The organism is Streptomyces sp. PA03-1a, assembly GCF_033792805.1.
GTDB lineage: Bacteria > Actinomycetota > Actinomycetes > Streptomycetales > Streptomycetaceae > Actinacidiphila.
In genome coordinates, this window is the sequence record NZ_JARAVO010000036.1 from 1 (window position 1) to 49,699 (window position 49,699).

The following is a 49,699-nucleotide window of genomic DNA, read 5'->3' on the forward strand; positions in this document are numbered from 1 at the left end:
GGTGGGAACGGCGGACGGAGGGCGCCTGAACCCGGCCCCTGAAGACTCGGCGCCCTCCGTCCGCCGTTCCCACCGTCCCGTTCCACGTACCCGCCACCCACCCAGCCAGGGAGCACTCCCCCATGCCCACCGATTTCCCGGTCTTCCCGCCCGGTTTCCGTTTCGGCGCCGCCACCGCCGCGTACCAGATCGAGGGTGCCCACGACGAGGACGGCCGCGGGCCGTCCATCTGGGACACCTTCAGCCACACCCCGGGCCGCACCGCCGAGGGCGCCACCGGTGACGTGGCCTGCGACCACTACCACCGGCACGCCGAGGACGTACGCCTCCTCTCCGACCTGGGCGTCGACTCCTACCGCTTCTCCGTCGCCTGGCCGCGCGTCGTCCCGCAGGGCCGCGGCGCGGTCAACGGCAAGGGCCTGGACTTCTACGACCGCCTCACCGACGACCTGCTCGCCGCCGGCATCTCCCCCGCCGTGACCCTCTACCACTGGGACCTCCCCCAGGCCCTGGAGGACGAGGGCGGCTGGCGCAACCGCGCGACGGCCGAGGCCTTCGCCGCGTACACGGCCGCCGTCGCCGAGCGGCTCGGGGACCGCGTCGAGCGCTGGATCACCCTCAACGAGCCCTACTGCTCGGCCTTCGTCGGCTACGCCGAGGGCCGGCACGCCCCCGGCGCGCAGGAGGGCACCGGCGCGCTGGCCGCCGCCCACCACCTGCTGCTCGCCCACGGCCTGGCCGTGCGCGCCCTGCGCGAGGCGGGCGCCCGCGAGGTCGGCATCACCCTCAACCTCGACCGCATCGAGTCGGCGAGCGACTCCGCCGCGGACCAGGCCGCGCTGCGCCGGGCCGTGACGCTGCACAACGACACGTGGACCGAGCCGCTGTTCTCGGGCCGCTACCCCACCGGCGAGGCCGAGACCTGGGGCGCGCTCGCCGACGGCTCGTACCGCCGCGAGGGCGACCTCGAGGTCATCGGGGCCCCGCTGGACTTCGTGGGCCTCAACTTCTACCGCCCCCTCACCGTCACCGACGCCCCGCACCGCGAGGCCGACCCGGCCCGCCGTACCGCCGTCGACATCGGTGTGCGGGAGACCGACCCGTACGGGACGCGGCACACCACCATGGGCTGGCCCGTCGTGCCCGAGTCCTTCACGGCGCTGCTGCTGGAGCTCAAGGAGCGTTACCCGTCGCTGCCGCCCGCCTTCATCACGGAGAACGGCTCGGCCGAGGCCGACGTCCTCTCCCCCGACGGCCGCGTCGACGACGCCGACCGCGTGGCCTACCTCCGCGACCACCTCCACGCGCTCCTCGCCGCGATGGACGCGGGTGTGGACGTGCGCGGCTACTACGTCTGGTCGCTGCTGGACAACTTCGAGTGGGCCCGTGGCTACGGCCAGCGCTTCGGCATCGTGCACGTCGACTACGACAACGGCGCCAAGCGCACGCCCAAGGCCAGTTACGGCTGGTACCGGGACCTGATCGGCGCCCACCGGGCGGGACGGCAGGAGCGGTCGTGAAGTTCACCGACGGCTTCTGGATGATGCGCCCGGGCGTCACGGCGAAGTACGCGGCCTCCGTCGCCGACGCCTCGGTCGCGGACGACCGGATCGTCCTCCACGCGCCGGTGAAGCCGGTGCGGCAGCGCGGCGACACGCTCAACAGCCCGCTGCTGACGGTCGAGTGCTGGTCCCCCGCCGAGGGCGTGATCGGCGTGCGCACCACCCACCACGCCGGGAAGGCCCGCCGCGGCCCGGAGTTCGGCCTGGCCGGCGCCGGGGACGGCGGCACGGGGAAGACCGCCCGCGACGGCTCGGTGCTCGAGCTGACCTCGGGCGAACTGACGCTGCGCGTCGACACCTCCGCCCCGTGGCGCCTGGACTTCACCGCGGGCGGCCGTGTCCTCACCTCGGCCGGCGCCCGCGGCACGGGCTTCGTCACCGACGCCGACGACCGGCACTTCATGGTGGCCCAGCTGTCGCTCGGGGTCGGTGAGCTGGTGTACGGCCTGGGCGAGCGTTTCACCCCGTTCGTGAAGAACGGCCAGACCGTGGACATCTGGCAGGCGGACGGCGGCACGATCAGCGAGCAGGCCTACAAGAACGTCCCGTTCCACCTCACCAACCGCGGCTACGGCGTCTTCGTCAACCATCCCGGCAAGGTCTCGTACGAGGTCGGCTCCGAGGTGGTCGACCAGGTGCAGTTCAGCGTCGAGGACCAGTCGCTGGAGTACTTCGTCGTCCAGGGGTCCACCCCGAAGGAGATCCTGGCCCGCTACACGGCCCTCACCGGCCGCCCCGCGCTGCCGCCGGCCTGGTCGTTCGGCCTGTGGCTGTCGACCTCCTTCACCACCTCCTACGACGAGGCGACCGTCAGCCACTTCGTGCAGGGGATGGCGGACCGCGGAATCCCGCTGAGCGTCTTCCACTTCGACTGCTTCTGGATGCGCGAGTACCAGTGGAGCGACTTCACCTGGGACGCGGAGGTCTTCCCCGACCCCGAGGGCATGCTCGCCCGTCTCAAGGAGCGCGGGCTGCGCGTCTCCGCCTGGATCAACCCCTACATCGCGCAGAAGTCCGCGCTCTTCGCGGAGGGCATGCGCGAGGGCTACCTCGTCATGCGGCCGAACGGCGACGTGTGGCAGTGGGACCTGTGGCAGCCGGGGATGGCGCTGGTCGACTTCACCAACCCCGCGGCCCGCGCCTGGTACGCGGAGAAGCTGCGCGCGCTGCTGCGGCAGGGCGTCGACGTCTTCAAGACCGACTTCGGCGAGCGCATCCCGGTCGACGTGGTGTGGCACGACGGCTCCGACCCGGAGCGCATGCACAACTACTACGCGCAGCTGTACAACCAGGTCGTCTTCGACCTGCTGCGCGAGGAGCGCGGCGAGGGCGAGGCGGTGCTCTTCGCCCGCTCGGCCACCGCGGGCGGGCAGCAGTTCCCGGTGCACTGGGGCGGTGACTGCGAGTCGACGTTCACGGCGATGGCGGACAGCCTGCGCGGTGGTCTGTCGCTCGGCCTGTCGGGCTTCGGTTTCTGGAGCCACGACATCGGCGGCTTCGAGGGGACGCCGGACCCGGCGCTGTTCAAGCGATGGGTGCAGTTCGGCCTGCTGTCCTCGCACAGCCGGCTGCACGGCAGCAGGTCCTACCGCGTGCCCTGGGAGTTCGGCGACGAGGCCGTCGCCGTCACCCGCGACTTCACCCGCCTGAAGAACCGCCTCATGCCGTACCTGTACCGGGCCGCACTGCAGGCCCGTGACCAGGGCACTCCGATGATGCGGGCGATGGTGCTTGAGTTCCCCGACGACCCGGCCTGCCACCACCTCGACCGGCAGTACATGCTCGGCGACGACGTGCTGGTCGCTCCGGTCCTCAGCGCGGACGGCGGGGTCGAGTACTACGTCCCGGCCGGCACCTGGACGCACCTGCTGACCGGCGAGCGCGTCGAGGGACCGGGCTGGCGGCGCGAGACGCACGGTTTCGACACGCTCCCGCTGCTGGCGAGGCCCAGCTCGGTTGTGCCGTTCGGCGCCTTTGAGGAGGGCCCGGAGTACGACTGGGCCGACGGCGTCACCCTGCGGGTGCACGCCCCGGCCGACGGCGGCGAGACGATCGCCACCGTGCCCGCACCGGACGGCACGGCGGCCGCCGTCTTCCGGGTAAGCCGTACGGGTGACACGGTCACGGTCGAGGCCCGGGGCGAGCGCCCGCCGGCCACGCCGTGGAACGTCCTGCTCGTCGGTGCGGACGACACGGACGGGGCCGAGGGCGCCACGTCGGCCGAGCGCACCGGGCTGGGCGTGCTCCTGACGTGCGCCGCGGGAACCGGACGGGTGACGGCGCGCTGGTCGTAGCCACGCGCCGGCCGTGAGGGGCCGCGCCCGAAGCCCTCGGTGGCTACGGGCGCGGCCTCCGCCCGGCGGCTACGGGCGCAGGCTCAGCCGGCTGCGGATGGCCCGGACGGCGCCCTCGGCGTCGTCCACGGTGACGGTGAAGTGCCGGCCGTTGCCGAGGTCGATGACGACACCGGGCCCGCGGCGGACCACGACCGCGGTGCCCTGTTCCGGCCGCCAGCGGTAGCCCCAGCCGCCCCAGTGGCGGGGGCTGACGACGGGGGCGAGGTGCGCGTCGTTGATCTCCTCCCACCGGAACCGCCGGCGGGGCACGCCGATGTGGCCGCAGAGCACCTGGAGCCCCTCGCGGTCCACGTTCACGCGGACGTGCGTGAACGCGACCGTTCCGAACAGCACCAGCAGCCCCGCTGCGATGCAGCCCACGACCGACATGACCAGCGGCACCGTGCCCGAGGTGTAGGGCGAGGCCACGGCGAGCTCGATGCCGAGCGCCATGCAGGCCGCTCCCGCGGCCGCCAGCAGCCACTGGAAGCGGTTGCTCGCGTGGCCGGTCCACACCTGGGATGTACGCGCGTCGTCACGCTGCGCGTCCGTCATAGTCCGCAGCCTACTCATCCCACGACGAGTTGGCACCGTTCCACGGAGGGGAAATGGGGGGACGCCGCCCGGGGGCGCGTCCGGGCGGTGTCAGCGCGCCTCGGCCGTGGCGGGGGTCACTCCGGCGTCGAGGGAGCGGCCCTCGGCGTAGGCCTGCGCCTCGGGCGTGACGGCGCCCGCCCGTCCGCTGAGGATCACCGCGAGGCTCCCGGTGGACGCCGCGTCCGGGCGCGGCTCGGCGCCGATCCGCCGCAGGGTCTGGGCGGCGACGGCGTCCGCCGAGCCGTACAGCCGGGCGGGACCGGCCAGGGCGGACAGGATGCGGTCGGCGACCAGCTCGTAGTGGGTGCAGCCGAGGACGACCGCCTCCACGTCGGAGGGGGTGAGCGCGGCCGCGGCGGCGATGGCGGTGGCGGTCGCGGCCTCGTCGGCCCGGTCGACGGCGTCGGCGAGGCCGGGACACGGCACCTCGGTGATCTCGGCGCCGTTGCCGAATTCCTCGATCAGCCCGCGCTGGTAGGGGCTCCCGGTGGTCGCCGGGGTCGCCCAGATCGCGACCTTGCGGGCCCCGGCCGCGGCGGGCTTGATCGCCGGGACGGTGCCGACGACCGGGATGCCGGGTTCGAGCGCCGCGCGCAGCGCGGGCAGGGCGTGCACCGAGGCGGTGTTGCAGGCCACGATCAGCGCTTCCGGGCGGTGCTCGGCGGCGGCGAGGGCGCAGGCCAGGGCGTGCGCGGTGACGTCCTCGGGGGTGCGCGGACCCCAGGGCATGCCGTCGGGGTCGCTGGAGAGCACCAGGTCCGCGTCCGGCCGCAGCCGGCGGATGGCCGCGGCCGCGGCGAGCAGGCCGATACCGGAGTCCATCAGCGCGATCTTCACGGGGGACAACCCTACGCGATGCGATTGTCGGCCCGCTCTGCGGCCGTACCGGGGGAAATGACGCACGCGGGAGGGCGACGGCGGCAGACTGCGGGGGTGACGTGGCTGACGTGGGTGACCATGGTGTCGTTGCTGTCGTGGGTGTGGCTGCTGCTGGCGCAGGGGGCGTTCTGGCGGACGGACGTGCGGCTGCCTGCCGTCGCGGCGGAGCCCCGGGAGTGGCCGGACGTGGCGGTGGTCGTCCCGGCGCGGGACGAGGCGGAGGTGCTGCCGCGGAGCCTGCCGAGCGTCCTGGCGCAGCGCTACCCGGGACGCGCCGAGGTGGTCCTGGTGGACGACGGCAGCAGCGACGGCACCGGGGAACTGGCCCGTGCGCTGGCGGTCCGGGTGGACGGGCTGCCGCTGCGCGTGGTGACCCCGGGGCCCGTGCCGGAGGGCTGGACGGGGAAGCTGTGGGCGGTGCGCCACGGCATCGAGGTGGCCACCGCGTCCGGCGGCCCGGAGTTCCTGCTGCTGACGGACGCCGACATCGCGCACGGCCCCGAATCGCTGCGCCACCTGGTGGCCGCGGCGCAGGCAGGCGACCTGGACATGGTGTCGCAGATGGCCCGGCTGCGGGTCGCCACGGCCTGGGAGCGGCTGATCGTCCCCGCCTTCGTCTACTTCTTCGCGCAGCTGTACCCGTTCCGCCGGGTGAACCGGCCGCGTGCCAGGACCGCCGCGGCCGCCGGCGGATGCGTGCTGATCCGCCGCACGGCGGTGGAGCGGGCGGGCGTGCCCGACACGATCCGGCACGCGGTGATCGACGACGTGGCGCTGGCCCGCGCCGTCAAACGGTCCGGCGGGCGGATCTGGCTGGGCCTGGCCGATGAGGTCGACAGCGTCCGCCCCTACCCCGGCCTCGCCGAGCTGTGGCGGATGGTCTCGCGCAGCGCGTACGCGCAGCTGCGGCACAGCGCGGTCCTCCTCGCCGGCACGGTGCTCGGCCTGCTGCTGGTGTACGTGCTCCCGCCGCTCGCCACGATCGGCGGGGCGGTCACCGGTGACCGCTCGCTGTGCGCGGCGGGCGCGGCGGCGTGGGCCCTGATGTGCGGCACCTACCTACCGATGCTCCGCTACTACCGGCTGCCGCCGTGGCCGGCGCTGCTGCTGCCGTTCACGGCCGTCCTCTACCTGCTGATGACGGTCGACTCGGCGGTGCAGCACGGCCGGGGCCGTGGGGCCGCGTGGAAGGGCCGCACCTATACGCGGCCGCGGCCCGACGACGCCTCGGCGTAGACGACGGCGAGCCGGGCGCCGACGGCTGCCGTGCCGTAGCGGCGCCGGGTGCGGTCGGCGAGGGCCGCGGGACGGCGCGCGGACAACCGGGCGGCGGCCTCCACGAGCGCCCGGCCGAGTGCGGGGGCGTCACCGGGTGGGGCGAGCACCCCGCCGTCGTGCCCGACGAGTTCGGGGAGCGCGCCGGTGCGGGTGCCGACGACGGGGGTGCCGCAGCAGAGCGCGTCCAGGGCGCGCACGCAGAAGCTCTCCACATGACTCGCCACGAGGAAGAGGTCGGCGTGCGCGACGGTGTGCAGCGCCTCGGCGCGGCCGCGGGCCCGGCGCACCGTGACGAAGTGGGCCACTCCGCACTTGCGTATCAGCTCGCGCACGTCGCCGGGGAGTTCGGCGGACCCCTCGGCGATGACGTCCAGCCGCAGCCGCGGGTCCTTGACCCGGGCGCCGGCGAAGGCGCGCACCAGCACCTCCCAGCCCTCGTGCGCCTCGAAGCGCCCGGCGGCCGCCACCCGCACCGGGTCCTGGCTGATCCGGGTGCGGGCGGGCACCGGCGGCAGTGCCTCGGGGCCGACCGGGTGCGGCACGAGGCGGTGCCGGCCCGGGAGGCGGAGTTCCCCGAGCCGCAGCAGCAGTGCGTCGCTGACCGCGAGGACGGCGGCGGCCTCGCGGTAGATCCGCACGCGGGACCGCCGCGCGGGAAGACCGGGGAGCGGGCGCGTGGGGTGGCCGAACAGTGACGGGTCGTCCTCGCTCAGCACGTAGGGCAGCCCCGCGGTCCGTGCGAGCCGGGGCAGCAGTCCCCCGGCGCCGGGCACATGGCCGTGGATGAGGTCGAACCGGCCGCACTCGGCCGCTTCGTGGCGCAGCACGCCCTCGACGCGGCCCGCGGTGATCCGGCGCGCCACGGCGCCGCCGTGGGGGACGGCGACCTGGTAGTGGTGCGGCCGCTCGGGGTCGCGGCCGGCGTAGGGGACCCCGCGGACGGCGGGCAGGGTCAACTCGCGGACGGCCACCACGTCGACCACGTCGGCGACGGTCGCAGCGGCCTTGTGCCATTCCTCCGGCCGCGCCGGCCGGTTCTGCCCGAAAAGCATGGCGACGCGCATGGCCCACTGTGGCATATCGGGGGCCTCCCGGGACGAAGTTCGCCGGAGTCACGGAAACGCCGCGTTCCTCCTTCGTGCGGGTGACCTGTTGGTGCGTGAGAGTGCCGGTCCCGTCACCCTCCGGCACCACCCGGCCGGGTGCTTCCCCGCGCCCGTGTTCCTGCGTGACGAGCGGTAACGCCCCAGGCCCAGCGCCTTTACGCGATCCGAACGGCGGCCACGGACCGATTTCCTCCGATTCGCTCGCAATAGGGGTCAGCCGTCACTCACTGCACATGAAATGACCTGCTAATCGGTCTCCCCAACCAGCACATCGTGGGCTTAACTTATGGGCTATGACCTCCCCCCGCGGTTCTTACGGCGGTGGCTACTACACGTCGCCGTTCTTCCCCGACACCCCCATCTACGACAGCCTGGTCGCAGAGCGGGGCACCCCTCAGATCGCGCCGATCCGCGTACCGTCCGCGTACGACACCGGCAGCAATCTCCCGGCCCTGCCGGCCGCGCTCCCCGCGCTGCCGCCCGGCCCCTCGCAGTACTCCTCCGCGCCGAGCACGCCGTCGTACTCCGGCTACTCGGCGCCCGGCTACCAGCAGCCCCAGCTGCAGCAGGCGCCGGCGCCCTACATCCCGCAGCAGGCCACCGCGCCCCGGCCCGCCGCCTTCAACGGCGGGTACCAGGCGCAGCAGGCCCCGCAGCAGTACCAGGGCCCGGCCGGCTACGAGCAGGTGCGCCCCGCCGCCGCGCCGCGTCCGGCGCCGCCGCGCCCCGTGGCGCCCAGCGGCTACGACGAGCAGCCGTACCAGCGGCGCAACCTCGGCCAGGGCTACTACTCCGGCTGACGCCGGCGGGCGGCCCGGTCCCCGCCGACGGGTGACCGCGCCGCCTGGCACGATGGCGGAATGACGACTCCGACGCCGACACCGCGCCTCAGCTCCCTGCACGTCCACCCCGTCAAGTCGCTCGGTGGACAGCGGTTGTCCGAGGCGCTGGTGGAGCCGTGGGGGCTCGCCGGAGACCGCCGGTGGATGCTCGCCGACGCTGCGGGACGATGCGTCACGCAGCGGGAGCAGCCCCGGCTGGCCCTGGCACGCGCGGAGTCGTCCCCCGGTGGTGGGCTGCTGCTGACCGCCCCGGGGATGCCGTTGCTGGACATCGACGCACCGGGACCGTCCACGACGGTCCCGGTGCACATATGGGGCGACAAGGTGGAGGCCGTGCCCGCGGGAGACGCGGCCGCCGCCTGGTTCAGCACGTACCTGGGCACGGAGGTCACCCTCGTCCACCTCGACAACCCGGCCCGCCGCCGCCCGATAGACCCGGACTACGCGCGCCCCGGTGAGACCGTCAGCTTCGCCGACGGCTTCCCCCTGCTCGTGACGACCGAGGCCTCGCTGGCCGCCCTCAACGCCCTGATCGCCGCGGGCGACCACCCCGGCGAAGGCCCCCTTCCGATGGACCGCTTCCGTCCCAACGCCGTCATCGCGGGGACCGGCCCCTGGGCCGAGGACACCTGGACCCGGATCCGCATCGGGGAAGTCGAATTCCGCGTCGTGAAGCCCTGTGGGCGTTGCGTGGTGACGACGACGGACCAGCGCACCGCGGCCCGTGGCCGGGAACCCCTGCGCACCCTCGCGCGCCACCGCAGATTCGGGGGCAGACTGGTTTTCGGACAGAATCTCGTGCCCGTACGACCCGGAACACTCCGGGTGGGAGACGCGTTGTTGATGGTGGAGTGAACGCGTCCCGAGACCGCGGCACGGTCCGGGCACCGGACGGGTGCCGGCGTGAGATGGCCCCCTCCCGCTCGGTCCATGCCGCGCATGTGCCGTGCCATGTGCGGTACTTGGACGGTGAAGGGGGTGCGGCCCGATGGCGGCCACGCACGTGCGGTGGTGGCGTTGGCGGAAGAACAGCCTGCGCCGCCGTTCCGACGTGTTCGAGGCCTGCGCGGGGGTCGCGGCGGGCTGCGCCATCGTCCTGGGGGCGCCGGCCGCGGGGCTGGTCGCCGGGCTGGCCGTGGACCACTCCCTCCAGCACACCGTCGGCGTCGAGCACGCCACCCGCATCGAGGTCGGCGCCCTGGTGCTCAAGGCCGGGCCGCGCGAGGCCGCCGACCCCGACCCCGAGTCCGGCCACGTCCGCGAGGAACGCCGTGACGCCGTGGTCCGCTGGACCGCTCCGGACGGGCAGGTCCACACCGCCCAGGTGCGCGTGGCCGCCACCCACGACAAGGGCGACCACCTCACGATGTGGACCGACAAGTCCGGTGCCGTGCCCGTGCCCCCGCCCCTGGACACCCGGTCCGCCACCACGCATGCGATGCTCGCCGGGATCGGCACCTTCCTCGCCGCGAGCGTGCTGGGGTTGATGGGGCGCCAGGTGCTCATGTGGCAGTTGATGCGCCGCAGGCTCGCGGAGTGGGAGCGCGAGTGGGCCGCGGCCGGGCAGAGCTGGGGCCGCGCCGGGGCGGGCGGCTGACCACGCCGGATACGTACGCCGGTGCCACGGATCATCCGCAATCGGCCTCATCCGCCCGGTTCCATCAGGTGATCCATCGGCATCGGGTGCTGGCGCGCGCCCCGCGCGCGCTACCGTTGAGGCCCCCAGGTCGGCGCAGTGCAAGAGGACGGGGCAGAGCATCTCCATGGCACAGGGCGTGGTTCAGGTGACGCACACCAGCAGCTCGCGGTGGCGCCGCCGCACGGGAGAGTACGAGAGCCTCGCCGCGGCCCTGGATGCGGCCGCCGAGGGCGACGTGCTCTCGGTCAACCCCGGGACCTACCGGGAGAACCTCGTCGTGGAGAAGGCCATAACGCTCCGCGCGGCCGAGGGGCCGGGCTCCGTCCGCATCGCCCCGCCGGCCGGTGTCGCGCTGACCGTACGGGCCGCGGCGACGGTCCAGGACCTCTCCGTCGAGGGGCAGGACACCTCCGCCGCCGCCCTCCTGGTCGAGGGCGCCGCACCCGAACTCACCGGACTGCGGGTCAGCACGCGGTCCGCGGTGGGCATAGAGGTCCGCGACGGGGCACGGCCGACCGTGCGCCGCTGCACCGTCGACAACCCGGCCGGGCTCGGGATCAGCATCCTGGAGGCCGCGGGCGGGCTGTTCGAGGACTGCGAGGTCGTGGCCGCGGGCCAGACCGGCATCTCCGTACGCGGCGGAGCCTCCCCGCGGCTGGAACGCTGCCGGGTCCGCAACGCGTCCGGGGCGGGACTCGCCCTCACCGGTGAGGGCACCGTGGCCGAGGCGGTCGGCTGCGAGGTGTACGAGGTCAAGGGCGCCGGCGTACAGGTCGCCTCACGCGCGGCCGGCCATCTCACCGAGTGCCAGGTGCACCGCACCACCGGCGACGGCATCACCTTGGACACCGACGCCGCCCTGACCCTCTCCGACTGCGACATCCACGACATCCCCGAGAACGCCGTGGACCTGCGCTCCCGTTCGGTGCTCACCCTCACCCGCACCACGGTGCGGCGCTTCGGCCGCAACGGCCTGTCGGTGTGGGACCCGGGCACCCGGGTGGACGCCAACCAGTGCGAGATCCACGACAGCCAGGGCGACTACCCGGCGGTCTGGGTCAGCGACGGGGCCGCCGCCGTCCTCGACTCCTGCCGCCTGCACGACGTGCCCGACGCCTTGTTCGTGCTCGACCGGGGCTCGCGCGCCGACGTGGTCGACAGCGACATCTCCCAGGTCCGCAACACCGCGGTCTCGGTCAGCGACGGCGCCACCGTGCAGCTCGACGACTGCCGCATCCGCGAGGCCTCCACCGGTGCCTGGTTCCGCGACCACGGCAGCGGCGGCACGCTGTCCGCCTGCACCATCGACGACACGGCGACCGGGGTCATCGTCACCAAGGGGGCCGATCCCACGCTGGAACGGTGTGTCGTGACCAACCCGGCCGAGGCCGGGTTCTACGTCTCCGCGGGCGGCCGCGGGACCTTCACGGGCTGCCGGGTCACGGGCAGCCGGGGCTACGGCTTCCACATCATCGACGGCTGCCGCTCCACGCTCACCCGCTGCCGCACGGAGCGGTGCGCGCGCGGCGGTTACGAGTTCGCGGAGCCGGGCCCGGTGACGGAGGACTGCACCGGGGACCAGAGCGGTGAGCGCCGCACCGTGCCGGAGTCGTCGTCGGGTGTGCCGGCTCCGGCGGGTGAGCGGCAGCCCGCGCCCACGTCGTTCGGGCTGCTCGGCGGACTGCCCGTGACGCCGACCAGCACCGCCGGGCCCGCGGCCGTGCCCGCGCCGGCCCCGGCCGGGGACACCCGTCCCTCGGACGAGGTGCTGGCCGAACTCGACGCGCTGGTGGGCCTGGAGAACGTCAAGCGTGAGGTGCGCTCCCTGATCGACCTGATCGCGGTGGGCCGCAGACGCCGCGAGGCCGGCCTCAAGGCCCCCTCCCCGCGCCGCCATCTGGTCTTCACCGGCTCCCCCGGCACGGGCAAGACGACCGTCGCCCGGCTCTACGGCGAGATCCTGGCCACCCTGGGCGTGCTGGAGCGCGGCCACCTGGTGGAGGTGGCCCGAGTCGACCTGGTGGGCGAGCACATCGGCTCGACCGCCATCCGCACCCAGGAGGCCTTCGAACGCGCCCGCGGCGGGGTGCTCTTCATCGACGAAGCCTACGCCCTGGCCCCCGAGGACTCCGGCCGGGACTTCGGCCGGGAGGCGATCGACACCCTGGTGAAGCTGATGGAGGACCACCGCGAGGCCGTCGTGGTGATCGTCGCGGGCTACACCGCGGAGATGGAGCACTTCCTGTCCGCCAACCCCGGTGTCGCCTCCCGCTTCTCGCGGACCATCACCTTCGACGACTACACCCCCGTCGAGCTGCTGCGGATCGTGCGGGCCCAGGCCGAGGAGCACGAGTACCAGCTCTCCGAGGACACCGGCGAGGCGCTCTACAAGTACTTCACCGCGATCCCCAAGGGCCCGGCCTTCGGTAACGGCCGCACCGCGCGGCAGACCTTCGAGGCCATGGTCGAGCGCCACGCGGGCCGGCTCGCCCGGATCAGCGAGCCCAGCCACGAGGAGCTGCAGTTGCTCTACCCGGAGGACCTCCCCCCGCTGCCCTGACCCTGCCCGGGCAGCACTCCCTCCACGTTGCGGTACAGCCAGCGGAGCAGCGCCCCGCGCTCGGCCGCGAAGGCCGGGTCGGCCTGGTAGTCGAAGTGGGTCAGCAGGGGCGCGGGCAGCGGGTGTTCCTCCGTCCGGCCGTACGCCGCAGGATCGGGCAGCGGCGCCCGGTCGACCGGTGGCCCGGGCTCGTCGAGGTGCACCGGGCCGCCGATCGGATCCGTACGCCGCCACAGATTGCGCCAGGCGTGCAGCTCGCCGTGGAGCGAGGTCAGCGCGGGGGGCCCGAAGTAGGCGGGGAACCAGCGCCCGTACAACCGGCCCAGCGGCGAGCCGTAGGTGAGCAGGGCGATCCGCGCCCGGGTCGCCGGATCCAGCTGCCAGACCGCCGCCGCGGCCAGGACGCTCCCCTGGGAGTGCCCGGAGAGGATGATCCGGCCGTGGTTGGCCCGCGTCCAGGTCGTCATGCGCCAGGTCAGGTCCGGCACCGCGCGCTCGGCGTAGCAGGGCGGGGCGAAGGGATGCGCGGCGCGCGGCCAGAAGGTGCCGACGTCCCAGAGGATGCCGACGGTGCGGCGTGCCCCGGCGTCGCGGTAGGCCCTGCGGCCGAGGGCGATCAGGGCCACCACCCCGGCGCCGACCAGCCAGGAGCCCAGGGCCTGGGCGGTCTCCGCGGCCGTGCGCACCCATCCGGGCGGGTCGGCCCCTGCCCGCCCGGGAACGGCACCGCTCAGCCAGGCCCCGGCGAGCGCCCCCGCGCCCAGCAGGAAGGCCACCGTCCCGATGACCCCTATGAACAGGGCAGCCTGATCGGTGAGTTCGGCCCTGGCCCGGGCCAGGGCGATCTGGCGGCTGCGCGCCGGCTCGTGCTCCTCCCCCGGATAGTCGGACTCCACCTTCGGCACCAGCGCCCGCGTCCGGCGCAGCAGCCTCCTGCCGCGCGCGACGACCACCACGGCCAGCACCAGCAGCAACAGCGGGATCGCCGATGCCTGCCAGGACAGCAGCACGGGCGGCCCGGCGACGGCTCCGTCCCCGCCGCCCGGCGTGGCCCCGCGGTCCAGCCAGTCCGCGACCCGCTGGGTGATCCCTCCGGTGAGCACCCCGCCGAGCGAGCACGCGAGCAGGGCCACCGCCGGCCCGCCGAGACCTCGCAGCTCCGCCCGCCCGCCGCCGGAGCGGTGCATCAGATGCGCGACGCATGCCAGCGCCACGAGCAACAGCCCCTGTGCCAGGGCGAGCCAGCCGAAGGCCTCCCCTGCGGGCAGCCGCCCGCCGGCGTTCCATCCCGGCCGGTGCCAGCAGGCGTATCCGGCCGTAGCCAGCAGCGCCGCGGCCGCCCCGCCCAGCATCGCCCGGGCGAGCCGTGGATCCAGGGCCTCGTCCGGCGCGTGCTCGCTGCGTCCCATGCCGCAGGTCACGGCGATCGCCGCGACGGTCAAGCCGGCCAGGGCGCCCGTCAGCAGCCAGCCGACCGCGGCGAGTATCCGGATCCCGCCGACGTCCATGTCCCTTTCGAGCGGCGGGACGACCAGGGCGACCGCGACCGTGAGCAGCCCCGCCGCCGTATGGGCCGCACGGAGCCTGGCGACCAGCCGCCGCCCGTACCAGAAGCCCCGCCGGGCCAGCGGCGTGACGTCCGGCCCCTCCCGCTCTTCCGGATGCGGGCCCGGCAGGGGCCGCTGGGACTCGTAGGCGTACCAGGTGCGCCGGGAGAGCCACCACAGCAGCAGGGTCAGCCCGACGGGCAGCGCGGCCCCGGCGGCGATCCGGCGCCCCGGCTCGCCGGCGGCGAGGAACGACAGCCAGCTCTTCCCGCCCGCACAGGCCGCGTTGCCCGCGCACTGCCAGGCCACCAGGTCCATCGCGACCTCGCAGGCCGCCGCCACCAGCAGCACCGTCAGCGACAGCGCCAGCACCCGCACCAGCACGTCGTACGCCCGGTCCAGGCGCGGCCGGGAGACCGGCGGCCGCATCCAGTGCGCCAGGTTGGCCACCATGAAGGGCAGCAGGACCAGCCACAGCGCACGACTGCCGTCCCCGGACGTCAGATTGCACCAGGAGTAGGCGTCGGGCACCGGGCCCTCGCCGTACTCCTGCGGACGCCGCTCCGCGTCGGCGTCGTCGGCACGCCGGTAGATCCCGGCGGTGTCGTCACCGCAGACGCGCGTGATGCGCGGGTCGTTGAGCATCGTCTGCGGCGTCGTCCCGCCGACGCCATGGACCAGCAACTCCAGCGCCAGTTCCGTCCTTACCGTATCCGACCGCATCGCGATCGCCTCCCCGTACTTTCCCCGTGACGCGCGTACGGCATCGCGCGTATTCAGAATCGGGCACACGTACCAGTACGGGACAGAGGTGTTCACGAATGCCACCCGAACGTGTCACACGCGGTACGTGTGGGACCGGTCACCCCGCGCCCTTCGTCCCCCGTCCGGCGGGGGCGGTCGTGGAAGGATGGCGAGACTGCCGGTCCGGGCAGCATCGGGATCACATCAGAGGATGGGACGGGACCTCGGGTGAGCGACAACCAGAACCTGCTCGCGGAACAGCGGCGTGCGCTGATCCTGGACGAGGTCCGGCGCCGCGGCGGGGTCCGGGTCAACGAGCTGACCCGGAAGCTGAACGTGTCGGACATGACCGTCCGCCGCGACCTCGACGCGCTCGCCCGTCAGGGCGTGGTCGAGAAGGTCCACGGCGGCGCCGTGCCGGTCGCCCCCGCCAGCAGCCACGAGCCGGGCTTCGAGGCGAAGGCGGGTCTCGAGCTCGGGGCCAAGGAGGCCATCGCGCGCGCCGCCGCCCGCCTGGTCACCCCCGGCAGCGCCATCGCGCTCACCGGCGGCACGACGACGTACGCCCTGGCGCAGCACCTCCTCGACGTGCCCGACCTCACCGTGGTCACCAACTCCGTCCGCGTCGCCGACGTCTTCCACTCCGCGGCCCGCGGCGCGGGCGGCGGCCGCGAGGGCGCCGCGACCGTCGTCCTCACCGGCGGTGTGCGCACCCCCTCGGACTCCCTCGTCGGCCCCGTCGCGGACCGGGCGATCGGCTCGCTCCACTTCGACCTGCTCTTCCTCGGCGTCCACGGCATCTCGGTCGAGGCCGGCCTGTCCACCCCCAACCTCGCCGAGGCGGAGACCAACCGGCGCTTCGTCCGCTCCGCACGCCGGGTGGTCGTCATCGCCGACCACACCAAGTGGGGCACCGTGGGCCTGAGCTCCTTCGCCACCCTGGAGGACGTGGACACCCTCGTCACCGACGCGGGCATCCCCGAGGTGCTCCGGGCGGAGATCGCCGAGCACCTGTCGGACCTGATCGTCGCCGGCGAGCCCGGGGAGGCCGAGCCGGGCGGCGCCTTGCGCGAGAGCCCCGCAGACAACTGACGGGGCATCAACTACCGTACGGTCCATGACCCGCCGACTGCGCCCCACACGTCAGGTGGACCTGGGCTTCCTCGCCTCGGCGCCGCTGCGTCTCGTCTTCGCCGCCGACGTCACGGCACCGCCCGACGCCGTGCACGCCGCCCTGGCCAAGGACACCGAGGGCTGGACGGCGTGGTTCGGCGCCGTCACGGCCGCCGTGCCGACCGCCACGGGCCGTGCGATCGGGCTCCGGGCAGGAGTGCGCTTCGAGGAGACCGTCCTCGCCGACGAGCCCCCGCGGCGCTTCGCCTACCGCGTCGACGCCACGAACGCCCCGGGCCTGCGCGCCCTGCTGGAGGAATGGGCGCTCTCCCCCACCCCGGGCGGCGGCACCCACGTGCGCTGGACCTTCGCCGCCGACGGCCCCCCGCCCCTGCGCACCTTCCTGCTCCTGTCCCGCCCGGGCCTCGGCCTGTCGTTCCGTTCCGCGGTCCGCTCGCTGGACCGCCGGCTGGCCTCCTGAACGGGCCTCCCGGCGGGGCCGGGGCCTCAGGTACGGGAGACGGTGCCGCAGCCCTCTGACCCCGGCCGCTCGGCCTCGAGGTCCCTGCTGCGGTCGTAGGGGTCCACGGTGGGCCCCGACCGACCGGGGTCGTCACCCGGCGAGGCGCCGGAGGCGAACTGCGGGTGGAGCCAGCCGTCGTGGACGGAGCAGGCCGTGTTGGCGACGTCGTCGACGTACAGGGTGATCGCGAGCTTGCCGGGGGTCACCCGGTAGCGGGACGGGTCGGGGAACTCCACGTCCAGGATGCGGCGGATGATCGTCCGGGCGACCTCGGTGGAACCGGACCCTGCCTGCACCAGGGGGTACACGAAGGTGTAGTCGGCGTGGACGACGACGGCGCGGTCCTTGCCCTTCGCGAAGGTCATCCGGCCGCGGGTCTTGACCACGTCTCCCGCCAGGGCGACTTCGGAGGGCTTGAAGCGCACCGCGAGCCGGAGCGGGTCGTTCTTCTCGGTCGGCTTGCGGAAGGCCGTCTCGAACCGGGTGCGCAGGTCGCGCTGGCTCGGATCGATCATCCCCAGGGCGGCGTCGGGCCGTTCGCCCCGAAGCGTCGCGGGGTCCAGGTTGGTGTCGACCAGGTACGCCTTGACGTTCTTGAGGGCCGCCTTCACCTGCGCCGACGTCATCCAGCCGGCCGACCGCGCCTTCGGCGGGACGATCCCCGCGGCGCCGTCGGCGTACTGCTTCGCCGGGGAGCCGGCGAACGGGTCCCCGAGCGTGGGCGTGCCGGGGAACGCCTCCTTCGACGGGGCGCTCGTCGGCCGCGCGGTCTCCGCGGGGAGCGGCGAGGGGGCCGGGGCCGCGCTGCCGCGCATCGCGTCCAGCGCCCAGCCCGGGTTCAAAGCGAACAGCAGCACCCCGACGGCGACGAGGACGCCGACCAGCCCGAGCCACCGGCGGCGCCGGTGGCCGCGCGCCTCGACCGCGTAGACCGCCGGGCCGGTGCGCCAGCCCTCGGGCTGCGCGGGCGGCGGGTTGCCGCGCCCTTTGCGCTTGGTGCGGCGCGCCGCCTCCGCGTCCTGCTGCCGCAGTCGCTCGGTGACCATACGGGCCCGCGCCGAGGGTTCCTTGGGCGCCGACGCGCGGATCTCCGCCTCGCTGTCCTGGACGAACCGCTCCCAGACGTCGTCGGGCACGGAGGGGACGTCGTCGGGGGGCGGTGGAGTGGTGGTCACCGGAGGCTCTTTCACAAGATCGGACTGACAGGCCTTTCTATAACCGAACGCAGTTTCCCCACAAGCCCCGTCGGCCCCGGGACCACCGTCACCGGTACTCCGCGAGCCGCGGCCGCACACCGACCACGACGAGGGCCGCGGCGATGCCGAGGACGCCCGCGGGAACGGCGGGCCAGCCGTCGAGCGCGGAGCGCGCGGCGTCCGTGCGCACGGTGAAGTCGGCCTGCTGTTCCTGCGCGAGGACGTCCAGGGTGGTCGAGAAGTCCCAGAAGTCGAACCCCACCTCACCGCGTCCGACGTCCGTGAGCACCACGGCCGCCTCGTCGATCCGCTGGCCGGCCATCAGCTCGACGAGCTTGCGGTCGTCGGCGCGGAAGTGCCCGTAGCGCTCGTTGACGTCGGCGTACGCGGGACGCTCGTCCGCCGCGGCCCAGCCGTCGGGGGCCAGCAGGCCGTCCAGCCGCCGGTTGAGCGCGTCGAGTTCGGCGCGCTGCTGCGGCTCGGCGCCGTTGACGAGCCAGCGGCTCTGCGTGGCGGCGGCCTCCGCGGCGACCGCGCGGGCCTGTGCGAGCCGGGACCAGGGGCGCAGTCCGTCCCGGGTCCCGGCGTCGAGGTCGGCGGCGGCGCCGGTGAAGGAGAACACGCCGGCGAGGGTGACCCCGAGCGCCGCGGTCGTGGCGGCGGCCAGCGCCGGGTTGAGGACACGGCGGTAACGGCGGGTCAGGTCCCGCTGCCACCACAGGAGCACGGCGACGGCGACCAGGCCCAGCAGCCCCACGGTCACGGCCGAGCCCACGGCGGCGTCCTGCGCGGTGCGCGACGCCGCCGTGGCCTGCGCGTCGTAGGCCTTCGCCAGGGTCGCGACCTTGGGCAGCAGGTGGCTGTGCATGATGTCGCCCGCCTCGGCGGAGAAGGCGACGGCGACCACCGGCGGGTGGCCCGCGGCCCGCTCGTGGTGCTGCTCGTCGACGTAGGCGGCACGACCGCTGGCGTCGTCGTAGCGCCCGAGCAGGTCGAGGATGCCGCGCACCTGCGCGGCATGGGCCTCGTCGCCGCCGAGCTGCCGGAGGAGGTCGCTGGCCTGGGCCCGGCGTTGCTGGGCGGTGATGAGTGCGAGGAGGCGGTTGCCGACCGACACCTCGGGGTCGTCGACCGCGTGGCCGGGCACCAGCTGGTTGGCGCGCTGGGCGTCCAGATCGGCCAGGGCGAAGCGGAGTTCCGCCGTGACGGCGGCGCGGTGCGCGGAGGTGTCGCGCAACTGCTCGGCGTCCGACCGTACGGTGACGGCCCCGACGACCACGGCGAGGCACAGGGCGAGGACGGCCACCAACGCGGCGGTCGCCTGGACGACCAGGCGCGCCGGGGGCGGCATGCGCCGGCGCCGCGCCTGGACGGGCGGTACCGGCGCCCGGCGCACCGGCGGTGCGGCCGCACCGGGCGCGGGGGTCGGCGGCGCGACCGCCGGAGGCGCGACGTGAGAGATCGTCATATCCGGACGCTAAGAGCGCCCGTGGAAGGGAAGGCGGTACTCCGGCGGACTCCTGGTGACCACGACGTAACAGAACGGAACGGGCGGACCGCGTCAGTCCGGCCAGGTCCCCGCCGTCAGGAAGGTGTCGATGGTGACGGCGTACGGCGTGACGTCCAGGCCCTGTCCGGTGACCCAGGCATCGGAATAGTACTTGTCCAGGTACCGGTCGCCGGGGTCGCACAGCAAGGTGACGACACTGCCCGTGCGGCCCGCCGCGAGCATCTCCGAGACGATCTTGAAGGCGCTCCACAGGCCGGTGCCCGTCGATCCCCCGGCCTTGCGCCCGATGGCCGCCTCCAGGGCGCGGACCGCCGCCACCGACGCCGCGTCCGGCACCTTCATCATCCGGTCGATGGCACCGGGCACGAAACTCGGCTCCACCCTCGGGCGGCCGATGCCCTCGATCCGTGAACCGCGGTCGCAGCACACGGAGTCGTCGCCGCTCACCCAGCCGTCGAAGAACACCGAGTTCTCCGGGTCCGCGACGCACACCAGGGTTTCGTACTGCATGTAGTGGATGTAGCGGGCGAGGGTGGCCGAGGTCCCGCCGGTGCCGGCGGTGGCCACGATCCACGCCGGGCAGGGGTTCCGTTCCAGGCGCAGCTGCTGGTAGATCGACTCGGCGATGTTGTTGTTGCCGCGCCAGTCGGTGGCGCGCTCGGCGTAGGTGAACTGGTCCATGTAGTGGCCGCCGGTCTCCTCCGCGAGGCGGGCGGAGACCTCGTAGACCGTCCGCGGATCGTCCACCAGGTGGCACCGGCCGCCGTGGAACTCGATCAGCCGCTGCTTCTCCCAGCTGGTGGTGCGCGGGATCACGGCGATGAACGGCACGCCGATCAGGGCGGCGAAGTACGCCTCGGACACCGCGGTCGAACCGCTGGAGGCCTCGATGACGGGCTTGCCCGGCCGGACCCAGCCGTTGCACAGGCCGTAGAGGAACAGCGAACGGGCGAGGCGGTGCTTGAGGCTGCCGGTCGGGTGGGTCGACTCGTCCTTCAGGTAGAGGTCGATGCCCCAGGCGTCGGGGAGCGGGAAGCGCAACAGGTGTGTGTCGGCGGAGCGGTTGGCGTCCGCCTGGACCCTGCGCACGGCCTCTTTCAGCCACCCCCGGTAGTCCGGGTCGGTCCGGTCCACGTCGACGGTGGGCATCGCCTCCGCCGGCCTCGCACGGTCTTCGCGGTCGCCCTTCTCGCTGCTGTCCACCTGCGCCGCCTTCCGTTCGCGCCTGTCTCCCGATCATAGGCAGGCGCTGGTGCCACGCCCCCCGGAGCGGGCAGACTTCGAGCGGACGAAGGAGGGGATGCGCCGTGGCCGAAGCGGAGTTCACCGCCACAGGGGTGCGGATCGGACGGCGGCTGCGGTCGCTCACCCGGGGCGGGCAGGTCCTGATCCGTGACGGCCGCCTGGTGCTGCTCACCAGCCGCGGGCGGGAGATCGACAGCGCCCCGGTGGAGGACGTCCACGCCCTGACCCCGCGGTTCGCGGTGCGGCGCCGCACCCTGACACGGCTCAACGGCACCGGCTACCTGCTGACCCTGCGCACGCAGGGCGCGGCGTCCGCGGGCCGCTTCCTGGACGCCCTGCGCACGGCCCGGGAGCGGGTCGCTCGCCGCTGAGCCGAACGGAACGGCACTCTCCGCGTTCACGGAGTTGCGGTAAGCATCCATCGGGGTGATCCTTGAGTGGCGTCACGGAGTCACTGCAGCAGTCACTCACAGCAATCCCGCAAAGGTGTTCCCATACCATGCGGGCGGGGCATGCCCCGATCACAGGGGCGCGCCCTCACCGCGGAGGGAGTCGCAGCCGTGATCAGCTCAGAAGGCAGTAAACGGCAGTGTGCCCTGGAACTTGAGGCACTGCCGTCCCGGATCCAGCAGGTACGCCGCATCGTCGCCGCTCAACTGCGGTACTGGCGGCTGGACCCCCTGATCGACCCCACTCTGCTGGGCATCACCGAACTGCTCGGCAACGTCCACCGGCACGCCCGGCCGGACAAGCGCTGTTCCGTCGAGCTGAGTTTCGCCTCCGGCTGGCTCACCGTCGCCGTCTCGGACAATGATCCGCGCCTGCCGCGGGTCCGCGAGTTCGAGCCCCTGGCCACCTGCGGCCGCGGCCTCGCCATGGTCGTGTCGATGAGCGACAGCTGGGGCACCGAGACCGTCAACGACGGTGGCAAGGTCGTGTGGTTCACGCTCCGGGCCGAGGCGACGGTCTCGTCCAGGGCGATGACCGAGCAGGTGTCGGCGACAGTCGTCCGCAAGGTCGCCCCGCGGACGCTGCCGGTGCTCCCCGAGACGCCGGAGGCCTGGGCCCCGGTACTCGATCGGCTGGTCCCGGCCGCGGCCGAACCGGTGCTGGTCTGACGCGCGGCCGCCGCACCCCCGGAGGGGCACGGCGGCCGTGGCCCCCGGGCCGTCGTCGGCGGAGTCACTCCGCTGCGATGGCCCTCAGTACGTCCAGACGCGCCGCGCGCCGGGCCGGACGCCATCCGGCCAGGACTCCGGCCGCCAGCCCGACCAGCACGACGACCGCGAGCTGGACGGGCGGCACCGCGAAGGCGCTCGTGCCCGCGCCGTCCGACGCCTTGACCAGTGCCCAGCCGAGGAACCCCCCGAGCGCCAGGCCGCCGGCCGTGCCGAAGGCGGCGACCAGGACGGACTCCCAGCGGACCATGGCCCGTAGCTGGCTCCTGGTCTGCCCGACCGCGCGCAGCAGCCCGAGCTCGCGGGTGCGCTCGTGCACCGCGAGGGTGAGCGTGTTGGCGATGCCGAGCAGCGCGATGAGGACGGCCAGCGCGAGCAGTGCGTAGACGAGCGTCAGCATGATTTCCACGCCCGAAGCGGCGGATTCCGCGTACTCCTCGCGGGTCTGCACCTCGGGGTTGCCGTACTGCCGGGCGATTCCTTGGACGGCCGTGCGGCCCTCGTCGAGGGCGACGCCCTTCTTGAAGGCGACGGCGACGAGGTCGTCGGCGTCCTGCACCTTGTGCGGTGCCCAGGCAGTGCGGGTGACGATGTAGTCGCCGCCGAGGCCGGCCTCCGGGTAGACGGCGCGCACGGTGAAGGTCTGGCGGGTGCCGTCGGCGAACGCCAGCATCATGGTGCTGCCCGGCTTCCAGTGGTGCTTGTCCGCTTCCTTGCGGGAGACGGCGACGCCGTCCCGGCCGAGGCCGCTCAGGGAGCCGTCGACGGCACCGAGGTCGAGCACGCGCGTCAGGGCGACGGGGTCGGTGACCGTCAGCCGCCGCCCTCCGCCGTCGACTTCGGCGACGCCCTTGCCGAGCCCGACCGCCGTCGCCACCTCCGGCAGCTTCGCCACGGCGGGGGCGAGCCCCGGGCTGAGACCGTTCGCACCCGCACCGAACCCCGAGGCGGTCAGGGCGACGTCGCCGGCGAAGGAGCGGTCGACGGTCCGGTCCATGGTGGCCTTCAGGGAGGCACCGAAGACCGTGAAGAGCGACACGACCGCGACGCCGATCATCAGCGCGGTGGCGGTGGCCGCCGTCCGCTTCGGGCTCCGCAGCGCGTTCCGCCGGGCCAGCGCCCCGGTGGCACCGCGCAGCCGGGCCAGCGGGGCTCCCAGGACGCGTACCGCGTACGAGACGGCGACCGGCCCCAGGACGACGAACGCGACGACGACCACGGCGGCTCCGGTGGAGGCGAGCCACACCTCGGGCGTGCCCGCCGCGCCCGCCACGGTCGTCGCGCCACCGGCCACCGCCAGCGCAGCCCCCAGCGCCGCCCGTCCGCGCAAGGAACCGGAGTGGTCCACCGCCGTCTCGCGCAGCGCGGCGAGCGGCGCCGTACGCCCGGCCCGGACGGCGGGCAGCACGGCCGAGCCGGTGCAGACGAGCAGGCCGACGCCGAGCGGTACGGCCATGGCGGTGGCGCCGACGACCAGTCCCCCGTCCGGGAAGGGGAATCCGACGGCCGGGAACAGCGCCTGGAGCCCGGCCGCGATGCCGATCCCACCCAGGAGCCCGGCGGCCGAAGCGGCCAGCGCCACGGCCACGGCTTCCGTGAGGGTCGAGCCGAGCACCTGGCGCCGGGATGCGCCGAGCGCCCGCAGCAGGGCGTTCTCCCGGGTGCGCTGGGCGACGACGATCGCGAAGGTGTTGTGGATGCTGAAGGTCGCCACGAGCAGGGCGATCCCGGCGAAGACCGTCAGCAGGGTCGTGAACAGCGACAGAAACCGGCCCGAGACCTGGTCGAGGTTCTCGTCCGTGGCCTGCTGACCGGTGATCGCCTCGACACCGTGGGGCAGCACGCCCGCGACGCGCCTCGCCAGCTCTTCCTGGCCGACGCCGGAGGCCGCGCGCACCTTGATCGTGGACGCCCGGCCGGGCCCGGGCATCAGTTGGCGCTCGGCGTCGGCGCGGGTGAGGCCGGTGAAGGTGGACTGGCCCATGCCGTCCTCGCCGCCGAAGGTCACCAGTCCGACGATCGTCACCCGCAGCGGGTCGGGGGTGCGCAGCACGGTCGTGTCGCCGATGCCCAGCCCGCCCTGCTCGGCCGCGGCACGGTTCACCACGGCCTCGCCGGCGGCCCTGGGGGCGCGGCCCTCGGCGAGGGCGTACGGGTTCAGCCCGGCGTCGTCGATCCAGTTCCCGGCGAGGGTCGGCGGGCCCTGACCGCCGACGGGCTCGCCGTCACGGCCGACGAGTTGGCCCGCGCCCTCGATGTCGGGCGCGACGGCCGCCACCCCGGGCACGGCCCGCAGCGGCGCGACGAGCGCGCTGTCGACAGGTTCGCGGGTGCCTTGTCCCTCCCCGGGGACGGTGACGACGTCGGCGCTGCGGACGACCACGTCGGTGCCGCTGTTGGCGTGTCCGAAGAGCGTGTCGAAGCCGGCGCGCAGGGTGTCGCCCATCACCATGGTGCCGGCCAGGAAGGCGACACCCAGGAAGACCGCCAGGAAGGTGCCGGCGAACCGGCGCTTGTGGGCCCTCAGGGAGGACAGGCTCAGCCGCAGGGACGCGCGGACCGGCCCGGCCGGCGCGCTCATGACGTCACCCGCTGCCGCGGTGCGGTGCCGCGTCCCGCGTCGCGGGCGGTGTCGAAGGCCTTCATGCGGTCGAGGACCTTCTCCGCGCTCGGCTCGGGCATCGTGTCCACCAGGCGTCCGTCGGCGAGGAAGACGACCTCGTCGGCGTGGGCGGCGGCGACCGGGTCGTGGGTGACCATCACGACCGTGCGGCCCATCTCGTGGACGGCCCGTCCCAGCAGGCGCAGCACCTCCTCGCCGGACCGCGAGTCCAGGTTGCCGGTGGGCTCGTCGGCGAAGACGACCTCGGGCCGCCCGGCCAGCGCCCTGGCCACCGCCACGCGCTGCTGCTGGCCCCCGGATAGCTCGCTCGGGCGGTGCCGCAGGCGGTCGCCCAGGCCCACGACGTCGATCAGGGCGTCCACCCACTCGCGGTCCGTCCCGGCACCGGCCAGGTCCTGGGGCAGGGTGATGTTCTCCGCCACGGTCAGGGTCGGCAGCAGGTTGAAGGACTGGAAGACGAAGCCGACCCGCTCCCGGCGCAGCAGCGTCAACTGCCGGTCGCCGAGCGCCCCCAGCTCAGTGTCGCCGATCCAGGCGGTCCCGGAGGTGAGGGTGTCCAGGCCGGCGGCACAGTGCATGAGGGTGGACTTCCCGGATCCGGAAGGACCCATGATCGCGGTGAACCGCCCGCTGGGGAACCCGACCGTGACCCCGTCCAGGGCGCGCACCTGGGCGTCGCCCGCCCCGTAGGTCTTGACTGCGTCGACGACGCGGGCGGCGGTCATCGCTCCCCGCCCTTGGGGAAGCGGCCGAACTGCTCGTCCAGGACGGACAGCCGGCGCCAGTACTCGTCCTCGTCGATCTCGCCCGCGGCGAAGCGGCGGCCCAGTACGGCGATCGGCGAGTGCTCGCCGATCGCGGCCCGGGCGTGCCAGGGGCCGCGGCCGGGGCCCCTGCGCCACGCGGCGCGGCGCAGCACGAATGCGACGCCTCCGATGACGGCGGCCCAGATCAGCGGGAAGAACAGGATCCAGGGGCCGGGGCCCCCGTCCCAGTGGTCGGCGAGCGAGGTCAGTGCGTTGGCGTCCATCGCGAATCGTCTCCTTGGTGATGCCGTGGTTTCCCGGCACCACGAGACTGGTCCGCGCGCGGCCGCTGGTCGTCGTACGGCCAGCGGCACCGCGGGTACCACCCGGGGAGTACGGCCGCTGTCGGTGCCTGCGCCTAACATGCGGATCATGTGGCGATGCACAGGTCTGCGATGGGTGTCCGGGGGCCCGGCGTGGACCTGGTGGCACCCCCGCCACGGCGACCGGCGCAGTCCCGTGCGCCTCGGCGACCCGCTGGCGCTCGCCGTGGAACCGGGCGCGGTGCGGCAGTGCATGGGCGTGTGGCGTTCGGGGCGCTGGACTCCGTGCCCCCAGGCCGCGGAACTTCCCGCGCGGGCCCGCCGCGACCAGTGCGAGCAGTGCGCGGCGCTGGACCGCTCCCGGTCCGTGGCGGCGGACACGCGGCTGGACGACCCCCGGACCTTCGCGGTGTACCTGGCCTGGTTCGGCCCGGGTCTGGGCAAGGTCGGCATCACGGCGGCCGAGCGGGGCAGCGCACGGCTGCTCGAACAAGCCGCGATCTGCTTCACGTTCCTGGGCCGGGGGCCGCTGATGGCCGCGCGCCGCGCCGAGTCGGTCCTCGGGACGGCGCTGGGCATCCCGGACCGGGTGGCGACGTCCGCGAAGCGTGCCGCCCGTGCCGCGCTGCCACCTGCACCCGCACGGGTGGCCGGGCTGCGGGCCCTCCACGAGGCGGCGGCCGCGGTCCCCGACTGGCGGGACACGCTGACCGCCACCGGGTTCCAACCCGTCGACCACGCGGTGGTGTTCGGCCTGGAGCCCGACGCGCCCCAGGCCACCGCCGCGGTGACCGGGCTCGCCCCGGGTACCGCCCTGGGCGGCACCGTCGTGGCGGTGGCCGGCGGCGACGTCTACCTCCGCACGGCCGGGCCGGCCGGCGGTGTCCTGCTGCTCGACACGCACCTGGTGCCGGGATGGCCGCTCACGGCGTCGGCGGAGGACCTGCCGGCCCCGCCCACGAAGGCACTGCCGCAGGCCACCGAGCCTCCGGAGCCGCTGTTCTGACGGTGTGCCGGCGGCTCCGGGGGACGGACCTCAGGCGCCGAGCGCCGTGAGCGGGTCGTCCAGCACGGGCTGCCAGGCCAGTTCCGCGGCCCCGACGAGGCTGTTGTGGTCCAGGGCGCAGGCGAGCAGCGGGATGCCGCCGCTGCGCCCCCACAGGCTGCGTTCGGCGACGACGGCACGCAGCCGTCCCGGGTCGGCGTCGAGCAGCCAGCGGTGCAGGCCGCCGAGCAGGATCCGGTCGGGGTTGAGGACGTTCACCAGTCCCGCGAGTCCCTGGCCGAGGTGGTCGATGAGGCTGTCGGCGGCGCGCCGCACCGCCGGGTCGTCGTACTCCTCGCGGAGCAGGGCACGGCACTGGTCGGGCAGCGAGCCCTCGGGGCCGGGGATGCGGCCGGCGGACTCCAGGAAGGCGAGGGGGTCCACTTCGACGTCGAGGCAGCCACGGCTGCCGCAATGGCAGGGGCGGCCCTCGGGGTTGACCGTGAGGTGGCCGACCTCCAGGGCGAGTCCGGCACTGCCGGTGTGGAGCTTGCCGTGCAGGACGAGCGCACCACCCACGCCGCGGTGGCCGGTGGCGACCACCAGCAGGTGCTCGGCTCCCTGTCCGGCGCCGTGCCGGTGCTCGGCGAGAGCGGCGACGTTGACGTCGTTGCCGACGAAGCACGGCGGCGGCGCCCCGTTGGGGGAGATGATGCCCGACCGCTCGATCTGCTCGCGGAAGATGTCCAGGACGGGTGCGCCCGCGGGCCAGGCGAGGTGCAGGGGGTTGAGCGCGGCGCCTTCCGGCTCGGCGACGGCGGAGGGCACGGCGAGACCGGCACCCGCGCACGCCCGGCCGGAGGCGCGCAGCAGCTCCGCACCGGCCTCGACGACGGCGCCGAGGACCCGGGCGGGGTCCGCGGGCACGGTCATGGTGACCGGAGCGGACGCGAGGATGTGGCCGCCGAGTCCGACCAGGGCGGCGCGGAATCCGTCGGCGTGGATCTGCGCGGCGAGGACGACGGGCCCCTCGGGGTTGACGGCGAGCCGGTGCGAGGGCCGGCCCTGCGCTCCGGCGGGTCCGCCCGGCCGGGTGTCGACCCGGATCAGGCGCAGTGCCTCCAGCTCGGCTGCGACGGCCCCCGCGGTCGCCCGCGTCACGCCGAGTTCGGCGGTGAGCACGGCGCGGGTGGGGGCACGCCCGGTGTGCACGAGCGCGAGCGCGGGACCGAGCGCACCACGGCCCCGCTCCAACCTTGTCCGAGTCTGGGTCACAGTCCTATTCTCACTTTGTGCCGAGCCTAAACAAAATACGGAGCGTACTCGCCCGGCAAGATCGCGCAAGTCCGCCGCCCCCGTTGCGGCGCCTGCGTGTCGCCCTGACCGCGTTCTTCGCCCTGGACGGATTCGTCTTCGCCGGCTGGGTCGTTCGCATCCCCGCCGTCAAGGAGCAGGTCGGCGCCTCGGCCGGAGCGCTCGGCCTCGCGCTGCTCGGCGTGTCTGCGGGGGCGGTCGCCACCATGATCCCCAGCGGGCGGCTGTGCCGGCGCTTCGGGGCCCGGCAGGTGACCGTCGGCACCGGTGCCGTCCTGTCACTGGGCGTCGCGTTGCCCCCGTTCACCCACTCCCCCCTCGCCATCGGTCTCGTACTGCTCCTGCTCGGCGTGGGCTTCGGCGGCATGAACGTCGCGATGAACAGCGTCGCCGTCGACCTGGTGGCCGCGCTGCGGCGCCCCATCATGCCCGGTTTCCACGCGGCGTACAGCCTTGGCGGACTGGTCGGGGCGGGCGTCGGCGGGCCACTGGCCGCGCGGCTGACGCCGGCCCAGCACCTCGTCGGCGTCGCGCTGTTCGGACTCCTGGCCACGGTGCTGCTCGGGCGGCTCCTGCTCGGACACGCCGTCCCCCGTACCGCGGAGCCCGCGGATCCGCCGGCCGTCACCATGGACGGTGCGCACGACACGGCGCGCCAGGCGGGCGCCCGGCGGATGGTCGCTGTCTTCGGCCTGATCGCGCTGTGCACCGCATACGGCGAGGGAGCGCTCGCCGAATGGGGTCCGCTCCACCTTCAGGAGGACCTGCACACCGGTCCGGCCCTCGCGGCCACCGGATACGCCGCCGTCGCCCTCGCGATGACCGTCGGACGCCTGTCCGGCACCGCCCTCCTGCTGCGGCTCGGCCCGACCCGGGCGGTGGTGCTGGGCGGACTCACGGCCTGCACCGGGATGCTGCTGGGGGCGTTCGGCCCCGAGGTCTGGCTCGTCCTGGCCGGTTTCGCGCTCACCGGGCTCGGGCTCGCCAACGTCTTCCCCGTGGCCATCGGCCGGGCCGGTGCCCTCGGCGGCCCCGGCGGTGTGGCCACCGCCTCCACCCTGGGGTACGCGGGCTTCCTGCTCGGGCCGCCCACGATCGGCTTCCTTGCCGACGCCTTCGGGCTGCCGGTCGCGCTGACCACGGTCGCCGCGCTGGCGGCGGTGGCCGCCGTGGTCGCGCACACGACCCGGCACGCGTCCGCGGCGGCCGGAGTCTGACGCGTCGCATCCGGGTTCCCCCGGCGTGCGGGGACTGGACGGCCGACGCCGCCCGAGGCTGGGGTGGCTGGTCGGCGGCCGTGGCAACGGCCGTGGCGTCGGCGGTCCTCGACGCGGTGCTGTCCGGCCTGGTGGGCGCGGGCCCGGCGCCGGCGTCGACCCGCGCACTGAGCTTTCACGGGCCCGGCTGTCGGTGCCGGCTGCCACAATCGCGTCATGGAGACAGCCGAGTTCATCGAGGTGCTGCGACGCGACGGCGGACTGCTCGCCGACGCGGCGGAAGCGGCCGGGCTCGACGCCGAGGTGCCGTCCTGCCCCGGCTGGCGCGTGCGTGAACTGGTCCGCCATCAAGGGGTCGTGCACCGCTGGGCGACGCGTTACGTCGCGGAGGGACGGCGGCAGCCGGAGCCCATCGAGGCCGAGGCACCCAGGGACGACGCCTCGCTCCTCCCCTGGTTCCGCGAGGGCCACGGGCTGCTGGTCGCGGCCCTCGATGCCGCACCCGCCGACCTGGAGTGCTGGCACTTCCTCAAGGCCCCCTCCCCGCGGGCCTTCTGGGCGCGGCGCCAGGCGCACGAGACGGCGGTCCACCGGGTCGACGCGGAACTGGCCCTGGGCCGGGCCCCGTCCCCGGTGGATCCTGGGTTCGCGGCCGACGGCATCGACGAGTTGCTCGCCGGTTTCCACGCCCGGCCCAGGAGCCGGGTCCGCAGCGGGACGCCCAGGACGCTCCGGGTGCGCACGACCGACACCGACGCCGCGCGGGACGATTGGCTCGCGCGTATGTCGGCCGATCCCCTGGCCGTCGAAAGGCCCGCGCCGGGCGAGGCGGACTGCACGGTGAGCGGCACCGCCGAGGAGCTCTACCTCACCCTCTGGAACCGGGGTGCGTACGAGAAGCTGCAGGTGACGGGGGATGGCTCCGTGATCGAACTGTGGCGGCGCACGGCGGCGATCGACTGACGCACCGGGCGCGACGCAGGGGCGGCACCGTGATTACCAACCGGTAACTTCACGTGCTAGCGTCTCCGCATGGCACGACGTTCCCTCACGCCCGCCGCCCTGCGCCGCGCGATCACCTGGTGGCCGCCCTACCTGTTCTCCGGCATCCGCGTCCTGCACATCGCCGACGACTTGAGTTCGGCCCGGGTCCGCCTGCGGCTCCACCGCTTCAACCGCAACTACGTGGGCACCCACTTCGGCGGATCGCTCTTCTCGATGAGCGACCCCTTCTGGATGCTGCTGGTCATGAACCGCCTAGGGCGCGACTACCTGGTGTGGGACCGCGCGGCGGAGATCGAGTTCGTCTCACCCGGCAAGGGGGACGTGTTCGCCGACTTCAAGCTGACCGAGCACCGGCTCGAGGAGATCAGGGGGCTCACCGCGGGCGGCGACAAGGCCCTGGTGTGGTTCGAGAACGACGTCGTCGCGGACGACGGGACGGTCGTGGCCAGGGTCCGCAAGCAGCTGTACGTCCGCCGGAAGCGCGACTCCCGCTGAACGGAAGGACGGCTGCGACGCCGGGCGTCCTCAGGCCTGGCCGAGCATCCGCTCCAGGACGGCGCGCTGCACGGGCTTGACCTCCTCGTGGCGCACCCGGCCCGCCTCGGTCAGCGCGACCCGCACCCCGCGCCGGTCCTCGCTGCAGATCCCCCGGCTGACGAGGCCGTCCTTCTCCAGCCGGCCGACCAGCCGGGAGAGCGCGCTCTGGCTCAGGTGCACGCGGTCCGCGAGCTCCTGGACGCGGTAGGTGCATCCGCCGTCGTCGGGGTTGCCCTCGGCGAGCAGGTCGAGCACCTCGAAGTCGCTCGCCCCGAGTCCGTGCGGGTTCAGCTCACGGTCGAGTTCGCACGCGGTGCGCGCGTGCAGGGAGAGGACCTCCCGCCACCGCTCCACGAGCACATGCTCACTCTTCACGCCGGTCATGGCCGCAGGATACCAGAAAATCAACACTAGATGTACGCACATTAAATGCGCTTGCATCTGATGCACATGCATGTAATGTTCCTCGGCATGACCTCTCCGCACACCGCCGTCCCCGGTTCCGACGGGCGCTGGAGCGCCCGGCAGTGGGGCACCCTGCTGGTGCTCTGCGCCGCGCTCTTCCTCGACGCCCTGGACGTCTCGATGGTCGGCGTGGCCCTCCCGTCCATCGCGGACGACCTCGACCTGTCCACCTCGTCGCTCCAGTGGGTCGTCAGCGGCTACATCCTCGGCTACGGCGGCCTGCTGCTCCTCGGCGGCCGTGCCGCCGACCTGCTCGGCCGGCGCCGGGTCTTCCTCGTCGCGCTGGCCGTGTTCGCCCTCGCGTCCCTGCTCGGCGGACTCGTCGACTCCGGTGAACTGCTCATCGCCAGCCGCTTCATCAAGGGTCTGAGCGCGGCGTTCACCGCCCCGGCGGGACTGTCCATCATCACCACGACCTTCGCCGAGGGACCGGTCCGCAACCGCGCCCTCAGCATCTACACCACCTGCGGCGCGACCGGCTTCTCCATGGGTCTGGTCCTGTCCGGCCTGCTGACCGAGGTGGGCTGGCGCTGGACGATGCTGCTGCCCGCGCCCGTGGCCGTCCTGGCCCTCGTGGCCGGCATGCGGCTGATCCCGTCGAGCCCCCGCGAGCGGCACACCGGCCGCGGTTACGACCTGCCCGGCGCCCTGACCGGCACCGGGGCGATGCTGCTGCTGGTCTTCACCGTCGTCCAGGCCCCCGAAGCGGGCTGGAGTTCCGCCCGCACCCTGCTCTCCTTCGCCGCCGTCGCCGTCCTGCTGGCGTCCTTCGCGGTGATCGAGCACCGCAGCAGCCACCCGCTTATCCGGCTGGGCGTCCTGCGCTCGCCCCACCAGATCCGCGCCAACCTGGGCGGCGCCGCCTTCTTCGGCTCCTACGTGGGCTTCCAGTTCCTCGTCACCCAGTACATGCAGTCGCTGCTGGGCTGGTCGGCGCTGCAGACCGCGCTCGCCTTCCTGCCCGCGGGGGCGCTGGTGGCGCTCGCCTCCACGCGCATCGGTCCGCTGGTGGACCGCTTCGGCACACCGCGGGTGATCGCCACCGGGTTCACCCTGCTGTTCGTGGGCTACGTGCTCTTCCTGCGCGTCGACCTCACCCCCAGTTTCGCCGCGGTGATCCTGCCGTCCATGCTGCTGCTGGGCGCCGCGTGCGCGCTGGTCTTCCCGTCGCTCAACATCCAGGCCACCAACGGCGTGCGCGACGAGGAGCAGGGCATGGTCTCCGGCCTGCTGAACACCTCCTTCCAGGTGGGCGGCGCCATCTTCCTCGCGGTGGTGACCGCCGCGATCACCGCCGGGTCCGATGACGGCCACCCCGCCTCCCCGCAGGCGGTGCTCGACAGCTACCGCCCGGGGCTGGTCGTGGTCAGTGCGATCGCCCTGGCCGGACTGCTGATCACCCTCACGGGGCTGCGCCGCAGGGTGTCGTACGGCTTCGTGGTCGCCTCCTCCGACACCGCCACGCCGGTGGGCGAGGAGCGCAAGGTCCCGGTGCGGGACTGACCTGCTCGCCGCCTGGGGGCCCGTGCGGACCACGGTCCGCGCGGGCCCCTGCGGCTCAGCCGAGCCAGCCCGGCCGCACCAGACCGGATTCGTAGGCGAGGACGACGAGTTGGGCCCGGTCCCGGGCGCCGAGCTTCACCATCGTGCGGCTGACGTGCGTCTTGGCGGTGAGCGGGCTCACCACCAGGCGGCGCGCGATCTCCTCGTTGGACAGACCGATCCCGACCAGGGCCATCACCTCGCGCTCCCGCTCGGTGAGCCGGTCGAGTTCCGCCGCGGCCGAGGGCTCCTTCGACCGGGCGGCGAACTCGGCGATGAGCCGTCGGGTCACGCCGGGCGACAGCAGCGCGTCGCCGTCCACCACCGCCCGTACGGCACGCACCAGTTCCTCCGGCTCGGTGTCCTTGACCAGGAAGCCCGAGGCGCCCGCCCGGATGGCCTCGAAGACGTACTCGTCGAGCTCGAACGTGGTGAGGATGACGACCCTGACCCCGGTCAGCGCCGCGTCCTCGGTGATCAGGCGGGTGGCCTCCAGTCCGTCCATGACGGGCATGCGGATGTCCATCAGCACCGCGTCCGGGGTGAGTTCGCGGACCAGGCGCAGCGCCTGGGCGCCGTCGGAGGCCTCCCCCACGACCTCGATGTCTGGCTGGGCGTCCAGCAGGGCGGCGAAGCCGGCGCGCACCAGGAGCTGGTCGTCGGCGAGCAGGACCCGGGTCATGGGTTCTCCTTGTCGGGGGCGGGCGCCGCCGCGGCGCCGGCGGCGAGCGGCAGACGGGCCAGGACGCGGAACCCGCCGTCGGCACGGGGTCCGGCCTCGACCGTGCCACCGAGCGCCGCCGCCCGCTCGCGCATGCCGAGCAGGCCGTTGCCGCCACCGGAGTCGGGGGCGTGGTCGGCGGTCGTGGTGGCGGGGCCGTCGTCGTCGACCCGCAGCTCGACGGCGTCCCGGCGGCGGGTGACGTGGACGCGGGCGGTACGGGAGCCGGAGTGGCGGATGACGTTCGTCAGCGCCTCCTGGACGATGCGGAACGCCGCCAGGTCGACGCCGGGTGGCAGGGCGCCGGTGCGGCCGTCGCGGGTGATGTCGACGGCCAGGCCCGCGCCCGCGGCCTGTTCGAGCAGTTCGGGCAACCGGTCCAGGCCCGGTGCGGGCGAGCGGGGTGCCTCCCCGGGGCTGCGCAGGGTGCCGAGCACCTGGCGGACCTCGCCGAGCGCCTCCTTGCTGGCCGCCTTGATGGTGGTCAGTGCCTGCCGGGCCTGCTCGGGGCGTTCGTCCATGAGGGCGAGCGCGACCCCCGCCTGCACGTTGATGACCGAGATGCTGTGCGCGAGCACGTCGTGCAGCTCGCGGGCGATGCGCAGCCGCTCCTCGTCGGCGCGGCGCCGCTCGGCCTCGGCCCGCTCCCGCCGGTCGCGGACGAACTGTTCCCTGCGCAGCCGCCACAGCTCGGCGACGGCGAGGATCGCCAGCAGCCAGGCGGCGGCCCCCGACACCTGGGCCCACGAGGCGGCCTCGTCCCCGGCGGGCGGCAGCCAGCGGTACAGCCACACGGTGATGAGCAGGTAGGCCGTGTACAGGGCGGCCGCGATGATCAGGACGGCTCTGCGGCGACCGGCGGCGACGGCCGTGAAGTACGCGGCGACGATGCTCAGGAAGACCGGACCGTACGGGTAACCGGCGGCGACGTACGCGAGCGTGACGGCCGAGACGGCGGCGGCGACCGCGACGGGCGCGCGGTTGCGCCACAGGAGCAGCACCGGCCCCGCGAGCAGGAGCGTGTACCCGAAGTGGCCGAGGGTGACCCGGTCGGGCGCGTTGTGCGCGGCGGCCGTGGTGCCGACCACCTGGACGACGGCGATGACCAGCGACGAGACCCACGGGCGGCGCAGGCGCTCGCCGCCGTGGGAGTGGCCGGGCCCGGTGTGGCGCCACCAGGGCCCCCAGGGCGGGCCGCCGCCCCGTGTCACGTCGTCGGTCATGCGGCCACGCTAGACCGGGGGGCGGCGGGTCGGCGTCCGGTCGGCGGGGTGATCGCGTCTACTCCCCGTGGAGTACGCGCTCACGGCGGAGCCCCGCCTGGTGCGCGAGGCCCGCGACGGCGTGGTCGAAGAAGTCGTCCCGCGCCTCGACCACGTTGTTGAACTGACCGAACACCTCGAAGCTGACGAGGCCGAACAACTGCGCCCAGGCGGCCACGAGGGAGGGGATCGCCCGTGCCGGCAGGTCGCGGTCGAGGTCCTTGCTGAGCCGCCAGGCGTCGGCGTGGGCGGCCTCCGACAACGGGGCGTCGGCCGGGGCGGCGGCGAGCGCCCCGGCGGTGTGGGCCTGCTCGGCCACGGCGATCAGTGCCAGCCCGACCCGGGACGCGGGTCCGATCGTGTCGAGCGGCGCGGAGTAGCCGGGCACGGGGGAGCCGTAGATGAGGGCGTACTCGTGCGGATGCCCGAGGGCCCAGCGGCGTACGGCCCGGCAGACCTCGCTCCAGCGCTCCACAGGGTCGCCGCCTGCGCGGGCCAGGGCTTCCTCGGCGGCGGCGCCCACCGCGTCGTAGGCGTCGATGATGAGGGCGGTGAGCAACTCGTCCCGGCTCGGGAAGTAGCGGTAGAGCGCGGAGGAGACCATGCCCAGCTCCCGCGCGACGGCGCGGAGCGAGAGCCTCGAGGCGCCTTCGTCGGCGAGCTGCCGGCGCGCCTCTTCCTTGATGGCCGCGGTCACTTCGTCGCGGGCCCGTTCCCTGGCCGTCCGGATGACGCTCATGCGATCAGTGTACGCACGAATGGAGCGGCGACCAAGAACGAGAGCAGTGCTCTTGCCGTGGAGCGGCAGGACGTGCACACTGTTCTCAAGCGAGAGCACCGCTCACGGACCGCCCTCGGTCCACGGCCCGCGCGTCACGGAGGAGTCCTCATGTCCGAGCACGTCATCAAGCCCGGCTGGTTCACGGTCAACGTCTTCAACCGCGCCGTGGCCTGGCTGACCCGCCGCGGTCTGAGCGTGTGGGGCTCCCGCGTGCTGGCCGTCCGCGGCCGCAAGAGCGGGGAGTGGCGGCGCACCCCGGTCAACCTGCTGGTGGTGAACGGGGAGCGCTACCTCGTGGCGCCGCGCGGGCACGTCCAGTGGACGCACAACATGCGCGCCGCCGGCGGCGGTCAGCTGCTGCTGGGCAAGAAGGTCGAGGAGTTCAGCGCGACCGAAGTCGGCGACGACGTCAAGCCCGAGGTGCTGCGTGCCTACCTCAGGCGCTGGAAGGCCGAGGTGGGCGTGTTCTTCGGCGGCGTGGGGGCGGACTCCACCGACGAGGAACTGCGCGCCATAGCCCACAAGCACCCGGTCTTCCGCATCACCGAGCTCCGGCCCGTCAGCTGAAGCGGACCTCCACCTTCTCGAACCCCAGCGAGGTCAGCAGCTGTTCCAGCATGGCCCGGGTGTTGGTCTCCGCCCGCTTCGCCAGTTCGGTGGACTTGGCCGCCTGCTGGATCTTCTTCGCGGCGAGTTGCTGGACCTGCTGTTCGTCCCCCGGGTGGGAGGAGAAGAAGTCGCCGAGCCGGTCGAAGAAACCGCGCTCCTGGGCCACCACGTAGGAACGGTCGGGGTCGAGCGAGGCCCGCTCGAGTTGGGCGTGGGGCAGGGTGATGACGGCGGAGGTCCGGTCCTCGGAGACGGTCACGCCCTTCGGGCCCACGTCACCGAGGTCCACGTAGGCGTCGACACTGCCGGACCCCACGTAGAGCGTGCGCCTGCCGCGCACGGCGTCGGGAAGGAACTTGGCGTCCTTCTCCAGGTCGACCACGACCTGGAACTGGCCACTTGCTCCTTCGAAGCGGCTCATGTCCTGGATCGCCTTGAGCACCACGGGACCACTGCGGTCCTTGGTCTCCTCGGCGAAGGGATTGGGCAGACCCGGTATCAGGTCCGCGCGCGCGACCAGGAACAGAAGTCCGCCGAGCACGACGAGCCCGGTGAGTGTACGCACCCACCACGGCAGTCTTCCGTCTACGTTCCTCAAGGGCATGACGAGGACACCTCCCATAACGTCTCTGCCCCTCAACTCCGCCTTTATGACGCCCAGGAGGGTGCCATCAGGAGGTCAACGACGGTCGAACGACTCCAGCGCGCGACGGGCCAGCGGATGCGTACGGACCAGCTCGGCGAGCGAGCTGGAACCGCGGGTGATCTTAGCGAAGGCGTTCCACGCCGGGGGGAGGGTTGTGAGAGCCGCGTGCAGCAGACCCGGACGCTTCTCGAAGACGCCCAGCATCCGGCGGCCGACGCCCATCTCGACCCCGAGGCCGGCCTTGACGGCGAACGCGTAGTTCAGGGCCTGGCGACGCGCGTCCACCGCGTCGCTCGCCTCGGCGATCCGCACCGCCCACTCCCCCGCCAGGCGGCCGGAGCGCAGCGCGAAGGAGATGCCCTCGCGGGTCCACGGCTCCAGCAGGCCCGCCGCGTCACCGCAGACCAGCACGCGGCCGCGGGAGAGCGGGGAGTCGTCGGCGCGGCAGCGGGTGAGGTGGCCGGAGGAGATGCTCGGCTCGAAACCGGCCAGCCCCAGCCGGCCGATGAAGTCCTCCAGGTAGCGCTTGGTGGCCGCCCCCTCGCCGCGCGCCGAGATGACGCCGACGGTCAGGGTCTCGCCCTTGGGGAAGACCCACCCGTAACTGCCGGGCAACGGGCCCCAGTCGATGAGCACCCGGCCCGCCCAGTCCTCGGCGACCTCCGCGGGCACCGGGATCTCGGCCTCGAGCCCCAGGTCGACCTGGGCCATCTTGACGCCGACGTGGGCGCCTATCCGGCTCGCCGAGCCGTCGGCGCCGACCACCGCGCGGGCGAGGATCGTCTCGCCGTCGTTGAGCACCACCGCGACGGTCCGCCGGTCCGGGACGGAGGTGCCGTGCTGTTCGACCCGGGAGACCTGGGCCCCGGTCCGCAGCCGCGCGCCCGCGTCGACGGCCGCGTCCACCAGCTGGGCGTCGAACTCGGGCCGGTTGATCAGCCCGAAGAGCATCTGCCGCGACCGGCGGGTCCGGCTGAGCCGGCCGTTGAGGCTGAAGGTCACCGCGTGCACCCGGTCGCGCAACGGGAGCTCGAAGCCCGGCGGCAGCGCGTCGCGGGAGGGCCCGATGATGCCGCCGCCGCAGGTCTTGTAACGCGGGAGTTCGGCCTTCTCCAGCAGGAGCACACGGCGTCCCGCACTTGCCGCGGCGTAGGCCGCCGAGGCCCCGGCCGGTCCGGCACCCACCACGACGACGTCCCACACCGGCGTACCGTCGACGTCCTCCGCCGAACCGCCGTCCTGCGCCTGGTACTCGCTGCTCACGTGTGCTTCCGCTCCCGTTCGACCTGCCGACTGCCGTCGCCCCTGCTCAGCCGCATACTAATCCGCGGGGTGAGCGAGGCCGCCTGTGGCACCATCGATCACGACCACCGGTCCACGAACATCGCGTTCGACCCTGTCCCACCCATCAGGAGCGCCCATGTCCGCCGCACCACTCGCCGCAACCGTCGCCGCACTGATGCCGCGGGCCAGGACCGAGCTGGCCGAGCTGGTGTCGTACCGCTCGGTGGCGGATCCGCGGCAGTTCCCCAAGAGCGAGTGCGAGCGAGCCGCCTCCTGGATCGCCGACGCGCTGCGTGCGGAGGGCTTCGAGGACGTCGCCCTGCTGGACACCCCGGACGGCACGCAGTCGGTCTACGGCTACCTGCCCGGGCCGGAGGGCGCGCCCACGGTGCTGCTGTACGCGCACTACGACGTGCAGCCGCCGCTGGACGAGGCCGGCTGGCTGTCGCCGCCGTTCGAGCTCACCGAGCGCGACGGCCGCTGGTACGGGCGCGGCGCGGCCGACTGCAAGGGCGGCCTGATCATGCACCTCACCGCCCTGCGCGCGCTGCGCGAGAACGGCGGGGTCCCGGTCGGCGTGAAGATCATCGCCGAGGGCTCGGAGGAGCAGGGCACCGGCGGTCTGGAGCGCTACGCGGAGGAGCACCCCGAACTGCTCGCCGCGGACGCGATCGTCATCGGCGACTCCGGCAACTTCCGCGTCGGCCTGCCGACCGTCACGGCGACCCTGCGCGGCATGGCGCTGGTCGACGTCAAGGTGACCACCCTGGAGGGCAACCTGCACTCCGGCCAGTTCGGCGGTGCCGCACCGGACGCACTGGCCGCCCTGGTCCGCATCCTGCACACGCTCCACGACGACTCCGGTGCCTCCACCGTGGCGGGCCTCACCGCCGACGCCGCCTGGGACGGGCTGCAGTACGACGAGGGCGACTTCCGCGCCGACGCCAAGGTGCTCGACGGCGTCGAGCTGATGGGCACCGGCACGGTCGCCGACCGCCTCTGGGCACGTCCGTCCGTCACCGTCATCGGCATCGACGCCCCTCCCGTGGTCGGCGCCACGCCGTCCGTGCAGGCCACCGCGGGTGCCAAGGTCAGCCTCCGGGTCCCGCCGGGCGTGGACGCCCAGCAGGCGGCCAAGCTGCTGATCGCCCACCTGGAGGCGGCCGCCCCCTGGGGGGCCCGCGTGGAGGTCACCCAGGTCGGCAGCGGCCAGCCGTTCCGCGCGGACACCTCCAGCCCGGCGTACGCCTCCATGGCGGAGGCGATGCGCACCGCGTACGGCACGCAGATGGAGATCGCCGGTATGGGCGGCTCGATCCCGCTCTGCAACACCCTGGCGACGCTCTACCCCGAGTCGGAGATCCTGCTGATCGGCCTGAGCGAGCCGGAGGCGCAGATCCACGCGGCGAACGAGAGCGTCTCCCCCGAGGAACTGGAGAAGCTCTCGCTCACCGAGGCGCTCTTCCTCCAGAAGTACGCCGCCAAGGCCGTCTGAGCCCCGGTGGGCGGCCGGGACGCGCCCGCCGCCTCTCAGCCGCCCACCGGCACGCCCGCCTCCAGGTTGAGCACGGTGGCCCGCTCCCGCGCCCGCAGCGCCCAGCGCAGCCGGGTGTGCCGGACCGGCGGCAGCATGGAGGCGGCCTCGTCCTCCGTGGCGAAGCGCCAGCCCCGCAGCTCGGCGCCGGGCAGCAGGAGGCGCTCGGCGTCGGCGGCGGGCAGCCGCCCGCCGTCGAAGAGCAGCCGCAGACCGCCGTATCCGGGCGGCAGCGGCGGTTCCCAGTCGACGACCAGCAGCCGGGGCACCGCCGGGAGCCGCAGTCCGAGTTCCTCGGCGACCTCCCGCATGCCGGCCCGGGCGGGCGGCTCACCGGGCTCGACGACCCCGCCGGGGAATTCCCAGCCGGGCTTGTAGGTCGGGTCGACCAGCAGCACCCGGTCGTCCTCGTCGAAGAGCAGCACGCCCGCCGCGAGGGTCTCGGCGGTGGGCTCCGGGGTCTGCACGATGTCGCAGGAGCCCGCGCCCTCCCGTATCGCCTCGGCGATCCGCTCGGCCGTCGCGCGGGAGGTGAGCCCCGCGGTGTCGACGACGTGGGCGTCCGCCGTGAGCCAGGGCAGTGCCTCCTGGTAGGCGGGCAGGTGGTCCAGACACCAGGCGCGGACCCCCGCGCTGGCCTCGGCGTCGCCCGGGATGTCGGCGCGCTGGTCGATCCGCTCCCGCAGAACCGTTTCCTCAGCGTGCAGCAGCACATGCCGCACAGTGATCCGGCGGGCCGCGAGCCCGCCGAAGATCTCGTCCCGGTACTCCTGCCTCAGCAGGGTCATCGGCACCACCAGCGGTCCCCCGCCCACCTCGGCGAGCAGCGCGGCGGCGGTGTCCACGACCAGCTTCCGCCACGCGGGCAGCTCCTGGTAGTCGGAGACCTCGCCCAGCCGCTTCTCCGGGAGCATCAGCCGCAGTCCGCTGCCGACGAGTTCCGGATCGTAGAGCACGCTGCCCGGCAGCAGTTCGAGCAGTTCGCGTGCCGCAGTGGTCTTCCCCGCGCCGAACGTGCCGTTGAGCCAGACGATCACGGTGCCCCCTCTTCCGTAGCCCGGTAGCCCCCTACGAATTGCCCGGATCATCGGCGTCGGCAAACGCGCAGGCCCGGCCATCGGCGCATACCGGCGGCTTCGGCACCCGCGAACCCGGTGGTCAGCCCTCCTTGGACCCCGGGGTCAGTCGGGCGATGAACTGCCTCCGCAGCAGCATGGTGGTCCCGGCCCGCGACGGCCTCGTCGTCGCCTCCCGCGACCACCACGAGCTCGGCCGCACGCCTCGGCCGATCGTGGAGATCCACGTGTTCCTGGACGGCGTCGGCACGCACCACGCCTGCCTCGTCCACCGCAACGACCGGATCGTCGCGCTGTTCCGGACGACGACACCTCTGCCGACCCGGTGGGCGGACGCCCGCAGCGACGCGGCCATGGCGCGCCTGCTCCGCCTGGGCTTCACGCTCGGGCCCGAGGTCGACAAGCCCGAGAAGCAGGCGCGACCGACCTCGCCCACCGGGCCGTGACGTGCGCGTCGCGACGTCCACGAGGGCAGCGCGCGACGACGCGGGGGCACGAGTGTGCGCTCCCGCGCGAACGGGTGAATCTCCTCCTCCGCGAGGCACACCGGACCTCGCCCCCGGCCGTAGGCCAGGGGAGGGACTGCGACGAGCCGGACTAGGCCCCGGTCGCGAAGGCCTCCAGCCGCAGCGCCTGCGCCGCGGCGGCGGCCGCGCCGACCAGGCCCGCGTCCGTGCCGAGCACGGCGGGAACGACCTTCACCCCGGAGGCGAACGACAACGTGGCGTACCGGCGCATGTGCGCGCGGAGGGGCTCGAAGAGCAGCGGGCCGGCGCCCGCGACACCGCCGCCGATCACCGCGACGTCGATCTCCACCAGGGTGGCCGTCGCGGCGATGCCCGCGGCCAGCGCCTGCGCCGCACGGTCGTACGAGGCGAGGGCGAGGGCGTCGCCCTCACGGGCGGCCCGGGCGACGGCGGCGGCGTCCGACTCCTCGCCGTGGGCCGGACGCCAGCCGGACTCCAGGGCGCGCCGCACGATGTTGGGCCCGCTGGCCAGGCGCTCGACACAGCCTCGGCTGCCGCAGGGGCACACGTCCCCGTCGAGGTCGACGCTGATGTGGCCGATGTGCCCGGCGTTGCCCGTCGGGCCGGGGTGGAGCTTGCCGCCGAGGACGAGACCGCCGCCGACGCCGGTCGACACCACCATGCACAGCGCGTTGTCGTGCCCGCGGGCGGCGCCCTGCCAGTGCTCCGCCGCGGTGATCGCGATGCCGTCGCCGGTGAGGACGACGGGCAGCCCGCCGACGCGTTCGCCCACCTGGGCGACCACGGGGAAGTCCCGCCAGCCGGCGATGTTGACCGGGCTCACCGTGCCGCGGGAGGCGTCGATCGGCCCGGCGCTGCCGATGCCCACCGCGACGACCCGCGGCCAGCCCGCGGACTCCCGCAGCCCGGCCAGGACCTCCGCGAGCGATCCCATCACCGTCGCCGCGTCCCGGTCCGCGGGCGTCGGGCGCTGCACGCGTACGAGCAACTCGCCGCGGGCGTCCACCAGGGCACCCGCGATCTTGGTGCCGCCGATGTCCACGGCGGCGATCAGCGGGCCCGCACCGGCGGCACCCGACGGCGGGACGATGGACTCGGCAGAGCTCTCGAACGGCATGGGCGTAGTGTCGCCCTTTGTTGACAACGTTGTCCAGCCCATAGGATCACGCCGTGACCGATATTCCGCGTACCGCCCGTCCCACCATGAAGGATGTCGCGGCCCGGGCCGGTGTCGGCCTGAAGACGGTATCGCGTGTCGTCAACGAGGAACCAGGCGTCACCGAGGACACGATCTCGCGTGTCCAGGCGGCCATCGACGCCCTCGGATTCCGCCGCAACGACAGCGCGCGGCTGCTCCGCAAGGGCCGTACGGCCAGCATCGGGCTGGTCCTCGAGGACCTCGCCGACCCCTTCTACTCCCCGCTCAGCCGGGCCGTCGAGGACCTGGCACGGGCGCACTCGACGCTGCTGTTCACCGGATCGAGTGCCGAGGACGCGGACCGCGAGCAGGAACTGGTGCTCGCCTTCTGCGCCCGGCGTGTCGACGGGCTGGTCATCGTGCCCGCCAGCGAGGACCACCGCTACCTCGAACCGGAGATCGCGGCCGGCGTGGCCACCGTGTTCGTGGACCGCCCCGCGGGCGGCATCGACGCGGACGTGGTCCTCAGCGACAACGCAGGAGGCACCCGCGAGGGCGTCGCCCACCTCATCGCCCACGGGCACCGGCGCATCGGCTTCATCGGCGACCTCCCCCGCATCCACACCGCGGCCGAGCGTCTGCGGGGCTACCGCGAGGCGATGGCCGCCGCCGGGCTCCCCGTGCACGAGGGCTGGGTCTCCTGCGGGCCCACCGCCCCCGACCGCGTCCGCGCCGCCGTGGAGTCCATGCTGAGCGGCCCGGAGCCGGTCACCGCCCTGTTCGCCGGCAACAACCGGATCACCGTGACCGCGGTCCGGGTCCTCGCCGACCGGCCCAGCGTGGTCGCCCTCGTGGGCTTCGACGACTTCGAGCTCGCCGACCTGCTGCGCCCGGCGGTCACCGTCGTCGCCCAGGAGCCCGGACAGCTCGGCCGGACCGCGGCCGGCCTGCTCTTCCAGCGGCTCGACGGCTCGGCGGGCCCCCCCAAGCGGGTCGAGCTCGCCTGCCGCCTGATCCCGCGCGGTTCGGGCGAGCTCCCGCCCGTGCCGTGACGGCGCGGCGGACGGTTCAGGACGGCTCCTCCTCGACCAGCCCGCAGGTGAAGCCGAAGGACTCCAGGGCGCGGCGCCGCGCCGGGTCCGGCTCGGCCGCCGCCAGGTCGTCGAGCACCCGCAGGAACCGGGCGCGCTGACGGGGTGGCAGGTTGTGGAGCACCCACCCGGCGTGCTCCGCCGTCCGCACGGCGACATCGGCGGCGACCTCGCCGTCGGCGTAGGTGTCGAGGAAGTGGACGACGTCCACGACGATTCCGGCGAGTACCGGCACGAGCGGGTCGGTGTCCGTCGCCGGGGCACCGTGGCCGAGCGCGTGGCGCGGGCGCGCCGTGCCCGGACCGTCAGCAGGCATGTGCCATGGCGGTGAAGGTCAGCGAGGTGAAGGACCCCGGCCCGCCGTCGTACGCGACCGTCACCGTCCAGCCACCCTTTCCGAGGTTGACGTACGTACCGCCGCCGGGGCTGTTCTCCCGGCGCAGTTCCGTCCACCCGTGCTCGCGCAGGACCGCCGTCACGGCGGCGTACTCCCGCTGGCCCGCCCCCTCGGCGGCCGCCCAGGCGAGCATGCACTGCTCGCTGGGCCGGTCGGACTCCTTGTCGGTGGTCACGGTCAAGCCCATCACGGTGTTCTGCGACCTGTGTACGCCGGACTGGTCCGCCGCCGCGTCGAGTTCCGCCTCCACCGCGGCGCGGCTCAGGGGAACCGCCGTCACGGGCACGGCACTTCCCGGCCCTGCCGCGAACGCGGCGAGCACGGTGACGGCGCCCACCCTGAGCAGCGCTCGCGTCACCGGCGAGCGGGGCGCCGGTTCCCAGCCGATCTCCTCCACCACGACACCATCCCACGACGGACGGACAACCGGCACGCACCGGCCGGCCGTTGACACCCCACCCCGTGAAACGATTCGATACCGGCCTGCCGCTCACCGACCTGCCGCTGGACGAACTGCGCCGCTACGCCCCGGAGATCGCCGAGCCCGGGGACTTCGACGCCTTCTGGGCCAAGACCCTGACCGCCGCCCGCGAGGCGGGCACCGCCCCGGCCGAGTACCGCGCGGTCGACTCGCCGCTGGCCACGGTCGAGGTGTTCGACGTGCGCTTCCCGGGCTGGGGAGGCCAGCCGGTCGCGGCCTGGCTGCTGCTGCCCCGCGGGGCGGCCGGGCCGCTGCCGGGGGTCGTCACGTACATCGGCTACGGCGGCGGGCGCGGGCTGCACCACGAGAACCTGCTGTGGAGCGCCGCGGGCTACGCCCATCTGGTCGTCGACTCCCGCGGCCAGGGCCACGACACGCCGGACCCCGACCCCGCCCCGGGCCCGCAGTACGTCGGCGGGTTCATGACCCGCGGCGTGGAGGGCCCGGAGCACTACTACTACCGCCGCCTGATGACGGACTGCGTACGCGCCGTGGACGCCCTGCGCGCGCACCCGGCCGTCGACGCGGGCCGGGTCGTCGTCTCCGGCGGCAGCCAGGGCGGCGGGCTCGCCCTGGCGGTGGCCGGACTGGCCCCGGACGCGGTCGCGGCGGCCCTGGTCGACGTGCCGTTCCTCTGCCACTTCCGGCGGAGCGCGGAGACCGCCACCGAGGGGCCGTACCCGGAGCTCGCCCAGTACCTCGGCGTCCACCGGCGCATCGACCCCGAACGGCTCTTCGGCACCCTCGACTACTTCGACGGTGTCCACTTCGCCCCGCGCGCCACCGCGCCGGCGTTGTTCAGCGTGGGCCTGATGGACCCCGTCTGCCCGCCGTCGACGGTGTTCGCCGCCTACAACCGCTACGCGGGGCCCAAGGACATCACGGTGTGGCGGTTCGGCGACCACGGCGGCGGACGCGGCTCCCAGCCGTACGAGCAGATGCTGTGGCTGCGCGGCCTCGGGCTCGCCCCTGCCACGGACCGGTAGCCGCCGCTCCCGCAGGTGGCACGCTCAGGCGCAGGACGGGCACAGGCCGCGGTAGGTGACCTCGGCCGCGGAGACCGTGAAACCGAAGCGCTCGTCGGCCGGGAGGTCGGCCAGCGGGTCGCCGGTGGGGTGGACGTCGCGGACGGTGCCGCACCTGGAGCACACCAGGTGCTGGTGCGGACGGTGCGCGTTGGGGTCGTAGCGTTTGGCCCGGCCGTCGGTGGAGACCTCTATGACCTCACCGAGGGAGACCAGCTCGCCCAGGGTGTTGTAGACGGTCGCCCGGGAGATCTCGGGCAGCAGCCGCGCCGCGCGGGCGTGCACCTCGTCGGCCGTGAGGTGCACGTGGTCGCCGTCGAGGACCTCCGCGACGACACGCCGCTGGGACGTCATGCGCCAGCCGCGCCCGCGCAGTCGCTCCAGCAGGTCGCTCATGTGTGCTCACCCGTTCCGCTCGGTGGACGTCCGGAATTCACCCCGTGGACGCGTCCGGGTTCTGATCGCCTAGGGAATTGACGCTCTTCTTGACTTGGACTGCGTCCATCGTAGGATCGGTTCCGGCGCCAGCCAAGGGACAGGAAGACTCCAGTACGGCAGAAGAGAGAGACGTGACGGGACCACCGCCGAGCAGCCGCGCGGTGCCGCCTGGGAGTTACGGGCGCCCGCGTCGCACTGCCGCAGCCGGTCCGGGACCCGCTCTCCCTGTCATGCCGCCGGTGAGGCCCCCGTGCGCTCACCGCGACGGCCCCCGCCCGAACGCGTCCGACGGCCCGCAGTCCTGAGCACCGTGATCCGCCAGGTCCGGAAGGATTCCCATGTCTGAGAACCACGAAGCAATCGTCACAGACGCCAAGACGGAGGGTGTGAACGGCTGCCCCGTCGCGCACGGGCGCGCCCCGCACCCGACCCAGGGCGGCGGAAACCGGCAGTGGTGGCCGGAACGGCTGAACCTGAAGATCCTCGCCAAGAACCCCGCGGTGGCCAACCCGCTCGGTGAGGACTTCGACTACGCCGAGGCGTTCAAGGCCCTCGACCTCGCTGCCGTGAAGCAGGACGTCCTCGAGGTCCTGACGACCTCTCAGGACTGGTGGCCCGCGGACTTCGGCCACTACGGCCCGTTCATGATCCGCATGGCCTGGCACAGCGCGGGCACCTACCGCATCAGCGACGGCCGCGGCGGCGCCGGCGCCGGCCAGCAGCGCTTCGCCCCGCTCAACAGCTGGCCGGACAACGGCAACCTCGACAAGGCCCGCCGCCTGCTGTGGCCGGTGAAGAAGAAGTACGGCCAGAGCATCTCGTGGGCCGACCTCATGATCCTCACCGGCAACGTCGCGCTGGAGTCGATGGGCTTCGCGACCTTCGGCTTCGCCGGCGGCCGCGAGGACGTCTGGGAGCCGGAGGAGGACGTCTACTGGGGCCCCGAGTCCACCTGGCTCGGCGACCAGCGCTACACCGGCGACCGCCAGCTGGAGAGCCCGCTCGGCGCCGTCCAGATGGGCCTGATCTACGTCAACCCGGAGGGCCCCAACGGCAACCCGGACCCGATCGCCGCGGCCCGCGACATCCGTGAGACCTTCCGCCGGATGGCGATGAACGACGAGGAGACCGTCGCCCTCATCGCCGGCGGGCACACCTTCGGCAAGACCCACGGCGCGGGCCCCGCGGACAACGTCGGTCCCGACCCCGAGGCCGCCTCGATGGAGGAGCAGGGCCTCGGCTGGCGGAACAGCTACGGCACCGGCAAGGGCGCCGACGCGATCACCAGCGGTCTCGAGGTCACCTGGACCAGCACCCCGACCCAGTGGGGCATGGGCTTCTTCGAGAACCTCTTCCGCTACGAGTGGGAGCTGACGACCAGCCCCGCCGGCGCCAACCAGTGGGTGGCCAAGGACGGTGCCGGCGCGGGCACCATCCCCGACGCGCACGACTCCTCCAAGAGCCACGCCCCGACGATGCTGACCACGGACCTCTCGCTCCGGTTCGACCCGGTCTACGAGCAGATCTCGCGTCGCTTCCTGGAGAACCCGGACGAGTTCGCGGACGCCTTCGCCCGCGCGTGGTTCAAGCTGACCCACCGCGACATGGGCCCGGTCGTACGCTACCTCGGTCCCGAGGTCCCGTCCGAGACCCTGCTGTGGCAGGACCCGCTGCCCGCGCGGACGCACGGGCTCGTCGACGCCGCCGACGTCGCCGCCCTCAAGGAGCAGGTCCTCGCCTCGGGCCTCACCGTGTCGCAGCTGGTGTCCACCGCGTGGGCGTCGGCCTCGTCCTTCCGCGGCAGCGACAAGCGCGGTGGCGCCAACGGCGCCCGTCTGCGCCTGGAGCCGCAGCGCGGCTGGGAGGTCAACGAGCCCGACGAGCTCGCCGTGGTGCTGCGCACCCTGGAGGGCGTCCAGGAGTCCTTCAACGCGGCGCAGTCCGGCGACAAGCGGATCTCGCTGGCCGACCTGATCGTGCTGGCCGGTTCCGCCGCCGTCGAGAAGGCCGCCGCGGACGGCGGTCACCGCGTCGAGGTGCCCTTCACGCCGGGTCGTGTGGACGCCGCCCAGGACCAGACGGACGTGGAGTCCTTCGCGGCGCTCGAGCCGGCCGCCGACGGGTTCCGCAACTACCTCGGCAAGGGCAACCGCCTGCCGGCCGAGTACCTGCTGCTCGACCGGGCGAACCTGCTGACCCTCAGCGCCCCCGAGCTGACGGTCCTCGTCGGCGGTCTGCGCGTCCTGGGCGCGAACCACGGGCAGTCGTCGCACGGCGTCTTCACCGCGACCCCCGGGTCGCTGACCAACGACTTCTTCGTCAACCTGCTCGACCTGGGCACGTCGTGGAAGGCGACCTCCGAGGACCAGTCCACCTTCGAGGGCCGTGACAACGCCACGGGCGAGGTCAAGTGGACCGGCACCCGTGCCGACCTCGTCTTCGGCTCCAACTCCGAGCTGCGCGCGCTCGCGGAGGTCTACGCGAGCGACGACGCGAAGGCGAAGTTCACCGAGGACTTCGTCGCGGCGTGGGCGAAGGTCATGGACCTCGACCGGTTCGACCTCGTCTGATCGTCCACCTCTGCAGGACGGCCGGGCCGGCCCCCGCTGGGGCCGGCCCGGCCGTCTTCGCGTGGAGGGTCCTCAGACGGCGGGGCCGCCGCGGCCCGCGAGGGCGTCGAGGTCGGCGCGGGTCAGCCCGGTGGCGGTGGCGACCTCCGCGAAGTCCACGGCGCCGCAGTCGAGTCCGCGCAGCAGGTAGCCGCTCAGGGCGCGGGCGGTGGCGGGTTCGTCCATGACGTCGCCGCCGGCCTTGGCGACGTACGCCGCGAGCCGGGCCGCCGCCGCGTCCAGGCCTTCGCGGTAGAAGGCGTAGACCGCGGCGTACCGTGTCGGCAGATGCGCGGGGTGCATGTCCCACCCCTGGTAGTACGCGCGGGCCAGCGAACGGCGGACCAGGCCGTAGTGGAGCCGCCAGGCCTCGTGGACCTGGGGGCCCGGGCCGACGGGCAGCACATTGGTGGAGCCGTCGGAGAGCCGTACGCCCGTGCCGGCGGCCGCCACCTGCATGACGGCTTTGGCGTGGTCCGCGACCGGGTGGTCCATGGACTGGTACGCCGCGCTGACCCCGCACGCGGCGCTGTAGTCGAAGGTCCCGTAGTGCAGCCCCGAGACGCGGCCTTCGGCGGCGTCGATCAGCCGGGCGACCGTGGCCGTGCCGTCGGGCCCGAGGATGGACTGCGTGGTCTCGATCTGGATCTCGAACCCGAGACGTCCGGCCGGGAGTCCGCGTGCCGTCTCGAACTCCTCGGCGAGCCGCACCATCGCCGTGACCTGCTGGGGGAAGGTGACCTTGGGCAGGGTCAGCACCAGGCCGCCCGGCAGCCCGCCGGAATCCATCAGGCCGGTGAGGAAGATGTCCAGGGTGCGGATGCCGCGGTCGCGCACGGCGGCCTCCATGCACTTCATGCGGATGCCGACGTACGGGGGCGCGGTCCCGTCCGCGACGGCTGCGGCCACGAGCCGGGCGGCGCGGGCGGCCGCCGCGTCCTCCTCGGCGTCGGGCCGGGTCCCGTAGCCGTCCTCGAAGTCGATCCGCAGGTCCTCGACCGGTTCGCGCCGCAGCTTGGCCCGTACGCGGTCGTGGACGGGCGCGGCGAGGGCGGGCGACAGGCCCAGCACGCCGGCGAGCCGCACCGCGTCGGGGGCGTGCTCGTCCAGGGCGGCGAGGGCGCGGTCGCCCCAGCTGCGCACGGTGTCGGCGGCGAAGGCGTCGGCGGGGACGTAGACGGTGTGCACGGGCTGCCGGGTGCCCGGGTCCCCGGGGTAGCGGCGGGCGAGTTCGGCGTCCACGGCGGCGAGCGAGGCGTCGACGTCCTGCCGGACCGCGTCGCCGAGCGATGTGCGGACCGTCTCGTTCTGCGCCATCGGGCACCCTCCCGGTCTTCAACAAATCGTTGAAGTGAAGCTAACGCCCCCTCCGTCGCACCGTCAACGACCCGCGGGGGGAGCCAGGAAGCGCCGGAGCCCCGTGGTGCCGTCAGGGGGCGTCACGGGGCTCCGGTGGGTGTGTGCTGCCGGCCGGTGGTGTGCCGGGGTCAGCCCTTGCGGGCGGTGA

The 49,699-nt window shown here is 73.8% G+C and carries 45 protein-coding genes; 22 read left to right on the plus strand and 23 right to left on the minus strand.

Annotation, left to right across the window (positions count from 1 at the left end; translation table 11 throughout):
* Positions 1–122: 122 nt before the first annotated feature.
* A complete protein-coding gene (locus PV341_RS10660) occupies positions 123–1,520 on the plus strand; it encodes a GH1 family beta-glucosidase (RefSeq protein ID WP_500324329.1) in 1,398 nt (465 codons plus the stop codon).
* Positions 1,517–3,856 carry an alpha-xylosidase gene (gene yicI, locus PV341_RS10665; protein ID WP_500324330.1) on the plus strand — a complete coding sequence of 780 codons (2,340 nt, stop codon included), beginning with the start codon at positions 1,517–1,519 and terminating at the stop codon, positions 3,854–3,856. The genes PV341_RS10660 and yicI overlap by 4 nt, the downstream gene beginning before the upstream one ends.
* A gap of 69 nt (positions 3,857–3,925) precedes the next feature.
* Here the strand turns inward: yicI and PV341_RS10670 are convergent, their stop codons facing one another.
* Positions 3,926–4,453, minus strand: coding sequence for a hypothetical protein (locus PV341_RS10670; protein WP_499510680.1), 528 nt, complete (start codon positions 4,451–4,453; stop codon positions 3,926–3,928).
* Positions 4,454–4,543: 90 nt separating this feature from the next.
* Positions 4,544–5,332 (minus strand): glutamate racemase, encoded by a 789-nt coding sequence (locus tag PV341_RS10675; protein WP_500324331.1) that lies wholly within the window; start codon positions 5,330–5,332, stop codon positions 4,544–4,546.
* A gap of 120 nt (positions 5,333–5,452) precedes the next feature.
* Between PV341_RS10675 and PV341_RS10680 the strand changes: the two genes are divergently transcribed.
* On the plus strand, positions 5,453–6,610 hold the full coding sequence (locus tag PV341_RS10680; RefSeq protein ID WP_500324490.1) for a glycosyltransferase: 1,158 nt from the start codon (positions 5,453–5,455) through the stop codon (positions 6,608–6,610).
* Here the strand turns inward: PV341_RS10680 and PV341_RS10685 are convergent.
* Positions 6,574–7,731 carry a glycosyltransferase gene (locus PV341_RS10685; protein WP_500324332.1) on the minus strand — a complete coding sequence of 386 codons (1,158 nt, stop codon included), beginning with the start codon at positions 7,729–7,731 and terminating at the stop codon, positions 6,574–6,576. The two genes, PV341_RS10680 and PV341_RS10685, sit on opposite strands and share 37 nt — an antisense overlap.
* Positions 7,732–8,051: 320 nt before the next feature.
* Here PV341_RS10685 and PV341_RS10690 point away from each other — a divergent pair, with 320 nt between their 5' ends.
* The 4 genes from PV341_RS10690 to PV341_RS10705 all read left to right on the plus strand — a co-directional run bounded on the left by PV341_RS10690 (position 8,052) and on the right by PV341_RS10705 (position 12,799).
* A complete protein-coding gene (locus PV341_RS10690; protein ID WP_500357479.1) occupies positions 8,052–8,558 on the plus strand; it encodes a DUF6643 family protein in 507 nt (168 codons plus the stop codon).
* Between the two features lie 60 nt (positions 8,559–8,618).
* Positions 8,619–9,455: an MOSC domain-containing protein gene (locus tag PV341_RS10695; RefSeq protein WP_500324334.1), complete on the plus strand. Its 837-nt coding sequence runs from the start codon at positions 8,619–8,621 to the stop codon at positions 9,453–9,455.
* A 133-nt stretch (positions 9,456–9,588) separates the two neighbouring features.
* The gene (locus PV341_RS10700) at positions 9,589–10,197 is read left to right on the plus strand and encodes an Rv1733c family protein (protein ID WP_500357480.1); all 609 of its coding nucleotides are present in this window, start codon (positions 9,589–9,591) and stop codon (positions 10,195–10,197) included.
* A 166-nt stretch (positions 10,198–10,363) separates the two neighbouring features.
* Positions 10,364–12,799 carry a right-handed parallel beta-helix repeat-containing protein gene (locus tag PV341_RS10705; RefSeq protein WP_500357482.1) on the plus strand — a complete coding sequence of 812 codons (2,436 nt, stop codon included), beginning with the start codon at positions 10,364–10,366 and terminating at the stop codon, positions 12,797–12,799.
* On the opposite strand, the gene PV341_RS10710 is transcribed toward PV341_RS10705, so the two are convergent.
* A complete protein-coding gene (locus tag PV341_RS10710) occupies positions 12,769–15,069 on the minus strand; it encodes a hypothetical protein (RefSeq protein WP_500357484.1) in 2,301 nt (766 codons plus the stop codon). The two genes, PV341_RS10705 and PV341_RS10710, sit on opposite strands and share 31 nt — an antisense overlap.
* A 249-nt stretch (positions 15,070–15,318) precedes the next feature.
* Between PV341_RS10710 and PV341_RS10715 the strand changes: the two genes are divergently transcribed.
* Positions 15,319–16,182 (plus strand): DeoR/GlpR family DNA-binding transcription regulator, encoded by an 864-nt coding sequence (locus tag PV341_RS10715; RefSeq protein WP_500324338.1) that lies wholly within the window; start codon positions 15,319–15,321, stop codon positions 16,180–16,182.
* 25 nt (positions 16,183–16,207) lie between these two features.
* On the plus strand, positions 16,208–16,684 hold the full coding sequence (locus PV341_RS10720; protein WP_500324339.1) for an SRPBCC family protein: 477 nt from the start codon (positions 16,208–16,210) through the stop codon (positions 16,682–16,684).
* Positions 16,685–16,710: 26 nt separating this feature from the next.
* Here the strand turns inward: PV341_RS10720 and PV341_RS10725 are convergent, their stop codons facing one another.
* The 3 genes from PV341_RS10725 to PV341_RS10735 form a co-directional block, all read right to left on the minus strand.
* Positions 16,711–17,901, minus strand: coding sequence for a hypothetical protein (locus PV341_RS10725; RefSeq protein WP_500357486.1), 1,191 nt, complete (start codon positions 17,899–17,901; stop codon positions 16,711–16,713).
* A gap of 88 nt (positions 17,902–17,989) precedes the next feature.
* Positions 17,990–19,390, minus strand: coding sequence for a GlnX family signal transduction membrane protein (locus tag PV341_RS10730; protein WP_500324341.1), 1,401 nt, complete (start codon positions 19,388–19,390; stop codon positions 17,990–17,992).
* A 93-nt stretch (positions 19,391–19,483) separates the two neighbouring features.
* Entirely contained in the window at positions 19,484–20,581 is a 1,098-nt protein-coding gene (locus PV341_RS10735; RefSeq protein ID WP_500324492.1) for a PLP-dependent cysteine synthase family protein, read from the minus strand.
* A gap of 158 nt (positions 20,582–20,739) precedes the next feature.
* Here PV341_RS10735 and PV341_RS10740 point away from each other — a divergent pair, with 158 nt between their 5' ends.
* Both PV341_RS10740 and PV341_RS10745 read left to right on the plus strand, forming a co-directional pair.
* Positions 20,740–21,048, plus strand: coding sequence for a hypothetical protein (locus PV341_RS10740; RefSeq protein ID WP_500324342.1), 309 nt, complete (start codon positions 20,740–20,742; stop codon positions 21,046–21,048).
* A gap of 189 nt (positions 21,049–21,237) precedes the next feature.
* Positions 21,238–21,795, plus strand: a complete 558-nt coding sequence (locus tag PV341_RS10745; protein ID WP_500324343.1) for an ATP-binding protein — start codon at positions 21,238–21,240, stop codon at positions 21,793–21,795.
* Between the two features lie 64 nt (positions 21,796–21,859).
* Here PV341_RS10745 and PV341_RS10750 read toward each other — a convergent pair whose 3' ends face one another.
* From PV341_RS10750 to PV341_RS10760, 3 genes are read right to left on the minus strand one after another with little or no spacing between them, the layout of a single operon-like run.
* Positions 21,860–24,436, minus strand: a complete 2,577-nt coding sequence (locus PV341_RS10750; protein WP_500357488.1) for an ABC transporter permease — start codon at positions 24,434–24,436, stop codon at positions 21,860–21,862.
* Positions 24,433–25,203, minus strand: a complete 771-nt coding sequence (locus PV341_RS10755) for an ABC transporter ATP-binding protein (protein ID WP_500324345.1) — start codon at positions 25,201–25,203, stop codon at positions 24,433–24,435. Before PV341_RS10755 ends, PV341_RS10750 begins: the two co-directional genes overlap by 4 nt.
* Complete coding sequence (locus PV341_RS10760; RefSeq protein ID WP_500324346.1) at positions 25,200–25,508, minus strand: SHOCT domain-containing protein; 309 nt, start codon at positions 25,506–25,508, stop codon at positions 25,200–25,202. Before PV341_RS10760 ends, PV341_RS10755 begins: the two co-directional genes overlap by 4 nt.
* Before the next feature lie 148 nt (positions 25,509–25,656).
* Between PV341_RS10760 and PV341_RS10765 the strand changes: the two genes are divergently transcribed.
* Positions 25,657–26,553 carry a DUF2797 domain-containing protein gene (locus PV341_RS10765; RefSeq protein WP_500357490.1) on the plus strand — a complete coding sequence of 299 codons (897 nt, stop codon included), beginning with the start codon at positions 25,657–25,659 and terminating at the stop codon, positions 26,551–26,553.
* A gap of 30 nt (positions 26,554–26,583) precedes the next feature.
* Here PV341_RS10765 and PV341_RS10770 read toward each other — a convergent pair whose 3' ends face one another.
* Positions 26,584–27,807: an ROK family protein gene (locus tag PV341_RS10770; RefSeq protein ID WP_500324348.1), complete on the minus strand. Its 1,224-nt coding sequence runs from the start codon at positions 27,805–27,807 to the stop codon at positions 26,584–26,586.
* A gap of 17 nt (positions 27,808–27,824) precedes the next feature.
* On the opposite strand from PV341_RS10770, the gene PV341_RS10775 reads away from it, so the two are divergent.
* The 3 genes from PV341_RS10775 to PV341_RS10785 all read left to right on the plus strand — a co-directional run bounded on the left by PV341_RS10775 (position 27,825) and on the right by PV341_RS10785 (position 30,563).
* Positions 27,825–29,063, plus strand: coding sequence for an MFS transporter (locus tag PV341_RS10775; RefSeq protein WP_500357492.1), 1,239 nt, complete (start codon positions 27,825–27,827; stop codon positions 29,061–29,063).
* A 216-nt stretch (positions 29,064–29,279) separates the two neighbouring features.
* Positions 29,280–30,026, plus strand: a complete 747-nt coding sequence (locus tag PV341_RS10780) for a maleylpyruvate isomerase family mycothiol-dependent enzyme (RefSeq protein WP_500324350.1) — start codon at positions 29,280–29,282, stop codon at positions 30,024–30,026.
* A gap of 69 nt (positions 30,027–30,095) precedes the next feature.
* Complete coding sequence (locus tag PV341_RS10785; RefSeq protein WP_500357494.1) at positions 30,096–30,563, plus strand: DUF4442 domain-containing protein; 468 nt, start codon at positions 30,096–30,098, stop codon at positions 30,561–30,563.
* 30 nt (positions 30,564–30,593) lie between these two features.
* Here the strand turns inward: PV341_RS10785 and PV341_RS10790 are convergent, their stop codons facing one another.
* Entirely contained in the window at positions 30,594–30,989 is a 396-nt protein-coding gene (locus PV341_RS10790; protein ID WP_500324352.1) for a MarR family winged helix-turn-helix transcriptional regulator, read from the minus strand.
* An 87-nt stretch (positions 30,990–31,076) separates the two neighbouring features.
* Between PV341_RS10790 and PV341_RS10795 the strand changes: the two genes are divergently transcribed.
* Positions 31,077–32,573 carry an MFS transporter gene (locus tag PV341_RS10795; protein WP_500357496.1) on the plus strand — a complete coding sequence of 499 codons (1,497 nt, stop codon included), beginning with the start codon at positions 31,077–31,079 and terminating at the stop codon, positions 32,571–32,573.
* Between the two features lie 55 nt (positions 32,574–32,628).
* Here PV341_RS10795 and PV341_RS10800 read toward each other — a convergent pair whose 3' ends face one another.
* Genes PV341_RS10800 through PV341_RS10810 form a run of 3 tightly spaced genes read right to left on the minus strand, consistent with a single transcriptional unit; the run spans position 32,629 to position 35,334 of the window.
* A complete protein-coding gene (locus tag PV341_RS10800) occupies positions 32,629–33,294 on the minus strand; it encodes a transcriptional regulator (protein WP_499510704.1) in 666 nt (221 codons plus the stop codon).
* Positions 33,291–34,556: a sensor histidine kinase gene (locus PV341_RS10805; RefSeq protein ID WP_500357497.1), complete on the minus strand. Its 1,266-nt coding sequence runs from the start codon at positions 34,554–34,556 to the stop codon at positions 33,291–33,293. The genes PV341_RS10800 and PV341_RS10805 overlap by 4 nt, the downstream gene beginning before the upstream one ends.
* Before the next feature lie 58 nt (positions 34,557–34,614).
* Positions 34,615–35,334: a TetR/AcrR family transcriptional regulator gene (locus PV341_RS10810; RefSeq protein WP_500324355.1), complete on the minus strand. Its 720-nt coding sequence runs from the start codon at positions 35,332–35,334 to the stop codon at positions 34,615–34,617.
* A 150-nt stretch (positions 35,335–35,484) separates the two neighbouring features.
* Between PV341_RS10810 and PV341_RS10815 the strand changes: the two genes are divergently transcribed.
* The gene (locus PV341_RS10815) at positions 35,485–35,943 is read left to right on the plus strand and encodes a nitroreductase/quinone reductase family protein (RefSeq protein ID WP_500357499.1); all 459 of its coding nucleotides are present in this window, start codon (positions 35,485–35,487) and stop codon (positions 35,941–35,943) included.
* On the opposite strand, the gene PV341_RS10820 is transcribed toward PV341_RS10815, so the two are convergent.
* Both PV341_RS10820 and PV341_RS10825 read right to left on the minus strand, forming a co-directional pair.
* On the minus strand, positions 35,936–36,607 hold the full coding sequence (locus PV341_RS10820) for a DUF4230 domain-containing protein (protein WP_500357501.1): 672 nt from the start codon (positions 36,605–36,607) through the stop codon (positions 35,936–35,938). The genes PV341_RS10815 and PV341_RS10820 overlap by 8 nt on opposite strands.
* Positions 36,608–36,664: 57 nt before the next feature.
* Complete coding sequence (locus PV341_RS10825; RefSeq protein WP_500324358.1) at positions 36,665–37,894, minus strand: geranylgeranyl reductase family protein; 1,230 nt, start codon at positions 37,892–37,894, stop codon at positions 36,665–36,667.
* Between the two features lie 157 nt (positions 37,895–38,051).
* Between PV341_RS10825 and PV341_RS10830 the strand changes: the two genes are divergently transcribed.
* Positions 38,052–39,410, plus strand: coding sequence for a dipeptidase (locus PV341_RS10830; RefSeq protein WP_500324359.1), 1,359 nt, complete (start codon positions 38,052–38,054; stop codon positions 39,408–39,410).
* A gap of 35 nt (positions 39,411–39,445) precedes the next feature.
* On the opposite strand, the gene PV341_RS10835 is transcribed toward PV341_RS10830, so the two are convergent.
* The gene (locus PV341_RS10835) at positions 39,446–40,486 is read right to left on the minus strand and encodes an NUDIX hydrolase (RefSeq protein ID WP_500324360.1); all 1,041 of its coding nucleotides are present in this window, start codon (positions 40,484–40,486) and stop codon (positions 39,446–39,448) included.
* A gap of 155 nt (positions 40,487–40,641) precedes the next feature.
* On the opposite strand from PV341_RS10835, the gene PV341_RS10840 reads away from it, so the two are divergent.
* Positions 40,642–40,971: a hypothetical protein gene (locus PV341_RS10840; protein WP_500324361.1), complete on the plus strand. Its 330-nt coding sequence runs from the start codon at positions 40,642–40,644 to the stop codon at positions 40,969–40,971.
* Between the two features lie 151 nt (positions 40,972–41,122).
* Here the strand turns inward: PV341_RS10840 and PV341_RS10845 are convergent, their stop codons facing one another.
* A complete protein-coding gene (locus PV341_RS10845) occupies positions 41,123–42,130 on the minus strand; it encodes an ROK family protein (protein ID WP_500324362.1) in 1,008 nt (335 codons plus the stop codon).
* 86 nt (positions 42,131–42,216) lie between these two features.
* Here PV341_RS10845 and PV341_RS10850 point away from each other — a divergent pair, with 86 nt between their 5' ends.
* Entirely contained in the window at positions 42,217–43,203 is a 987-nt protein-coding gene (locus tag PV341_RS10850; RefSeq protein ID WP_500324494.1) for a LacI family DNA-binding transcriptional regulator, read from the plus strand.
* A gap of 16 nt (positions 43,204–43,219) precedes the next feature.
* On the opposite strand, the gene PV341_RS10855 is transcribed toward PV341_RS10850, so the two are convergent.
* Together PV341_RS10855 and PV341_RS10860 are read right to left on the minus strand one after the other, a co-directional pair.
* Positions 43,220–43,558 (minus strand): hypothetical protein, encoded by a 339-nt coding sequence (locus tag PV341_RS10855; protein WP_500324363.1) that lies wholly within the window; start codon positions 43,556–43,558, stop codon positions 43,220–43,222.
* Positions 43,548–44,039: a hypothetical protein gene (locus PV341_RS10860; RefSeq protein WP_500324364.1), complete on the minus strand. Its 492-nt coding sequence runs from the start codon at positions 44,037–44,039 to the stop codon at positions 43,548–43,550. Before PV341_RS10860 ends, PV341_RS10855 begins: the two co-directional genes overlap by 11 nt.
* 83 nt (positions 44,040–44,122) lie before the next feature.
* Between PV341_RS10860 and PV341_RS10865 the strand changes: the two genes are divergently transcribed.
* The gene (locus tag PV341_RS10865) at positions 44,123–45,106 is read left to right on the plus strand and encodes an acetylxylan esterase (protein ID WP_500324365.1); all 984 of its coding nucleotides are present in this window, start codon (positions 44,123–44,125) and stop codon (positions 45,104–45,106) included.
* Between the two features lie 24 nt (positions 45,107–45,130).
* Here PV341_RS10865 and PV341_RS10870 read toward each other — a convergent pair whose 3' ends face one another.
* Positions 45,131–45,541 carry a Fur family transcriptional regulator gene (locus PV341_RS10870; protein WP_500324366.1) on the minus strand — a complete coding sequence of 137 codons (411 nt, stop codon included), beginning with the start codon at positions 45,539–45,541 and terminating at the stop codon, positions 45,131–45,133.
* Positions 45,542–45,921: 380 nt separating this feature from the next.
* Between PV341_RS10870 and katG the strand changes: the two genes are divergently transcribed.
* Positions 45,922–48,153 (plus strand): catalase/peroxidase HPI, encoded by a 2,232-nt coding sequence (katG, locus tag PV341_RS10875; RefSeq protein ID WP_500324367.1) that lies wholly within the window; start codon positions 45,922–45,924, stop codon positions 48,151–48,153.
* A 72-nt stretch (positions 48,154–48,225) separates the two neighbouring features.
* Here katG and PV341_RS10880 read toward each other — a convergent pair whose 3' ends face one another.
* On the minus strand, positions 48,226–49,509 hold the full coding sequence (locus tag PV341_RS10880; RefSeq protein ID WP_500357503.1) for a DUF6986 family protein: 1,284 nt from the start codon (positions 49,507–49,509) through the stop codon (positions 48,226–48,228).
* Between the last annotated feature and the right edge of the window lie 190 nt (positions 49,510–49,699).

Bases quoted from the DNA above. Each gene is read 5' to 3' on its own strand.
- PV341_RS10670 (WP_499510680.1), bottom strand. From the start codon at position 4,453: ATGACGGACGCGCAGCGTGACGACGCGCGTACATCCCAGGTGTGGACC.
- PV341_RS10760 (WP_500324346.1), bottom strand. From the start codon at position 25,508: ATGGACGCCAACGCACTGACCTCGCTCGCCGACCACTGGGACGGGGGC.
- PV341_RS10845 (WP_500324362.1), bottom strand. From the start codon at position 42,130: ATGCCGTTCGAGAGCTCTGCCGAGTCCATCGTCCCGCCGTCGGGTGCC.
- PV341_RS10870 (WP_500324366.1), bottom strand. From the start codon at position 45,541: ATGAGCGACCTGCTGGAGCGACTGCGCGGGCGCGGCTGGCGCATGACG.
- PV341_RS10795 (WP_500357496.1), top strand. From the start codon at position 31,077: ATGACCTCTCCGCACACCGCCGTCCCCGGTTCCGACGGGCGCTGGAGC.
- PV341_RS10705 (WP_500357482.1), top strand. From the start codon at position 10,364: ATGGCACAGGGCGTGGTTCAGGTGACGCACACCAGCAGCTCGCGGTGG.
- PV341_RS10880 (WP_500357503.1), bottom strand. From the start codon at position 49,509: ATGGCGCAGAACGAGACGGTCCGCACATCGCTCGGCGACGCGGTCCGG.
- PV341_RS10850 (WP_500324494.1), top strand. From the start codon at position 42,217: ATGAAGGATGTCGCGGCCCGGGCCGGTGTCGGCCTGAAGACGGTATCG.
- PV341_RS10735 (WP_500324492.1), bottom strand. From the start codon at position 20,581: ATGCCCACCGTCGACGTGGACCGGACCGACCCGGACTACCGGGGGTGG.
- PV341_RS10765 (WP_500357490.1), top strand. From the start codon at position 25,657: ATGTGGCGATGCACAGGTCTGCGATGGGTGTCCGGGGGCCCGGCGTGG.
- PV341_RS10805 (WP_500357497.1), bottom strand. From the start codon at position 34,556: ATGACCGACGACGTGACACGGGGCGGCGGCCCGCCCTGGGGGCCCTGG.
- PV341_RS10700 (WP_500357480.1), top strand. From the start codon at position 9,589: ATGGCGGCCACGCACGTGCGGTGGTGGCGTTGGCGGAAGAACAGCCTG.
- PV341_RS10660 (WP_500324329.1), top strand. From the start codon at position 123: ATGCCCACCGATTTCCCGGTCTTCCCGCCCGGTTTCCGTTTCGGCGCC.
- PV341_RS10840 (WP_500324361.1), top strand. From the start codon at position 40,642: ATGAACTGCCTCCGCAGCAGCATGGTGGTCCCGGCCCGCGACGGCCTC.
- PV341_RS10790 (WP_500324352.1), bottom strand. From the start codon at position 30,989: ATGACCGGCGTGAAGAGTGAGCATGTGCTCGTGGAGCGGTGGCGGGAG.
- PV341_RS10830 (WP_500324359.1), top strand. From the start codon at position 38,052: ATGTCCGCCGCACCACTCGCCGCAACCGTCGCCGCACTGATGCCGCGG.
- PV341_RS10755 (WP_500324345.1), bottom strand. From the start codon at position 25,203: ATGACCGCCGCCCGCGTCGTCGACGCAGTCAAGACCTACGGGGCGGGC.
- PV341_RS10750 (WP_500357488.1), bottom strand. From the start codon at position 24,436: ATGAGCGCGCCGGCCGGGCCGGTCCGCGCGTCCCTGCGGCTGAGCCTG.
- PV341_RS10785 (WP_500357494.1), top strand. From the start codon at position 30,096: ATGGCACGACGTTCCCTCACGCCCGCCGCCCTGCGCCGCGCGATCACC.
- PV341_RS10800 (WP_499510704.1), bottom strand. From the start codon at position 33,294: ATGACCCGGGTCCTGCTCGCCGACGACCAGCTCCTGGTGCGCGCCGGC.
- PV341_RS10780 (WP_500324350.1), top strand. From the start codon at position 29,280: ATGGAGACAGCCGAGTTCATCGAGGTGCTGCGACGCGACGGCGGACTG.
- katG (WP_500324367.1), top strand. From the start codon at position 45,922: ATGTCTGAGAACCACGAAGCAATCGTCACAGACGCCAAGACGGAGGGT.
- PV341_RS10690 (WP_500357479.1), top strand. From the start codon at position 8,052: ATGACCTCCCCCCGCGGTTCTTACGGCGGTGGCTACTACACGTCGCCG.
- PV341_RS10820 (WP_500357501.1), bottom strand. From the start codon at position 36,607: ATGGGAGGTGTCCTCGTCATGCCCTTGAGGAACGTAGACGGAAGACTG.
- PV341_RS10695 (WP_500324334.1), top strand. From the start codon at position 8,619: ATGACGACTCCGACGCCGACACCGCGCCTCAGCTCCCTGCACGTCCAC.
- PV341_RS10720 (WP_500324339.1), top strand. From the start codon at position 16,208: ATGACCCGCCGACTGCGCCCCACACGTCAGGTGGACCTGGGCTTCCTC.
- PV341_RS10685 (WP_500324332.1), bottom strand. From the start codon at position 7,731: ATGCCACAGTGGGCCATGCGCGTCGCCATGCTTTTCGGGCAGAACCGG.
- PV341_RS10810 (WP_500324355.1), bottom strand. From the start codon at position 35,334: ATGAGCGTCATCCGGACGGCCAGGGAACGGGCCCGCGACGAAGTGACC.
- PV341_RS10680 (WP_500324490.1), top strand. From the start codon at position 5,453: ATGGTGTCGTTGCTGTCGTGGGTGTGGCTGCTGCTGGCGCAGGGGGCG.
- PV341_RS10730 (WP_500324341.1), bottom strand. From the start codon at position 19,390: ATGACGATCTCTCACGTCGCGCCTCCGGCGGTCGCGCCGCCGACCCCC.
- PV341_RS10815 (WP_500357499.1), top strand. From the start codon at position 35,485: ATGTCCGAGCACGTCATCAAGCCCGGCTGGTTCACGGTCAACGTCTTC.
- PV341_RS10855 (WP_500324363.1), bottom strand. From the start codon at position 43,558: ATGCCTGCTGACGGTCCGGGCACGGCGCGCCCGCGCCACGCGCTCGGC.
- PV341_RS10710 (WP_500357484.1), bottom strand. From the start codon at position 15,069: ATGCGGTCGGATACGGTAAGGACGGAACTGGCGCTGGAGTTGCTGGTC.